This window comes from Actinophytocola sp. NPDC049390, assembly GCF_044466355.1.
Taxonomy (GTDB): domain Bacteria; phylum Actinomycetota; class Actinomycetes; order Mycobacteriales; family Pseudonocardiaceae; genus Actinophytocola.
Genome location: NZ_JBITMQ010000001.1, coordinates 370998 through 426090 on the forward strand (window position 1 = coordinate 370998; position 55093 = coordinate 426090).

A 55093-nucleotide genomic window follows, 5' to 3' on the forward strand; every position below is an offset into this window, starting at 1 on the left:
ACCGGGCGCCTCGCCGACAGCATCGCCGTGCTGACCGGCGCCCGCTCCGGCCGCCGCTGGACCAAGCCCATCGTGATGGAGTCGATCCTGCGTGGCGCGATGGGCCGGATCCAGGCGTACCAACGGATCCAGACCCACTCGAGCAGCACGGCAGCGGTCGTCGGCTACGCGGCCGAGGACGTCATGCACGCGCTCGCCGAGCTGATGGACAACGCGACCCGGTTCTCCGCCCCGTCGGAGGAGGTGCACGTCTACGTCGAGGAGCTGCACACCGGCGTCGTGATCACCATCGAGGACGGCGGGCTGGGCATGAAACCGCAGGCGCTCGCGCGCGCCGAGGCCGCCGTGTCGACCGACGAACCGCTGGACCTCGCGACGGTGCCCGGCACGCGCCTCGGGCTGGTGGTCGTGGGTTCGTTGGCGCGCAAGCACAAGCTGCAGGTGTACTTCCGCCCGTCCGCGCGCGGCGGCACCGGCGTGGTCCTGCGGATCCCGCAGCAGCTGGTGATCCACCCGCGCGAGGCGGAGCCCGCCGCGACCCCGCTGAGGGCCGTCGAGTCGGTGTCGGCGGCGGGGGCGACCGCGGCCGACACCGCGACGGCCACGGCCACGGCGGTGCTGGAGGAGGCACCGTCCGGTGCGGAGAAGGACGTCGCGGCGGACACGGGGGAGGCGCCCGCCCTGCCGAAGCGGCCGCGCGGGGAGACGTTCGCCGCCGCCGTCCGCGCCACGGAGACGGGCGCCGACGCGCGGCGCAAACCGGTGGCACGCGGCGGGAAACGGGACATCGGCGCGCGCTTCAGCGCGTTCCAGCAGGGCCGCCGCGCCACCACGCCCGAAGAGAACGCTGGAGGGGGAGACTCGTTATGACCATGGCGACCGACGCCAACCTCACCTGGATGCTGGAGAGCCTGGTGGAGCAGACCGCCGGGGCCACGCACGCGCTGGTGCTGTCCAGGGACGGGCTCAAGCTGTGCCACACCTCGGGCCTCTCCGTCGACAAGGCCGACCAGCTGTCCGCGATCGCCGCGGGCGTGCAGGCCCTGTCGCAGGGGGCCTCCGTCGAGTTCGGGGACGGCACCGGCGGTGTGCGGCACTCGATGACCGAGTTCCACGGCGGCATCCTGTTCATCGTCGAGGCGGGGGAGGGCGCGCACCTCGCCGTGCTCGCGGGCGAGGACGCGGACGTCGGGCTGATCGGCCACCGGATGAACGAGCTGGTGGAGCAGATCGGCGCGTTCCTGACCGCGCCGCCGCGCGGCACCGAGCGCACCGACCCCGCATGATCCGCCGCGAGCTGGACGACGAGGGGCCGGACCGGCTCTACACCGTCACGCGTGGGCGCAGCTCCGCCGACGAGCCCGACCTCGACATCGTGACGTTGATCGTCGCCGCCGCCGAGCCGGTGCCGGGCATGCAGTCCGAGCACGCCAGGATCCTGCGCGCCGCGCGGCGGCCGGTCGCCGTCGTGGAGCTCTCCGCCGACCTGCGCCTGCCGGTCGGCGTGGTGAAGATCCTCCTGTCCGACCTGTTGCGCGCAGGCAAGATCACCGCCCGCCACCCGTCGTCGTCGACGCGCGCTCGCACCGAGCTGCCCGACGCCGCGACCCTGAAGAAGGTGCTCGTTGGACTCCACAAGCTCTGAGCCCCGCACGCCACTGGCCAGCACGGCGGCCGAGGGCCTGAAGATCGTGATCGTCGGCGGGTTCGGGGTCGGCAAGACCACCATGGTCCGCGCGGTGAGCGAGATCCGGCCACTGTCCACAGAGGAGACGATGACCCAGGCCGGGCTGGGTGTGGACAACACGAGCGCGGTCGACGGCAAGACCACCACGACCGTCGCGTTCGACTTCGGCCGCATCAGCCTCGACGAGAAGATGGTGCTGTACCTGTTCGGCGCGCCGGGCCAGGAGCGGTTCTGGTTCGTGTGGGACCGCCTGTTCGCCGGCACGCTCGGCGCGGTCGTGCTCGTGGACACCAGACGGCTCGAGGACTCCTGGTACGCCATCGACCGGCTCGAACACCACGGGACGCCGTTCATCGTGGCACGCAACAACTTCCCGGGCTCCACCCACAGCATCGACGACGTGCGCGACGCGCTGTCCCTGCCCGCCGACGTGCCGCTGGTCGACTGCGACGCACGCGACCGCGCGTCGGCCAAGCGGGCGCTGATCGCGCTCGTCGACCACCTGTACGCACTCTCCACCGCCAGGGAGGCCGTCCCGTCATGACCGACGTCGCGCACCGCACCGACGCGGTTCCCCTGTACGGCGAGGGCTACCGCACCGACCCCACCGGGTGGTACGAGCGGGTCCGCGAGAAGCACGGGCCGGTGGCGCCGGTGCTGCTCGAAGGCGACATCCCGGCGTGGTTCGTGTGCGGGTACCGGGAACTGCACCAGGTCACCACCGATTCCGCCCTGTTCGCCAGGGACACGCGGCGGTGGAACGCCTGGGAGACCGTGCCGGACAACTGGCCGCTGCTGCCGCACCTGGTGCACAACCCGTCGGTCATGTTCACCGAGGGCCCGGAGCACAGCAGGCGTGCCGGTGCGCTGTCGGACGCGCTGGCGTCGGTGGACCAGTTCGAGGTGGCGAACCAGTGCGAGCGGATCGCCGACCAGATGATCGACCGGTTCGCCGGTGCGGGCGAGGCCGAGCTGATGGGCCAGTACGTGTCCCGGATCCCGTTGCGTGCCACGGCGATGATGTGCGGGGTGCCCGAGTCGGAGGCGCGGGTGCTGGTCGACGACGTCATGGGCGTGATGAACTCGTCGGCGACCGTCCAGGCGGCCGACCAGATGGCCGTCTACGGGCGGCTGCAGGAGGAGATGCAGCGGCTCGTCGACCGCAAGCGGGCCCTGCCCGGCTCCGACGTGCCGTCGCACCTGCTGGCCAACCCGGCGCACCTCGCCGACGAGGAGATCGTGTCGGACCTGCTCGTGGTGCTGTTGCAGTCCCACCAGCAGACGACGAACTGGATCGGCAACACGATCGGCCTGATGCTGACCGACGAGCGGTTCGCGATCACCCTGTCCGGTGGCCGGGCCTCGGTCGGCGACGCGCTCAACGAGGTGCTGTGGCACGACACCCCGACCCAGAACTACCTGGGCCGGGTCGCCACCCGCGACACCCGCCTCGGCGGGCAACGCATCCGCGCCGGTGACCTCCTGGTGCTGGGCCTGGCGGCCGCGAACGCCGACCCGCAGGTGCGGCCGGCCGAGGGCGCGGTCGGCAACCGGGCGATGATGAGCTTCGGCCACGGCGAGCACGGTTGTCCCTACCCGGCCCCGGAAATCGCCGAGATCATCGCGAAGACCAGCGTCGAGGTGCTGATCGACCGGTTGCCGGACCTGGTGCCGGCGGCGGACCTGGCGTGGCGGCCGTCGGTGTGGACCCGGGGCCTCGTGCGGCTCCCGGTGACGTTCACGCCGACCTACGTGCCCTGAGCCGTCCGGACGGCCGCGAGCAGCGCACCGAGTTCGCCGCGCGCCCGCGCGGACGCCAGGTGGTCGAAGTAGTCGCGGGACTCGACGATCTCCCCGTCCCGCACGCGGAGCACGAAGATCGCCGGTGTCACGAGGAACTGCTCGTCGCGGCTGCGCAGGGCGGCGGGGCGGAGCGGGCGGAACGGGTGCGCGACGTCTGTCCGCTCGGCGTAGAGGTCCGGCAGTTCCTCCCACCGGCCGTCCGCGACACCGTTGACGAGCGCGAGGAAGATGGCACGAGCACAACGCGCTGACGCGCGCGGCAACCGCGGCCGCGTCCACCGAGGAGGTGGCCCGGCTGGCCGGGGTCGGCATCGCGACGGTCTTCCGCCACTTCCCGACCAAGGCGAACCTGCTGACGGCCGTGCTGGCGCGGCGCTTCGACCGCCTGCGCGCACGAGCGGAAGAGCTGTTCGAGGCGGCCGACCCGGGTCCGGCGTTCGTCGGCTTCTTCACCGAGGTGGTCGCCGACGCGGCCACCAAGATCGCCATCGGCGAGGCCCTGCTGGACGCGGGCGGCGACGAGGAGGGCGAAGCGGAACAGGCGGCGAACGGCCTGCGCCGGGCGATCGGCGCGCTGCTGCGCCGCGCGCAGGAGGCGGGCGCGATCCGGTCCGACGTGGAGCTTCCCGAGGTGTACGCCTTGCTGGTCGGCACCTCCCGGGCGGCCGCGCACAAACACCTCGACGACGAGGTGCGGAACCGGATGCTCGAGGTCGTCTTCGACGGCCTCGCACCCCGCTGACAGGCCTACGATGAGGCATGTCCAGACCGAGACCCGGCCGCCCCCTGTGGATCGCCGCCCGCACGGCGGTGGCACTGGCGGCGGCACTTGCGGTCGTATGGTCGGTGACGAGACCGGAATCCCCGACCACCACTCGATTACCCAGCACGGCCCCGAGTCCACCGTCGACCACGGTGGACGCACTGGCCGAACCGCGAGCCAGGACCCCGCAGGCGCCCCCGGTCCCCGCCCGGCGCCTGGTGTTGGCGGCCGAGAAGGCCGCCCAGAAAGCCGCGGACCCCGGCATGATCCTCGGCGTGGCGGTCACCGACCTGCACACCGGTGCACACGCCGTCGGCGGTGACGGTGACCGGCCGTTCATGGCCGCCTCGCTGACCAAGCTGATCGTCGCCGTGGACGTGCTCGACCAGCTCCGCGCCGAGGGACGACAGCTGACCGAGGACGATCGGGACCTCATCCACCGCGCCCTGTCGGCGGGCGACGACAACGCCATGAACGTGTTGTGGGGCAAGCACGACGGCGCCGGCGCCATCGCCAGGACGGCGGCCCGTCTGGAGCTCAGCGCCACGCTCCCACCCGAGTCCACCGAGATGTGGGGTGACGTGGAGGTCACGGCAGCCGACATGGCGAAGGTGTTCGGCCACGTCCTCCGCGACATGCCCCCGGACGACGGCGCCGTGATCGTCGAGGCGCTGTCCGCCGCGACCTCGGTCGCCACCGACGGGTTCGCGCAGCACTACGGCGTGCTGCACCAGGGCGCGTCGCCGAGGAGCTACGCCAAACAGGCCTGGGTGCCCTACGCCCCGGCCGGTTACCTGCTGCACAGCGCGGGCGTCGTGTACGACGGCCGCACCGGCCACGCCTACGCGATCGCACTGCTGTCCATCCAGCCGTACACGTCGGAACAGGCCGCCCGCGACCGCCTGTCGGACATCGCCGCCGCGGCGACGGCCGACCTGGACAGGTGAGTAGCGGCGCACCCGTGGAGCGAACCCTTCGGCGCCGCGCAGCCGTGTCAGGGGAGGAGGGGTATCCCGGCAGACACGGAGCGCACCATGGTTCCACCGCCCGTCACCAGCGACGACCGTGCTTGGCGGCTACTCGCGCCCCGGTTGCGGCCGATGCCGTGCCAGCCGCCGTCGCTCGGGGACCTCTGGCGTTCCCACGGGTACGTGCCCGGCAAGGGGTTGACCACGACGCCCACCGCCGACGGTGCCGTCATCCACCCGGCCGGGCGGCCGGTGCCGGTGGTGCGGCCGGTGCGGTGCACGGCCGCCACCCGCGGGCGCACCCTGCACGTCGCGGCCGGGGTGGACCTCGCCGACGTCGGGGCGTTCGTGCACGCGCTGCCGGTGGACCTGCGGCCAGCCAACTACACCATCGACGCCGGGGTGACGTTCGGGCGAGCTATCTGAGGCCGGCGCACGTCGTGGCGCCCGGATTGCCCGCCGCGTTCGGCTCCCAGCGCACGGCGGAGAAGGTCACGTCGAACGTCCCCGTCGTGTAGACGAGGAACGGGGTGTTGACGGCACGCGGGTTCAGGCCCTTCTCCGTGAAGCAGGACAAGGGGATCGTGACCGTCGTGCGTTCGCCGGCCGGCAGGTCACGGAACAGGTTCGTGGCCGCCACCTCGGCTGCGCACGGGTAGCCGCAGTGCACGCCCACCTTCACGAGGCTCGCCGGTTCCTCGTGGACGGTCGCGTCGAACACCAGCGCGCCGTCGGCCGCCAGGTACGCCTGCTTGTCCTCCGTGGCGGTCGGGTTCTGCAGGTACACCTGCCCCGGCGCGCCACCCGCCCACGTGACCCGCAGGCCGTCGTCGCCCGGGGTCGCGCTGATCGCCGCCTGGGTGGCGCCGTCCGCGATGTCCACGCCCGCCCAGTTGTCCGCCGACGCGATGAAGCTGGTGTACGGGGGCACCGGGCCCTTCTCGTTGTACACGTCGAGCGTCGACGGCGCCGCCGGGCGACCGCCCGCGGTGCCGGCGGGCGGCGGGTCGCCACCGCCGACCAGCACCAGCGCCGTGACGGTCGCCGCCACGACCGCGATCGCCGCCGCCGCGACCGGGCCGCGCCACCGGCGGCGCGGCTGCTCCGGCGCCTGTCCGGGCGGCGGCGCCTGCGTGTGCGTACGCGTCGCCGTCACGCGCGGGGCCGTGGCCGCGCCGCCCAGCGCGACCGTGTGCTTCGGGTGCAGGGTCATCCGCACGGGTCTGCCGAACTCCTCGGACACCATCTGGTCGACGAGCGGGATGCGTGACGAGCCACCCGCCAGCAGGACCGCCGACACGTCCGCCGTGCGCAGCCCGGCCGAGGCGATGGTGCGGCGCAACGCGTCCGTCGTCAGCAGCACCGACGGCCGCAGCATCTCGTTCAGTTCCCGCCGGGTCAGCGCCAGCTCCCGCGGACCCGACGGCAGCGGCACGGTCAGCGTCACGTCCGGCTCGGTCGACAGCTCTTCCTTGGCACGCACGCACAACGCGCGGATCTCCGCCAGTGCCGCCGCGGCCTGGGGGTCGGACCGGTCGAGCGCGCTGACGGCGCCGTCGAGCCGGTCGTCGACGGTGGCGAGCACGGTCTCGTCGAAGTCCACGCCGCCCATGTGCTCGATGCCCTCGGGCGTACCGAGGATCTCGATCCCGTCGGGGCGCATCCGCAGGATCGTGGTGTCGAACGTGCCGCCGCCGAGGTCGTACACCGCGACGATCTCGCCGTCGCCGAGCCGCCGCTCCATCGAGTAGTGGGTCGCCACCGCCTCCGGCTCGGTCAGCACGTGGCAGCCGGGCAGGCCCGCGAGCCGGGGCACCTCCGCGAAGTGCTCCCGCCGGTAGGGGCCCCACACCGCGGGGCAGGTGAGCACGACCGTCTCCGGTGGGCCGCCCCGCGCCCTGGTCACGGCCTCGACGACGTCCCGCAGTTGCGCCGCCATCAGCGCGTCCGGCGAGTACGAGGTGCCGCCCAGCACCAGCGGGGTCGGGTCGCCGACGCGGCGCTTGAACCCCGTCGCGAGCCTGCCGGGGTCGCCGTCGCGGGCCGCGTCGCGCGCCGCCGTACCGGTCAGCAGCGTGCCGTCCGGGCTCGCGTAGGCGACCGCCGGGACGGTCACCTCCGGCGAGAGCGGCACCATGCGCGTGCCGTCCGCGCTGTGCACCGCGGCGGCCGTGAACGACGTCCCGAGGTCGACGCCCAGTCCGTACCGCACAGCAACTCCCCGCGTTCGCCCGGCAACCGCGCGTCGATCGTAATGGGACCGGGTGCCCGCGCGGACACCGCACAGTGGCATGCTCGACAGCGTGATCGACCGAGCTGCGGTGCCGCGATGCGGGTAGCGATCGCGGAGGACGGTGCCCTGTTCCGTGAGGGGCTGGTGCTGCTGCTGGAGGCCGCGGGCCACGAGGTGGTCGGCTGCGTCGGCGACGGCGACTCGCTGGTCCGGATCGTCGCCACCGAACCGGTCGACGTGGCCATCCTCGACATCCGCATGCCACCCGAACCCGACGGCGGGCTGACCACCGCGGCACGCGTGCGCGCACTGCGCCCGGAGACCGGGCTGCTGCTGCTCTCGCACCACGCGGAGACGCACTACCTGATGCGGGTGCTGGAGATCGGCGCCGAACGGATCGGGTACCGGCTCAAGGAACGGATCGCGGGCGTGCAGGTGCTCGCGGACACCCTGGACCGGGTCGCGGCCGGGGAGATCGTGATCGAACCGGTGCTCGCCAAACGGCTCGTGCAGGTGCCCGCCGGGGGAGCGGGTGAGGGCAGCGGCGGCGTCGCGTCACTGTCCGAACGTGAGCAGGACGTGCTGCGCCTGATGGCGGAGGGCCGTGCCAACAACGGCATCGCGAAGGAGCTGTTCCTGTCGACGAAGGCCGTGGAGAAGCACATCGCCGCGATCTTCGCGAAGCTCGAGCTGCCCGGGGACCAGACCGTGCACCACCGCCGCGTGCTCGCCGTGCTCGCCTACCTGCGGGCGCGGCAGGTGAGCGGGTGAGACACACCAGCCCGTACCGGCTGGCCGCCACCGTGCCGCCCGAGGAGCTGGTCCGCGCGCTCGTGCGGAACCTGGTCGACGCCGTCGGCGGGCGGGCGGGTTACGAGGTCCCGGACGCGGCGGGCCGCGTCCTCACCGTCGCGTCGTGGCCGGAGCACACCGGGCCCCACACCGACGGGCCGCGCGCCGGTGAGGTGGTGCGCGAACCGGTCGCGGGCGGCGGGGTCGTGTACCTCGCGGGGCCGTGGCGGTGGGGCGCGGGCGAACGCACGATCCTGCGCGAGACCGCGACGTGGCTCGGCGTGGCGGTGCGGCTGGACCGGCTGCGGGCCGAGCGGGACCGCGCGCAGGAGCGCGCGCAGCGGCTGCGCGCGGAGGTGACGTCCGCGCGGGAGCGGCTCGCGGAGGTGCGCGACCTGGAGCGGCGCAGGCTCGTCGGCGCGATCACCACGACGACCCTGCGCGACCTCACCGAGTTCCGCGGCAGGCTCACCACGCTCGCCGCGCCCGGTCAGGACCCGACGGCCGACGACGTCGCCGGGGTGGGCGCCTTCCTCGACGACCTGCTCGACAACTTCCGCACCATCGTCCGCGGTGTCTACCCGGCGATGTTGCCCGACCGGGGCCCGCGCGCCGCGCTGGAGGAACTCGCGGCGACGGTGCCCCGGCCGATCCACTTCCGCGGCGACCTCGGCAGGCGCGTCGGCTGGCAGGTGGAGTCCGGGCTCTACCACGCGGTCGCGGCCGTGCTGAACCTGCTGGCCGGGCTGCCGTCCGACGACCCGGTGGTCGTGGACTTCCTGCGCGACGACGCGTTGCGGGTGACCATCACCGCGCCGCCGGGTCCGCTGTCCGCGCGGTCGCTGCGTGCCGCGCTCAACCACGACGCGCAGCGGCTCGCGGTGCTCGGCGGCGCGATGGAGTGCCGGGTCACCGAGGACACCGCGGTGGTGCACGTGCGGGTGCTGGACCGGATCGAACCCGTCGCCGAGACCGCCGCGCCGCCGCTCGAGGGCAGCGCGCTGTACCGGCGGACGCGGGACCTGGTCCGCCGGGGTCAGCGCCTGGCGGGTGACGGCCCGGACCGGCGGCGCTGGGACGCGATCGCCGAGCGGATGGCCACACCGCCGCGCCTCGCCGTCGTCGGCGGCCCACCCGACGGGTCCATTCCGGACGGTGCCGCGGTGACCGTGGTCGTGGCCGACGGCCCGGCCGACGCGGGGCTGGCTGCGGAGTTCCTCGCCGAGGACGGTCCCCGGGGCGCCGTCGACGCCGTGCTGTGCCTGGTCCCACCGACGGAGGCGTTCCGCGCGGCACTGCGCCGTGCCCGGCAGCGGGTGGTGCTGACCGAGTCGGCGAGCGTCGCGGAGCTGGCGGCCGGGCTCACCGCCTGGCGTCCGGTGATCGCCGCCCGCCGCGCCATCGTCACGGCGACCGGCATGGTCGGCCCGAACCACCCGTTGTCGTGGGCGGTAGAACGCGTCGGCGCGGAGGCACACGAACTTGCGGAGCTGGACCTCCTCGACCGGATCGAGACGGGCGAGGTGCGCCTGCCCCCGACCGAGAACGCGGCGGTGGCCGACGTCGCCCGGCTCCTCGGCGCCCACGGCCCGGACCCGCGCACCCGGCTGGGCCTGACCGACCACGCCGGCGACGACGAGGTCCGCGCCGCGGCGGCGGACGCGGTGCGGCGGTGGCGCGCGCACGCCGCGCACCCGGCCACGGGCGCGCGGGAACGCGTGGCGTGGGAGGTGCTGGTGCGCACGGCGGAGGGGTTGCTCAAAGCGGGACGAAGCCGGTGATCCGCGTGCCGTGGCCCGGGGCGGACCGGACGTCGACCGTGCCACCGACCGCGGTGGCACGCGCGGACAGGTTGTGCAGTCCCGAACCCGCCGCGGTCACGTCGAACCCGGGCCCGTTGTCGGTCGCGGTGAACTCCAGGCCGCGGTAGCTGTCGCGCACGGTCACCGTCACCCGGGCGCCCGGCGCGTGTTTGCGGGAGTTGTTCACCGCCTCCAGGCACACGAAGTACACCGCCGACTCGACCACGGCCGGGTAGCGGCGGCGCAGACCCGCGACGTCGAGCACCACCTCGGGGTGGCTCGCCAGCTCGGTCGTCAACGCCGCGGCGAGGCCGTTGATGACCAACGCGACCGGGAGCACCCCCGCCGCGGTGTTCACCAGCACGCGTTCCGCGTTGTCCACCCGTGCCAGCAGGTCCGTCACCCGCTCCTGGACACCGCCCGTCGCGACCGCGTGTTCCAGCAGCCCCAACGACATGCGCAGCGCGACCAGGTGGTGCTGCGCGCCGTCGTGCAGGTCGCGTTCGAGCCCGCGGCGTTCCGCCTCCATCTCGGCGGCCGCCCGCCACCGGTCGTCGATCAGCTCGCGGGCAGCCGTGTCGCCCGCCCGGCGCAGCGCGTCGGTCTCGGCCGCCAGCCGGACCATCGCGAGCGGTGCCGCGACCGCCACCGCCAGCTCGTCGACCGGGCCCGCCGGTGCGATCGCGAGCGTGCCGACGTCCTCGCCCTGGTAGGTGATCGGGTGTTCGAGCCACGGTCCGGTGTCCGTGCCCCACAGGTACCGGGCGCCGTCGACCGTCAGCGCGCACCCCGTCGCCCCCACGGCCGTGCCGACCACCTCGGCCAACCCGGCCGGGGTCGGCTCCTGGGTGGCCCCGAGGTACGTCGCGAGCGCCCCACCCAGCTGCCAGTCCCGCACGCGACGACGGTAACGCACCGCGCCGACGCACCATGTCGACGTACCACGGTGGACCGACCCGGGGGCGAGAACACGGCGTACCAGCGAACCCCCAGGACCTGGTGCGGTCTCGCCTCCGGGACGGCAAGGAAGACCCTGTCGTACCACCGCGTGCCGAGGACAGGGCCGAAGGTCCCGGACCGCTCAGGAACGCCGGGCCCGGACCGCGTAGACGGCGGCGCCGAGCGCGACGACCGCCGCGCCGACGAGGATCGACGTCCCGGGCAGCGTGAACGCCAGCAGCAGGCACCCGAGGAACCCGACCACGGGCACCGCCCGAGGTGGCCGGTGCTCCGCCGCGGTCAGCGTCCAGGCGGACGCGTTCGCGACCGCGTAGTAGAGCAGGACACCGAAGGAGGAGAACCCGATAGCCGAGCGCAGGTCGACGGTCGCGGCGGCAACCGCGACCACCACGCCAACGGCCAGTTCCGCCCGGTGCGGGACCTGGAACCGCGGGTGCACGGCGGCCAGCGTGTGCGGCAGGTGCCGGTCGCGCGCCATGGCCAGCGTCGTGCGGGACACCCCGAGGATCAACGCGAGCAGCGAACCCAGCGCGGCGATCGCCGCCCCGGCACGCACGACCGGTTCGAGCGCGCCCACGCCGCTGGCGCGCGCCAGGTCCGACAGCGGTGCGGTCGCGTCGGCCAGCCGCTGCGGGCCGAGCACCGACAGCGCCGCCACGGCGACCGCCGCGTACACGACGAGCGTGATGCCCAAGGCGAGCGGGATCGCCCTGGGGATGGTGCGGGCCGGGTCGCGGACCTCCTCGCCGAGCGTCGCGATGCGCGCGTAGCCCGCGAACGCGAAGAACAGCAACCCGCCCGCCTGCAGCACGCCGGTGAACGTGGCACCCTCACCGAGGTCCAGCCCGGCCCACGACGGGTCGCCCGCGGTGAACGCCGTCGCGACGAGCGCGGCCAGCACCGCGAGGACCACGCCCACGATGACGCGGGTCAGCCACGCCGACTTCCGCACGCCGCCGTAGTTCACGGCCGTCAGCAACACGACCGCGCCCACCGCGACGGCGTGCGCGCGCCCCGGCCAGACGTACCTCCCGACGGTCAGCGCCATCGCCGCGCAGGACGCGGACTTGCCGACCACGAAACACCAGCCCGCCAGGTAACCCCAGAACGGGCCGAGCCGCTCGCGGCCGTAGACGTAGGTGCCGCCGGAGGCGGGGTAGCGGGCGGCGAGGCGCGCCGACGAGGTCGCGTTGCAGTAGGCGACCACGGCGGCGACCGCCAACCCGAGCAGGAGACCCGGCCCGGCGGCACGCGCCGCCGGACCGAGAGCGGCGAAGATCCCCGCGCCGATCATCGCGCCGAGGCCGATGACGACGGCGTCGGTGACCCCGAGCCGCCTGCTCAGGCTCGCGGTCATGCGGGCTGGAACAGCTCGACGAGGTTGCCCGCCGGGTCGGCGAGCAGGACCTGCTTCCCGCCGGGCCCGGACACGGCCTCGCCGAGGAACGTCAACCCCGCGCCGCGGTGCCGGTCGATCTCGGCGTCGAGGTCGTCGACCACGAGGTGGATCCGGTTGCGCGGCACGGCGTTCCGCGCTTCCTCCGGGGTCGCGCGGGCGCCGGAGGACGCCGGCCCGGACAGCAGCAGGCGCAGCGCGCCGCGGCGCACGTCGGCGAAGGCGGGGGAGTCGAAGGCGACGGTGAAGCCGAGGTGGGTGGTGTAGAACGCCACCGCGGCCGGCACGTCGTCGACGAGGTAGCGGACGCTCGCCGGTTCGGTTGTCATGGTCGGGCCTCCTCGTGGTCTACGGGGACAGGAACTCGAGACGGGTGTCGATGTCCTTCGCGACGCGCCGGAACTCGGGGTACGCCGCGCCGGACGGGTCGGGCAGGCTCCAGTGCGTCGTGACGGCCGCGCCGTGATCGCGGGGGACCTCGCGAACCTTGTCGCACAACGTGATCACGTGGTCGAACCGGCGTCCGCGCAGCGCGTCCAGCGACCGCGGCGTCCGGGGGCCGAGGTCGATGTCGTAGTCCTCGCGCAGGACCCGGACCGCGTGCGGGTTCATCCGCGGCGCGGGGTGACTGCCCGCGCTGGCGACGTCCACGTCATGGGCGCGGTGGCGCAGCAGTGCCTCCGCCATCGGGGAACGCGCGCTGTTGCCGGTGCACAGGAACAGCACCGAGCTGCCGTTCGGCCACGCGCGCCGCACCGGTGCCAGGTTCGGGTGCAGGGCGGTGGCGGCGTCGCCGAACGCGGTCGCGCACCGCGACAGGTCGAGGTGGTAGTAGGTGTCGCGGCCGTCGAAGGTGCTGCGCCGCGCGACCACCAGGCCCGCCGAGCGCAGCAGCCGCAGGTGGTAGGAGACCAGGTTCTGCGGCTCGCCGACGGCGGCGACCAGCTCACGCACCCGGCGGTCGCTGCCCGCCAGCTCCGTCATCAACGCCCACCGCAGCGGGTGGGCCGCCATGCGCACCAGTACCGGCACCGTCACACGCGGGACAATACATCAAACTGATTTGATGTGCTTGGGTTCGCCGGTGAGGTAGTGCTGCAGGATCGGGCCGAGCCAGGTGACGAGCACGTCGCGGTCCATGGCGACGACCGGCGGCAGCCGCAGCACGTAGCGCGTGAGGACCAGGCCGAGGACCTGCGTGGCGACGAGCCCGGCGCGGGTCGAGACGTCACCGGGCGCGATCGCGAGGACCGCCGGGCCGAGCTGGGCGGCGAAGATCTCCCGCATCCGCTCGGCCGCCGCCTGGTTGGTGACCGCGGCCCGCAGCAGTGCCATGAGCGTCTCGTCGCCGTCCCAGCGGTCGAGTACGTGCCGGGCGAGCCGTGCGCCGATCTCGTCGACCGGGACGTCGGTCAGGTCGGGGAGGCGCAGGTCGAACTCGGCGGCCGCGGCGAAGAGCTTCTCCTTGTTGCCGAAGTAGCGCATGACCATCGCCGGGTCGATGCCCGCGTCGGCGGCGATCGCGCGGATGGTCGCCCGCTCGTACCCGTCGGCGGCGAACCGTTCGCGTGCGGCGGCGCGGATCGCCTCCTTCGTGGCGTCCGAGCGCCGCGGCCTGTCTGTGCTCACCATGTCAACAACTGTAGGCCAACAGGTGTTGACAATCCAGCCGGAGCGGTGTTTCGTGGAAGTCAACAGGTGTTGACTTCATCGGGAGGGCGTCATGACCGAGGTGATCGTCGTCGGAGCGGGCCCGACCGGGCTCCTGCTCGCGGGTGACCTGGCGGAGGCCGGGGTGGCCGTCACGGTGCTGGAGCGCAGGGACGGCACGGTCTCGAACCTGTCCCGCGCGTTCGGCGTCCACGCCCGCACCCTGGAGCAGCTGGACGCCCGCGGCCTGGCCGACGACCTGCTGCCCACGGGCGCGGCCCTCGACCTGCTGCGGCTGTTCGACCGGGTCCTGCTCGACCTCGGCCACCTCGAAAGCCGCTTCCCGTTCCTGCTGATCACCCCGCAGTACAACGTGGAGAACCTGCTGCGCGACCGGGCGCTGAAGGCGGGCGCCGAGATCGTCCACGGTGCCGAGGTCACCGGCGTGCGCCAGGACGCGGACGGCGTCGCCGTCGTCACGCCGGCCACGACGTACCGGGCGGCGTACGTCGTGGGAGCGGACGGGTACCACAGCGCGGTGCGGGAGGCCATCGGTCAGCCGTTCCCCGGCAAGTCGATCCTGAAGTCGATCATGCTGGCCGACGTGCGGGTGGCCGAGGAACCCGGCGAGCAGCTGGCGGTCAACGGCGTCGGCGACGCGTTCGCGTTCATCGCCCCCTTCGGCGACGGGTACTACCGGATCTTCGCGTGGGACCGCCGCCGCTCGGTGCCCGACGACGAGCCGCTGACGCTGGCGGAGGTCAGCGACGTCACCCGGCGCGCGCTCGGCACCGACTACGGCATGCACGACGCCCGCTGGCTGTCCCGCTTCCACAGCGACGAGCGCCAGGTGCCGGACTACCGCGTCGGCCGGGTCTTCCTGGCCGGGGACGCCGCGCACGTCCACTCGCCCGCGGGCGGGCAGGGGATGAACACGGGACTGCAGGACGCGGCCAACCTGAGCTGGAAACTGGCCGCCGTGCTGCGCGGGGCGCCCGACGCGCTGCTCGACACCTACCAGGCGGAGCGCCACCCGGTCGGCCGCGCGGTGCTGCGCAGCAGCGGGGCGATCATCCGCGCCGCCATGCTGAGGTCTCGCCTGGGGCAGGCCGTGCGCGGCGTGGTGGCGCGCCGGGCGCTGTCGGTGCCGCGGATCGCCGCGAAGTTCACGGGTCAGCTGACCGGGATCGGCTACGCCTACCCGGCGCCGCCCGGTGCGCACGACCTGGTCGGCACCCGGGCGGCGGACGTCCCGCTGGCCGGTGGCGGGCGGCTGTACGAGGCGCTGCGTGGTCAGCGGTTCGTGCTGGTGGGCGACGCCGACGTGGCCGGCTGGGCCGACCGTGTCGACGTGGTGGCGCCTGCCGTGCCGGGTGAGGTGCCGGTGCTGGTCCGGCCGGACGGGTACGTGGGCTGGGCGGGCACGGACGTCGGCGAACTCCACCGCGCGCTGGTCGAGCTGGCCGGACCACGTGCGTAGACGGCCCGGGTCGGAGCCAGTCTGTGGGACGGTCCTGGCTTCGGTCGCTCACCGTCGTAGGCTCCTGCCGCAGCCATTCGACCTGCTCGCCGCCCAGCCCACCTATGCGGTGACGCTTCGTAGTTCTTTCGTGTGACCAGATCGAAAGAGCGTCGAAATACTGCGAAAGGTCCTAGAACTTTTGCTGGTTTGGCGCAAAGATCCTCCTTTGGGCACGCTCGCGCTCTGCTCGGTGATCTTCAAGGAGGAAGAATGCGCTTACCATCGCGGCGCCGTCGGTGGAGAGGCCTCGCCGGTCTCCTCAGCGCCAGCGTCCTCGGCTCGCTCGTGGCGATGACGCCGCAGGCGTACGCCCAGGACCTGCCGCCCCAGGAGCCCGGCGTCACGCTCCGCACCTACGACGTGCAGATGCCGTTGAGCGAGATCTGCACCCTCAAGCCGGGCCAGACGCCGAACGTCGACAAGCTCATGCCGACGATCGACTGGACGACCGGCGGCGAGTTCGGGTTCGAGAGCAACTTCGTCACCCACGCCATCGGCAACATCAACGTCCCCGCGGACGGGTCCTACGACTTCCGCCTCACGAGCGACGACGGGTCCCGGCTCTACATCGACGACCAGCTCGTCATCGACCACGACGGGCTCCACGGCGAGACGTCCAAGGACGGCACGGTCACGCTGACCGCCGGTTACCACTCGCTGCGCGTCGAGTACTTCGAGGCGGGCGGCGAGCAGGTGCTCCGGCTGGCGTGGCAACCGCCGGGCGCGGCCGGTTTCGCGATCGTGCCCAACTCCGTCCTCTCCACCGACGCCGGCGTCGTGCGTGTGACCGCGCCGGGCCGCAAGGAGTGCGAGGGCCAGACCGACAGCCCCGGCGACGGCCTGCCCCTGGGTGACGTCAACCCGAACTACACGCTGACGAACCTGCGCCCCGACGGCTTCGAGCCGCAGGTGTCCGGAATGGACTGGACGGCCGACGGCAGGCTCGTCATCTCCACGTGGGGCGGCAGCCTCAACACACTGGGCGAGGTCTACATCCTCGACGGTGTCACCGGGCAGACCGACCCGTCGAAGGTCACCTACAAGAAGATCGCGAGCGGGCTGCGTGAGCCGATGGGGCTCAAGGTCGTCGACGGGATGATCTACGTCTCCCAGAAGCACGAGCTGACCGAGCTGCGCGACACGAACGGCGACGACGTCATCGACGCGCAGCGGACCGTGGCCACCTGGCCGTTCGGCGGCAACTTCCACGAGTTCGCGTTCGGCCTGCTCTACCGCGACGGCAACTTCTACCTGAACCTGTCGGTCGCGATCAACTACGGCGGCGCGACCACCGACCCGCAGCCCGCGTCGAACCGCGGCACGAGCATCGTGGTGAACCGGGAGACCGGGAAGATCACCTACGTGGCGGGCGGCCTGCGCACCCCGCACGGCATCGGCTGGGGGCCGCAGGGCGAGGTCTTCGTCACCGACAACCAGGGCGGCTGGCTGCCCGCGTCGAAGCTGGTGCACGTCAAGCAGAACCGGTTCTTCAACCACTACACCAACCCCGACGGCCCGTACGACGCCAACCCGGTCACCAAGCCGGTGCTGTGGATGCCGCAGAACGAGATCGCGAACTCGCCGGGCATGCCGGTGACGCTGCGGTCCGGCCAGTTCGCGGGCCAGCTGCTGATCGGCGACGTGACCTACGGCGGTCTGCAGCGCGCGTACCTGGAGAAGGTCAACGGCGAGTACCAGGGCGCGTTGTTCCGGCACACCCAGGGCCTCGAGTCCGGCCTGACCGAGACCACGATCGGCCCGGACGGCGCGATCTACGTCGCGGGCCTCGGCGCGGACGGCAACTGGGGCCAGGAAGGCAAGCTGAAGTTCGGGCTGCAGAAGCTGACCCCCAACGGCGCCAACACGTTCGACATGAAGTCGATGAGCGCCACCGCGGACGGCTTCACGGTCACCTACACCCGTCCGCTGTCGGACGAGACCGTCGCGAAGATCGCCGAGGACGCGGGCGAGGCGTACCGGGTGAAGCAGTGGCGCTACGCGGCGACCGAGCAGTACGGCGGCCCGAAGGTCGACGAGCAGACGCTGGCGGTCACCGCCGCGCAGGTGTCGGCGGACCGCAGGACCGTCACGCTGAAGGTCACCGGCCTGAAGACCGACCACGTCGTGCACCTGCGCTCGCCGCGCCCGTTCGCGGCGGAGGGCGGTGAGGAGCTGTGGAGCACCGAGGCGTGGTACACGCTCAACGCGATCCCGGGCCGCCAGGAACGCCAGGTGTTCTACGAGGCGGAGGAAGGCAACCGCGAGGGTGGCGCCGGGGTGAACACCGACCACCGCGGCTACACCGGCATCGGTTTCGTCGACCGCTTCGGCAACAAGGGCGCGTCGACCACGATGCACGTGACGGTGGACGACCCGGGCCGCTACGAGGTCGGGCTGCGCTACTCGAACGGGCCGAACCCGTTCTCCGGTGACAAGTCCGTGAGCATGTACGTCAACGGGGTCAAGGTGCGGCAGGTCGTGCTGCCGACCACCGTGACGTGGGAGGAGTGGGCCACCAAGACCGAGGTCGTGCGCCTGCGCGGCGGGCTCAACACCATCCAGTACAAGGTGGACGAGGCGGACACCGGGCACGTCAACCTCGACCTGATCTCGGTCCGCGAACCGGGCGACAGGATCGTGCTGTTCGACGGCACGGACACCGACGAGTGGCGGCACACCGACGGCCGCGTCGCCGGCTGGCCGCTGGTGGGCGGCGGCGCGATGCAGGTGCGCAACGGCGACCTGCGGACGAAGCAGGCGTTCGGCGACTTCCGTGCGCACGTCGAGTTCAAGGTGCCGCTGCTGCCGCCGGACGTGACCGGTCAGGACCGTGGCAACAGCGGCGTGTACCTGCAGGAGCGCTACGAGATCCAGATCCTCGACTCGTACGGCGACACGACACTCGCCGACAACGAGGCGGGCGGGATCTACACGCGCAAGGCACCGGACGTCAACGCGGCCCGGCCGCCGGAGACGTGGCAGAGCTACGACATCTGGTTCCGTGCCGCGCGGTATGACGCGGCCGGTGTGAAGGTGGCGGACGCCCGGGTGACGGTGGTGTGGAACGGCGTGCTCGTGCACGACGACGTCGCCATCGCCGGGGTGACCGGCGGGTCCATCCCGGAGGGGCCGTCCACCGGCGCCATCCGGTTGCAGGACCACGGGAACGCCGTGCAGTTCCGCAACGTGTGGGTCGAACCGCTGAGTTGACGAGACGGATGCGGGGCCCGGTTCTGTTGCCGGGCCCCGTTTTCCGTGGACAACTCGGTGGCCTTCGTTTCTTCCGGCTGGGTGGCGGCTACCGTCTTGCGGTGATCGGAGAGGGGAGGCCCATGCTCGTCGACGGCAACATCGGTGGTGTCACCGACGGGACCGCGGGCGGCAGCATCGTGGAGATCGACGCCCAGGTTCGGCACGCGCGACGTGCCGGCCTGGACGGGGTCTGGACCACCGAGACCAGCCGCGACCCGTTCCTCCCGCTCCTGCTCGCCGCGCAGCGGGCCCCCGGCATGACCATCGGCACCGCCGTCACGGTCGCGTTCGCGCGCAGCCCGATGACGCTCGCCGCCACGGCCAACGACCTGCACGCCATGAGCGGCGGCCGGTTCGTGCTCGGGCTGGGGTCACAGGTCGCCGCGCACATCACGCGGAGGTTCAGCATGCCGTGGTCGGCGCCTGCCGCGCGGATGCGGGAGTTCGTCCTCGCCCTGCGGGCGATCTGGGCCTCCTGGCAGACCGGCGAGCGGCTGCACTTCACCGGCGAGTTCTACTCCCACACGTTGATGCCGCCGCTCTTCCGGCCGGAACCCAACCCGTACGGCACGCCGCCGGTCCTCGTGGCGGCGGTCGGGCCCAGGATGACGCGGGTCGCCGCCGAGGTGGCCGACGGGCTTCTGGTGCACAGCCTCACGTCCGAGCGGTACCTGCGGGAGGTGACCCTCCCGTTGCTCGGTGAACGGCGCACCGGGTTCACCGTCAGCTACCCGGGGCTGGTCGCCACCGGGGCGGACGAGCGTGCCCTCACGGCCGCGATCGCCAAGGTGCGCGAGCAGATCGCCTTCTACGCCGCCACGCCCGCCTACCGCGCAGTGATGGAGTTGCACGGGTGGGGCGACCTGCACACCGAGCTGCACCGCCTGTCCCGCCGCGGCGACTGGGCCACCATGACCGGGCTCGTCGACGACACCGTCCTCGACACGTTCGCGGTCGTCGGGGAGCCCGCCGCCGCGGGAGCCGAGATCGCGCGGCGTTACTCGGGGCTCGTCGACCGGTTCGCGCTCTACACCCCGTACCCCCTCGACGAGGCGGCACGCGCGACGGTGGCGTCCTCGGCGCGCGGCTGAGCATCAGGCGCGGTGGTGGGAGATCAGCTCGTGCTGTTCCGCGCCCCGCGGCCCGGCCGGGTGGGTGTGGACCGTCGCTCGGTCCAGGCGGGGGAGCGCGTGGATGAGCCGGTGCTCCACGTCGTGGGCGATGGCGTGCGCGGCGAGCAGGCTGAGGTCGGGATCGACGTCCACGTCGACCTCGGCGGCCAGGCTGTGCCCGTGCCACCGCAGGCGCACCCACCCCACACCGTGGACGCCGTCGGTGTCCCGCACTACGTGTTCCGCGCGGTGGGTCAGCGCCGGGTCCACCGCGTCCAGCACGCGGCCGAACACCTCCTTCGCCGCGCCCCACAGCACGGTCGCGATCGCGGCGGCGATCGCCAGCCCGATCACCGGGTCCGCCCACCGCCAGCCGAGTGCCGCGCCGCCCGCGGCGAGCAGCACCGCGAGGCTGGTGAAGCCGTCGGTGCGGGCGTGCATGCCGTCGGCGACGAGCGCGGCCGAGCCGATCCGGCGGCCGACCGTGATGCGGTAGCGGGCGACCAGTTCGTTGCCCGCGAAGCCGATGACCCCGGCCGCCGCGACCCAGCCGACGTGCGCCATGTCCCTCGGGTCGACGAGCCGGTCCACCGCCTGCCACCCGGCGAGCACCGCCGACGACGCGATCACGACGATGATCACCAGTCCGGCGAGGTCCTCGGCGCGGCCCAGGCCGTAGGTGAACCGGCGGGTGGCGGCACGCCTGCCGAGGACGAACGCGATGCCCAGTGGCACGGCCGTGAGCGCGTCGGCGAAGTTGTGCAGCGTGTCGCCGAGCAGTGCGACCGAACCCGTGAACGCGACCAGCACGGCCTGCGCGACCGCGGTGACCATGAGCGCACCGAAGGAGATCCACAGCGCGCGCATGCCGTGCCTGCTGGCCTCGAGCGCGTCGTCGGTCATGTCGGCGGTGTCGTGGCTGTGCGGGGTGATCGCGTGTCGTACCGCCGCCCACAGCCGGGCCCACCGGCTCGCCTGGTGTCCGTGCCCATGGCCATGCCCGTGCCCGTGCCCGTGCTCACTCATGGCCGCGATGATATGTGCTCAAGTGCGCACGCGACAACGATGCAACTGCCAGGGATGGGCAGTGGCAGGATGTGCTCATGTACGCACGCGACGCCGGACCGGACGCGCCGCACTGGCGTGACCTGCCGCCGGTGGACCAGGTCGACGTCGCCGTGGAGTCGTTCCGGATGCTCGCCGACCCGACGCGCCTGCGGATCATGTGGCTCCTGTCCGGCGGCGAGTACGACGTGACGACCCTCGCCGAGGCGGTCGGCATCGCCCGTCCCGCCGTCTCGCAGCACCTCGCCAAGCTGCGGCTGGCGGGTCTGGTCAGCACCCACCGCGACGGCAGGCGCGCGCTGTACCGGGTGCGCGGCGGGCACGTCCGGCGCATGCTGAGCGAAGCGCTGGAAACGGCGCACCACCAGGTGTCCGGCGCCCCGGACCACGACTGACCACGCAGAAAGGGCTCGCCGAGGCCATGTCCGACCTTGCCGCGTTCGCCGAACTGGTTCCCCTCGACCACGGCCTGTGCGTCGTGAACACCCTGCGGCGTGACGGAAGCGTCCAGTCGTCCGTGGTGAACGCCGGGGTGCTGGACCACCCGTCGCGCGCGGAGCGGGTCGTCGGGCTGGTCGCCATGGGTGGGTCGCGCAAGCTGCGCAACCTGCGGGCCGACCCGAGGGTGACGATCGTCGCGCGGGCGGGCTGGCGGTGGGCGACCGTCGAGGGGGTCGCCGAGATCGTCGGGCCCGACGACCCTCGGCCCGGGATCGACGACGAGGCGCTGCGGTCCCTGCTGCGGGACGTCTTCACCGCGGCGGGCGGCACACACGACGACTGGGACACCTACGACCGGGTCATGGCGCGGGAGCGGCGGGCCGCGGTGCTGATCTCGCCGCGCCGCGTCTACACGAGCCCCTCGTGACGCTGTCACATCCGCGCGGCGTGCTTCGTCAGGGTGGTGAACGGACACGACCGAAGGGGAGAGCACCATGGACGCACGGCTGGACCTCATGACCAACGAGGCCACCGCGAAGTTCCTGAAGAAGTTCGTCGCGGCGAGCCACGCGATGGCGGGCACGGTGCCCGCGGCCACGCAGGAGCTGGTGAAGCTGCGTGCCAGCCAGATCAACGGCTGCGGCTTCTGCACCGACATGCACTTCAAGGACGCCGTGGCGGCGGGGGAGAGCCCGACGCGGCTGAACCTGGTCGCCGCCTGGCGGGAGGCGACGGTGTTCACCGACGCCGAGCGGGCGGCGCTCGCGCTGGCCGAGGAGGGCACCCGCATCGCCGACGCCGCCGGGGGTGTGCCGGACGACGTGTGGGCCGAGGCCGCGAAGCACTACGACGAGAACCAGCTGGGTGAGCTGGTGGTCGTCATCTCGGCCATCAACCTGTACAACCGGTTGAACGTGCTCACCCTCCAGCCCGCGGGCGACTACCAGCCGGGCCAGTTCGGCTGACGGCCGAGTGCTGAAGGACCCCTTCGGTGCGATGGATGTGCTGAAGGGGTCCTCCGGTGCGTTCGCGGGCGGCCGCGGGTGTCCGTCAGGTCAGCTGGACCGGGAGGTGTGCCAGCCCGCGCAGCAGGGTGCTGTCGCGCCAGCGCAGGTCGGCGGGGTCGGTGGACAGCGTCATGCCGGGGAAGCGGGCCACGAGCCCGCCGATCGCGATCTGGCCCTCCAGGCGGGCGAGCGGGGCGCCGAGGCAGAAGTGGATGCCGTGGCCGAACGCCATGTGCCCAGCCGCCGCCCTCGTGACGTCCAGGGTGTCGGTGGCCGGGCCGAAACGGTCGCCGTCGTGGTTGGCCGAGGCCAGGGAGACGGTGACGAACTCGTCCGCGGGAATGGTGGTGCCGCCGATCTCCACCGGTTCCGTCGTGTAGCGCAGCGTCGCGTGGTTGACCGGGCTCTCGTAGCGCAGGAACTCCTCGACCGCGCCGGGCAGCAGGCCGGGGTCGGCGTGCAGGGCGGCGAGCTGGCCGGGGTTGCGCAGCAACGCGAGCACACCGTTGCCGATGAGGTTCACCGTGGTCTCGTGCCCGGCCACCAGCAACAGGAACGCCATCGACACCAGCTCGACCTCGGTCAGCTCGTCGCCGTCCTCCTGGGCGTGGATCAGCTCGGTGAGCATGTCGTCCGCGGGTGCCGTGCGCTTGGTGTCGATGAGGCCACGCAGGTAACCGGACATCGCGACGGCCGCCGCGCCGACCGACTCGGCGGAGGCCCCCGCCACGAGCGCCGACGACCAGGCACGGAAGTCGTCGCGGTCGTCGTCCGGTATGCCGAGCAGCTCGCAGATCACCGTGACGGGCAACGGGAACGCGAAGTCGTCGATCAGGTCGACGGCACCGGACCGCCCGGCCAGCAGGTCCTCGGTGATCCCCACGATGCGTGGCCGCAACAGCTCCACGCGCCGCATCGTGAACGCCTTCGCGACGAGCCCGCGCAGGCGCGTGTGGTCCGGCGGGTCGCTGTTGAGCATGTGCGCGGTCAGGTCCGCGCCGAAGTCGCCGGTGCTCGTCCTCGTCTGGTGCCGCTCGAACAGGTACTGCACCGGCCGGAGATCCTTGCGCAGCGCGGGATTCGTGAGTGCCTCCCGCGCGTCGGCGTACCGCGTGACCAGCCAGACCTTCAGCCCGTGCGGCATCACCACCGCACGCACCGGCGCCTCCTCCCGCAAGCGCCGGTAGAACGAGTACGGGTCGTGGACGAACGCGGAGTCCAGGGTCATGGGGGTGCTCGTGCCGGTCATGCCTTCCACTCTGGCACGCTGACCGGCGTTTCCGGCGAGAGTCCGGAAACGCCGGTCAGCGGAAGTGCCTACTGGGCGAAACAGAAGGCCTGCGAGCCGAAGCTCCAGCACTCGACCCGCGTGCTGGCGGTGTTCTTGTTGCCCGCGCGGTCGGTCACCGTGAGCTGGGCGGTGTAGGTGGTCTGCCGGTTCGGGTAGTTGTGGGTCGTGGTGGCGCCGTTCCCGGTCTGCCCGTCGCCGAAGTTCCAGGCGTACGAGGCGATGTCGCCGTCGGGGTCGGTCGAACCGGTGCCGTCGAAGGAGCACGCGGCCCACTGGCAGAACACGGTGAACGAGGCCCTCGGCGCGCCGCCGGTCGGCGTGCCTGCCCGCACCTGCCTGGACGTGGTGCCGGTCCTGCCGTCGTCATCGGTGACCGTCAGCGCCACGGTGTAGGTGCCCGCCGTGGCGTAGGTGTGCGACGGGCGCACACCGGTGCCGGTCCGGCCGTCGCCGAAGTCCCAGGCGTACGAGGAGATCATGCCGTCCGGGTCGGCGGAGCCGGCGGCGTCGAAGGTGCACGACAGCGAGGGGCAGTCGGCGGTGAACGACGCCGTCGGGTCGCCCGGCTGGCCACCGCCACCCAGGTCCTTGACGTACAGCAGCCGGTTCGGCGAGCCCCTCAGGTCGGTGATCTTGCCGGTGGTGGCCGTGTTCAGGATCTTCGCGTTGGCGTCGGACACCGAGATGGCCGGGTTCGCGCTCGTGGCCAGCGCGAGCGCGCCCGCCACGTGCGGGCTCGCCATCGACGTGCCGCTCATCTGACCCGTGCCGCCGCCGTTCGTGGTGGACGTGATGCTCGTGCCCGGCGCGAACAGCTCGACACAGGTGCCGTAGTTGGACGACTGGGAGCCGCTCCACACGCTGCGCCGGTCCTGGTTGTCCGACGCGGCGACGGTCAGCACGCCCGACGCGCTGGCGGGGCTGACGTTGCACGCGTCCTGCCCCTCGTTGCCCGCCGCGACCGCCCACGCCACCCCGGCGTTTACTGAGGCGGTGACCGCGTCGTTCACCGCGGAGCTGCGGCTGCCGCCGATGCTCATGTTGCCCACCGCGGCCTGCGGTGCGTTGTCGGTCACCCAGTCGATGCCGCCGATGATCGCGTCCCAGGAGCCGCTGCCGCTGCAGTTCAGCACCCGCACAGCCACGAGCTTCACGTTCTTCGCCACGCCGTACGTGCCGCTGCCGATCGTGCCGCCCACGTGCGTGCCGTGGCCGTGGCAGTCGCTCGCGTCGGCGTCGTTGTCGATGAAGTCCCAGCCGCTGCTCGCGCGGCCGCCGTAGCCGGGGTGGTCGAGGTCCATGCCGCTGTCGACGACGTACGCGGTGACCCCGGACCCGTCGTTCGGTGCCGTGTAACCGTTGTCCAGCGGCAGGTCCCGCTGGTCGACGCGGTCCAGCCCCCACGTCTCGACCGCGTGCGCGACCGCGTTCTGCTCGACGTACCGCACCGCCGGGTCCGCCGCGAGCCGCTTCGCCCGCTCCTCGCTCATCCGCACGGAGAACCCGCGCAGCGCGGCGGAGTAGACGTGCTTGACCTTGCCGCCGTACCGCTCCGCGAGGTCACCGGCCTGAGCGCGCACGCCCGCCCGGGCGCTCGCCGCCGTCGACGGGGCGCCGTCCAGCGCGACGATGTAACTGCCCTCGACCGCGCCCGCGGCACCGGCGCCGAGGATCGCGCCCTCGGCGGCCTGCGCGGTGCCGACGCCGTTGAGCGTCAGCGCGACGGTCGAGGCGACGCCCAGGAAGATCCCGGACAGCCTTCGTGATGTGGACATGCGAAGTCAATCTCCGATCGTGAATCGCAGGGGGAGACCAGATGTCCACCGAGCATCGGCAGCGTGACGGCCGCGAACAATCCGTAGCCCGGTCCGTACGGGTACGTGTCTATTGCGGACCGAACGGCGGGGTAATTGATTAGGTGAGGTCCAGCCTGGACTTGTGCCCCAGCTTGCGGAGAACCTTGGCGACGTGCTGCTCCACCGTGCGCGGGGAGAGGTACAGGACGTCGGCGATCTCCCGGTTGGTCATACCCTGCGCCACCAGCCGGGCGACGTCCTGTTCTCGTGGCGACAGCTGGTCGCCGTAGCCGCGTCTGCCGCGCCGCGAGGGGGGCGCGGCACCGTGGGCACGCACGTCGTGGCGGCAGCGGGCGGCGTCACGGGTGGCCGTGAGGTCCGCGAAGACGTCGGCCAGTGCGGCGATCTCCTCGTGGTCACCGGCCGCCGTCGCCGCCCGCTCCGCCGCGAGCGCGGACAGGTACGGCGCGGGCAGTTCGCGGTACGCGGCCTGTGCGGCGCGGTGGTGGCCGATCGCGCGTGCCGGGTCGTCGGCCTCCGCGAGCAGTCCCCAGCACAGCTCCAGCGCGGCGTGCACCAGCGGCGCGTCCCGGCCCGCCACGCCGTCCGCGACCTCCTTGACGAACCCGCTCGCGTCCTCGCGCCGACCGGCCGCGAGCAACGTCGACACCGCGACCGGCGCGAGGTCGGCCGCCCACGACCACACGCCCTTGCGACGCAACACCCGCACGCCGTCGTCCACCGCGGCGACAGCCTTCCCCACCTCGTCCTGCGACAGGTACGCCCAGGCCAGCCCGCCGAAACCGCCGATGGCGATCGGCGCGATCGCGTCGTCGGGCGTCTCGACACCGGTCGCCCGCAGGTGCGTCCCGGCCACGGTCCACTCGCCCCTGGCGACCGCGAGCAGCCCCAGCACCAGCGACAGCTCGCTGGCCACCGGCAACAGCTCCCGGTAGTCCTCGAGGAGGTGCGTGGCGCGGTCGGCGAGCCCGTCCCACGCGCCGAGGTACCAGTCCAGCCGCACCTGCGTGGACTGCGCCGTGCTGGTCACGAACGCGCTGCCCGCCGACGCCGCCAGCGCCAGCCCGGTGCTCAGGAACTCCCGCGCCTGCCGGAAGTGCCCGACCGACGTGCACGCGTCGGCCAGGTTGCAGCGCGCACGGGCGAGCTGGCGCCGTTCCCCGACGTTGTCGGCCGTGTCCCCGACCGACAGTGGCAGCGCACGAAGATCGGCCCGCACGCTCGGGTCGCCCATGTGCAGCCGCGAGCCGAGCAGGTTGGCCAGCAGCGAGATGCGCAGCTCCGGGTCCTCGCACGCCGCGAGCCTGCGTTCCGCCTCCGCCAGCCACTCCTGCTGCTCGGCGAACGGGGTGCCGCCGATGAACGGGGTGCCCAGCAACGCGATGCCCTTCGCCGCCAGGTCCGGCCGCTCGGTCAGCTCGCCGACCGCCCGGCGGATCTCCGCCCGCGCCGCCTCGATGCCACCGTGCTGCCGCACCAGCAGCAGCCCCAGGAACAGCCGGACCTCACCGCGTGCCGCCACGGACAGCCGGTGGTCGGCGAGCACCCTGCCCAGCGTGGTCACCGGGTCGTGCTGGTCGACCCCGCTGTACGCGAGCGACCCGAGCGCGACCGCGAGCCGGTCCACGTCCGCCCCGGACAGGCTCGGCTCGGCGAGGAGCCGCTGGAGCATTCTGGTCGCCGCCGCGATGTCCCCGACGCGGCCCGCCAGTTCGGCGGCCTGTTCGCCGTAGCGGAGCCAGTCCTCGGTCCGGCCCGCCAGCCTGCTGTGCTCGGCCAGCCGCACCAGCGGCGGCGGGTCGAGCTCGCGCAGTGACTCGATCGCACCGACGTGCAGGCGCTGCCGGGCGGGCCCGGTGAGCGTGTCGCGGACGGCCTGCTGCGCGAGCGTGTGGCGGAAGCCGTACCTGGCGGGCTCCAGCTCGAACAGCACACCGCACTCGACCGCCGTGCCGAGCGCGTCCGGTGCGGTGTCCGCCGCGACCCCGGCGACCTCGGCGAGCGTGTCCACGGCGGCCGGGGCGGCGAGCACGGCCGCCGCGTGCACCAGCCGCTGCGTGGTGTCCGCCAGGCCCGCGAGGCGGTCGGCCATCGCGTCGCGCAGCAGCACCGGCACCTCGACGTCGTCGGACAGGGCGTCGTCGAGCAGCCCGTCCGGCGTCGTGCGCAGCGTGCCGAGCAGCTCCTCCACCACGAACGGGATGCCCGCGGTGCGCTCGTGCAGCCGTGCCGCGAACCGCGCGGGCACCGACTCGTCGCCGAGGATGGCGGCCGCCATCTCCCCGACCTCCGGCACCACGAGCGGTTCGAGCCGCAACAGCACCCCGGCCACGTGGTCCGGCGGCCGGTACGCGGCGCCGAGCGGAAGGTCACCGGCCAGGTCCTCGCGTCGGTAGGTGACCACCACCGACAGGTTCGGCGGCGGGTCGCTCATCACGAACCGCAGCATCTGCCGGGTGCTGTCGTCGGCCCAGTGCAGGTCCTCGACCACCAGCAGCGCGGGGCCCGCCGTGGCCAGCAGCTCCCGGGTGGCGCGCAGCAGCCGGTGCCGTTCGGCGTGCGGGTCGCCGATCGGCGCGGGTGACGGCGGCAGGACGTCGTCCAGTTCCGGCAGCAGGGGCCGCAGCGCACCACCCACCGGGCTCAGCGCGGGCTTCGGCCGTCCGGCGAGCGAGCGCAACGCCTCGATGACCGCGCCGAACGGGAACGGCTCGCGCAGCGGGTGGCAGTGCCCGACCATGGCGTGGCGGCGGGCGAGGCTCGGGTGGGCGAGCAGCTCGTGTACCAGCCGCGTCTTGCCGACACCGGCCTCGCCCTCGATGATCACGACGGTCGACCGGGTGGTGACCGTGGACAGGATCGCGCGCAGTTCCTCGGTCCGGCCGACGAGGACCGGCGAGGTCGTCCGGACCAGACTCGTCCGCTGTGGTTCACGCGCCATTCGGCAAGCCTAGGCACGAATGGTCACGACGCGGACAGACCGGGCCATGGGACGTGCCTGGCCGTAGAGTTTGCCGCATGGGTGATGGCGTGCCGGTCGACCGGCGGCTTCGCGTGCTCGAAGCCGTCACCGACAGCGCGCTCATGGACCTCGACCTGGACAAGATGCTCGAGATCCTGCTGTGGCGGGTGCGTGAGCTGTTCGTCGTGGACACGGTCACCCTGCTGTTCGTTGACGCAGCCGGTGAGCGGCTGGTCGCGCGGGCCAGCGCGGGGCTGGACGAGGAGGTCTACCAGGGCGTGCGCGTGCCGATCGGCAGCGGCTTCGCCGGCCGGGTGGCGCGGCTGCGGGCACCGGTGCAGATCGACCGCGTCGACTCGTCGACGGTGGTCAACCCCCTGCTCTGGGAGCGGGGCCTGCGGGTGCTGCTCGGGGTGCCGGTGGTCGCGCACGGCGAGCTGGTCGGCGTGATGCACGTGGGCAGCGTCCGGCCGCGCCGGTTCACCGACGAGGACATCGAGCAGCTGCGGGTGGTGGCGGACCGGGTCGCGATGGCCGCGTCCCTGCACCGTTCGCGCTCCGAGCAGCTGGCGGCCACCACGCTGGTCGACAGCCTGATGCCCGCCGGGCCGGTCGAGACGGACGGCTGGAAGGTGGCCGCCAGGTACGTGCCCGGCGCCGCCATCGGCATCGGCGGCGACTGGTACGACGTGTTCGACCTGCCCGGCGACCGCATCGGTGTCGTGATCGGCGACGTCGTCGGCAGCGGCCTGCGCGCGGCGGTCGTGATGGGCAGGTTGCGCAGCGCACTGCGCGCCTACGCGCTCGAGTTCGACGGCCCCGCCGAGGTGCTCGGCAGGCTCGATCGCGGGGCGGCGCACTTCGAGAAAACGACCATGGCCACGGTCGCCTACGCGGTCATCGAGACTGCGTCCGCCCGCATGGACCTCTCCCTCGCCGGGCACCTGCCGCCGGTCCTCGCGTTCCCGGGGGAGGAGTCGCGGTTCGCCGTCGCGCCGGTGGACCTGCCCGTCGGCTTCGGCCTCGCGGTCGCCGACAGGCGGTCCGTCAGCATCGACCTGCGGCCCGGCGCGCTCGTCGCCTTCTACACCGACGGCCTCGTCGAACGCCGGGGCGTGGACATCGACCTGGGTCTGGCACGGCTGCTGGCCACCGTCCGCCCCGGCCCGCCGGAGGACGTCTGCGCGAAGGTCATGGCGGCGCTGGTCGGCAACCGGCCCCCCGGCGACGACATCGCGCTCGTCGCCGTCCACCACGCGGTCACTGCTTCCGCTGCTCGTTAGCGTTCACCGCGGCCCGGATCTGGTCGAGGTTCTCCCGCAGGCTGTCGGAGATCATCTCGTCGGTGCGCGGGTCGGCGAGCATCTCCAGCACGACCCGGATCGCGGTGTCGGTGACCGCGCCGATGATGTCGTCGTGGAACGGCAGCCGCTTCAACCTGCCGGCCGCCGGGTCCGCCTTGATCTTGTCGAGCACCATCTGCCGCAGCTCGGCCTGGTTGTCCGCCAGCGCGCGGGAGATGTTCTGCGCGTAGCGGCCCGTCTGCAGCACGGCGGTCACCTCGTCGAGCACCGCGACGGTCACCGGCTTCTTCAGCACGTCGATCACCGTGACGAGGAACCGGTTGACCAGCCGCTGGGTCACGGCGTCGCCGATCGTCCGGTCCACCGCACGGCCGAGCCGCGCGATCAGCACGATCACCCGCAACAGCCGGAACGCCCGCAGCGCCGGGTGCGACAGGGGGATCATGCCGATGACCTCGAACCAGTTCCGGCCGAGGAACCGCCAGCCCCAGCCGCCGGAGCGCCAGCGCCACAGGAACTCGACGAGGAACACCGCGCAGATGCCGACGTCGATCCGGAAGACCAGCTCCTGCGTCTCGATCGGCGGGTCGGCGAGCCACACCCAGGCGAGCAGGACGACGGACGCGATCGCGAGCGCCACCATCAGCCAGTCCACGGCCCGCACGCGGTGGATCCGGCGCGGCACGTCCAGTTCGCCGCGCATCGTGGCGTACGTCATGACGGGGCACCTCCGGAAAGATCGGGAGGCGCCCCATCCTCACGTACAACGCGCCCGGTCGCGAGTCACTCGTTCTTGACGTACGTCGGGTGCAGCTTGACCGGCTGCTTCGCCCGTTTCGCCTTGGCACGCAGGTTCAGGAACTCCACGAACACCGAGAACGCGATCGGCCCGTACACGTAGCCCTTCGGGATGTGCTGGTCGAACCCTTCCGCGATCAGGCTGCCGCCGATCAGGAGCAGGAACGACAGTGCGAGCATCTTGACCGTCGGGTGCCGGTTGACGAACTCGCTGATCGGCTTCGCCGACACCAGCATGATCACCATCGCGACGACCACCGCGGCGATCATGATGCCCAGCTCCTCGACCATGCCCACCGCGGTGATCACCGAGTCCAGCGAGAACACGATGTCGAGCACCAGGATCTGGGCGATCACCCCGGCGAACGACGCGGACTTGCGCTCGCTCGCGTGCTCGGCGCCCTCGAGCTGTTCGTGGATCTCGTAGGTCGCCTTGCCGAGCAGGAACGCCCCGCCGAGCAACAGGATCAGGTCCCGCCCGGAGATCTCCTGGCCGAACATGCTGAACAGGGGCGCCGTGAGCCCGATGACCCACGACAGCGACGCCAGGAGCAGCAGCCGTGTGATCAGCGCGAGCGAGAGCCCGACGACCCTGGCCCGCTGCTGCTGGTGCTCGGGCAGCCGCCCGGCGAGGATCGAGATGAAGACGATGTTGTCGATGCCGAGGACCACCTCGAGCAGCAGCAGCGTGCCGAAGGCGATCCACAGTTCCGGACTAGTGAGCCAATCCACGCGATCACCCTATAGGGATCAATTAGGACGAAGGGTGCGATTCGTTCGATAGCCCGGGGCGGACGGGCGCCGCCCCGCTGGCTCGTCAGGTCCAGGTGACCGGCAGCGCGTGCACGCCGTACAGGTTCGAGTCGGTGCGCATCGGGACCTCCGCCGCGTCGACGGCCAGGCGCAGCGACGGGAACCGCTCGAACAGCGCGGGGAACGCCACCCTCATCTCCACCCTGGCCAGCTGCTGGCCGAGGCACTGGTGGATCCCGTACCCCAGCGCCACGTGACCCGCCGCGTGCCGGGACAGGTCGAGCACGTCCGGGTCGGGGTACCGCGCGGGATCGCGGTCGGCGGCCTGCAGCGACAGGGTGACCGACTCGCCCGCCCGCACCACCTCGCCGCCGACCTCGACGTCCGTGCGCGCCGTGCGCACGCCGGTGTGCGCGATCGTCAGGTAACGCAGCAGTTCCTCGACGGCCTCGTCCACCGTCACCCAGCCCGTGCGCAGCGCCTCCAGCTGCTCGGGGTTGCGCAGCAGCGCGAACGTGCCGAGCGCCAGCATGTTCGCCGTGGTGTCCAGGCCCGCGCCGAGCAGGAAGGAGCCGAGGCCGGACAGTTCCACGTCGTCGAGGTCGCTGGTCGTGAGGTCGCTCAGCAGGTCGTCGGTCGGGGTGGCGCGCTTCGCGAGCACCAGGTCGTGCAGGTACTCGTACAGGGCCGTCATCGCCGCGCCCTGGTCCGCCGCGGTGCTGCGCAGCGAGGTCAGCGTCATCGTCTGCCGCTGGAAGAACTCGTGGTCGGCGTAGGGCACGCCGAGGAGTTCGCAGATCATCGCGGCCGGCACCGGCTGGGCGTACGCGGTGACCAGGTCCGTCGGCGGGCCGTGCTCGGCCATGGCGTCCAGCAGTTCCGCGCACACCTGCTCGACCCGGTCGGTCAGCAGGCGCATCCGGCGGACCGTGAACTTCCCGGCGAGCAGCTGCCGGAACCGGGTGTGCTCCGGCGCGTCCATCCCGGTCATGTCACCGGGCGGTGCGGGCGGGATCTCGTCCGGCCCACCGGGGAACGGCAGGTGCATCAGCTCGTACCGCACGCTGAACCGCTGGTCGGAGAGGATCGCGCGGACCACCTCGTGGCCGGTCGCGAGCCAGCCGACATGCCCGTCCGGGTAGACCATCCGCGTCAGCGGACGCAGCTCGGCCAGCTCGGCCGGTGGGTCGAACGGGCAGCCCGCCGGACGGGTCGTCGGCAGCCCTCGCAGCACCTCGCTCAACGGATCCGCTCCTTCGCGAACAGCGACTTCGACCACGCGTAGCCGAGCGCGCCGAGCAGCACGCACCAGCCGACCGCGAGCCAGCCGCTGTTGCCGATCTCGGTGCCGAACAGCAGCCCGCGCATCGTCTCGACGACCGGGGTGAACGGCTGGTACTCGGCGAAGGCGCTGAGCCAGCCGGGCATCGAGTCGATCGGCACGAACCCGCTGCCCACCAGCGGCAGCAGCATGAAGATCATCGGGGTGTTGCTCGCCGTCTCCACGCTCTTGGCCGCGAGTCCCATCGCCACCGACAACCAGGTGAGCGCGACGGTCAGCAGCAACAGCAGGCCGGCGACCGCGAGCCACTCGCCGACGTTCGCGGTCGGGGAGAACCCGACGAGCAGCGCGACGGCGGTGACGACCACCAGTCCGATGACGGTCTGGATGGCGGTGCCGACGACGTGCCCGGTCAGCACCGACGACCTGCTGATCGCCATGGTCCGGAACCGGGCGATGATGCCCTCGGTCATGTCCTGCGCGACCGAGATGGCGGTGCCGAGCACGGCGCTGGTCACCGTGATCAGCAGGATCGCCGGCGTGAGGTAGTCGACGTACGCGTCCCGGCCGCCGGTGCCGGGGACGGCCGCGCCGCCGAGACCGTTGCCGAGCGTGCCGCCGAAGACGTACGCGAACAGCAGCAGGAACAGGATCGGCTGCGCCAGCAGCATGATCGTCAGCGACGGGTAGCGCTGCATGTGCCGCAGGTTGCGGCGCAACATGGTGCGCGAGTCACGCATCGCGTAGGACATGGTGGTCATTTCGCGGGCTCCTTGGTGGCTTCGGTGCGGTGGCCGGTGAGGCTCAGGAACACGTCGTCGAGGTCGGGGGTGTGCACGGTGAGGTGGTCGACGGGGACGGCCTGCGCGTCCAGCCGGGCCAGCACGGCGCGCAGGGCGGCGACGGAACCGTCGGTCGGCACGCGCAACGCGAGGTTCTCCTCGTCGCCGGCGTCCTCAGTGGACACGTCGAGGGCGAAGGCGGCGCGCCGCAGCGCGCCCGTGTCGGCGAACCGCAGCCGCAGGTGCCCACCGGGCACGCGGCGCTTCAGCTCGTCCGGGGTGCCCTGCGCGACGATCCGCCCGCCGTCGAGCACGGCGATCCGGTCGGCGAGCTGGTCGGCCTCCTCCAGGTACTGGGTGGTGAGGAAGATCGTCACACCGTCGCTGACGAGGTCGCGGATGATGTCCCACATCGTGCGGCGGCTGCGTGGGTCGAGGCCGGTGGTCGGCTCGTCGAGGAAGATCACCTTCGGGTCGCCGACCAGCGTCATCGCGAGGTCGAGCTTGCGGCGCATGCCGCCCGAGTAGGTGGTGGGGATCTTCTTCGCCGCCTCGGTGAGGTCGAACCGCTCGAGCAGTTCGGCGGCACGCCTGCGTCCCTCGCCGCGTGGCAGGTGGTGCAGGTCCGCCATCAGGAACAGGTTCTCCTCACCGGTGAGGAGGTTGTCGACCGCGGAGAACTGGCCGGTGAGGCCGATCGAGGAGCGGATGCCGTCCGCGTCGGTCGCCAGGTCGTGCCCGGCGACGCTCGCGCTGCCGTCGTCCGGGGTGACCAAAGTGGACAGAATGTTGACGGTGGTGGTCTTGCCCGCGCCGTTGGGGCCGAGCAGGGAGAAGATGGTGCCCGGCGGGACGTGCAGGTCGATGCCGTCGAGCACCACCTTGTCCCCGTAGGACTTCCGCAGTCCCCGTGCCGATATCGCTTGCTGGCTCATGGTTTCCCCTCAGTTCTCAGGAACGGTGGACGGTGACGTCGCCGAAGCCGGTGTTGGCGCGCACCTCGACGGTGTCGGTCGCGCTGCCCGGTTCGGTCGCGGTCCGCATCTCGTTGTTGACGCGGCCGAAGCGGGTCTTCACGTCGAGCCAGGCGGCGCTGCCCTCACGGATGCCGACCTCGATGTCGCCCATGGCTGTCTCGAGGGTGAGCGCGCCGCGCACGGCGTCGAGCACGCGCACGGATCCGTTGGCGGTCTTGGCCTCCACGGCGTCCTCGGAGTGCTCCACGGTGATGTCGCCGTTGGCGGCGCGGACCCGCACCGACCCGGTGGCGGCGCCGACGACGGTGGTGCCGTTGGAGTTCTTGACCACGGCGGTGCCGGTGAGCCGGCCGAGCCACACCCGGCCGGAGCTGGTGCTGACGTCCGCGTTGCCCGCGACCCGGTCGACGGAGACGTTGCCGGTCGCGGTGTGCAGGTTCAGCTCCCCGGTCTCCTCGAGCACGAGCTGTCCCGTGCCGGACTTGTACCGGCACGCGCCGAGCCTGCCGGTGCCGTGCAGGTCGCCGAGGCCGGTGCCGCCCTGCAGCCGGGAACCCTCCGGCAGCTCGACGGTCACGTCGATCGACCGCGACTTCTTGCTCATGTCGAGCGGGCGCAGCTTCGGGCCCCTGACCGTCAGCGTGCCGCCGGAGAAGTCGACGGTGGTCTGCGACGCGGCCTTGACGTCGGAGGCGTCGGCCTCGTCGCTGGGCCGCACGTCGACGACCGTGTCGGTGCGGGCGCTCGCGATGATCCGCACGTTGCCGACGCCGGGCTCGATGCTCGCGACGATGGGTTCCGGGGTGGCGAAAGTAGGCATGGGTGTCCCCTCGAAGTGTCGATGTGACGTGTTTGTGCTGGTCGCGGCCGGGTCAGCTGACCCAGCCGGTGAAGTGCTTGCCGCCGCGGCGCGAGCCGCCGCTCGACGGTGGCGCCGGCCGCGTGGCGGGCCGCAGCGCGGCGGTCGCCGCCCGCACGAGCCACGCGTTGACCGAGCGGCCCTCCTCGGCGGCGGCCTCCTCGATGCGTGCCTTCAGGTTCTCGGGCAGGCGGAGGTTGATCCGCACCTGTGTGCCGTCCGCACTGTCCGCGCTGTCGTGGTCGACGCCCGGCTCCTCGGGTTCCGGCGTCGGCGGGGCGTAGCCGATGTCGGCGGGCTGGTCCGTCTCGGGCAGCGTGACGGCGAAGGCCGCCTCGCCCGCACGCAGCCGGACCTCGACGGACCCCGGCGCGAGGTCCCGGGTGATCTCCTCGGCCGCGGCCGAGAGCGCGTCGAGCAGCGTCAGGCGGATGGCCGACGCCAGAGGTGCGGTCAGGCGGTCGGCGAGCGCGCGAGCCTCCTCACCGCCGGCCTCGGCGGCGACGGCCAGCTCCTGGCGGACGGTGTGCACGAAGGGCGTCAGGTCCATGTGCACACTATGGCACCACATTGGCACCACGCGCAAGTCGATGTGGTGCCAAAACTGGCGCAAGGGCGAGCCTTGTTGATGCCAGCGTGTGCCAGTGGCTCCTTATGCTGCGAAAGTTTTGCGTAAGTTTCAGCTGCTGGACGATCGGTCGGTCGGTTCTGACGTGGAGAAACATCTCATCGAGCCCACGTCACGGTGCGCTAGATTCCCGAAACTTCGCCGAAACTTGTTGACAACGCTGCGAAGCCGGGCCAACACTGCTCGTATCGACAGGGCTCATCGCCGGTGTCGATCCGGGGTCGGGAGACCTGCTCTCCGGTCGTAAGCGGCCGGGCAATCCCGCTGTTGTGCGTCGTCGGCGTGCGTGTCTTCGTCCTGCCCCGGCCGGCCTCAACGACGAGGAGGAAGAATGCGTTTCGTTCAGTCGGGGAACCGCGGACGGATCAGACTGCTCGTGGGCAGCGCGTTCGTCGCGCTGGTCGTGGCGGTTCTGCCCGGGGCGCCGACCGCCGGCGCCGCGGACGATGTCGGCGTCGCCGCCGTGTGCAACAGCCAGACCGGCAACAACGGCGGGTACTACTACACGTTCTGGACCGACGGCGGCGGCTCGGCCTGCATGGAGATGGGGTCCGGCGGCAACTACAGCATGCGGTGGAGCAACGTCGGGAACTTCGTCGGTGGCAAGGGCTGGAGCAACGGGTCGCGGCGGACCGTCAACTACTCGGGCAGCTTCAACCCGTCCGGCAACTCCTACCTGACCCTCTACGGGTGGACCTCGAACCCGCTCGTCGAGTACTACATCGTCGACAACTGGGGCACCTACCGGCCCACGGGCGAGTACCGGGGGACGGTGACCAGCGACGGCGGCACGTACGACATCTACCGCACGATGCGGTACAACGCCCCGTCTGTCGAAGGCACCAAGACCTTCCCGCAGTACTGGAGTGTCCGGCAGCAGAAGCGCACCGGCGGCTCCATCACCACCGGCAACCACTTCGACGCGTGGGCGCGGGCGGGCATGCAGCTGGGCAGCTTCAACTACTACATGGTGCTCGCGACCGAGGGGTACCAGAGCAGCGGCAGCTCGAACATCACGGTGTACTGACCCGACGGCCATGCCCTGAAAGACGCTTTCGGGACGTTCGGTGTCCCGAAAGCGTCTTGCAGGCATTGGGTACGTCAGTGGGCCGCGTTCATCAGTGCCAGTCCGCTCGCCTGGCAGCCGGGGCCCTGCGGCTTCGTCCACGCCGACCACGACAGCGAGTACTGGTCGAAAGCGTTGCGGGCACGGGAGAACGCCGAGTCGGCCTGCCGGGCGACGTAGGCGCCGTACGGGTGGTCGGGCAGCGCGGCGTCCAGCTCGTCGAGGCCACGCGCGAGCCCGGCCTTGAAGTAGGCGCCGTCCTTGAAGCAGTCGTCCCAGCCTTCCGGCGGGTCGTGCAGGATGCCGCTGCTGTCGGTCAGCGCCGACCCCGGACGGGTGGTCGCGTCGGCGACCTGTCGTGCGCGGGCGCGAGGCGCGGGATCACCGGTCAGCGCGGACAGTTCGGTGAGACCGGACATCAGCACGCCCTGGTTGTACGAGAACACCGTGCCGCCGGGCGCGCAGTTCCCCTCGTCGAGACCGTCGCGCACCAGTCCGTCGCCGCCGATGAGCCCGGTCGACGCGAACCACGACCAGCCGGCCGTCGCGCGGGTGCGGTACGTCGCGATGCCGGTCCTGGCCGCCACCGTCGCGTTCACCTGGATGTAGAGACTGTTGGAGATGGCCGCCTTGTACGTGCCGCCCTCGCGCCAGCGGATCCCGCCGCCGCACGCGGCGGTCCAGAACGTGTGCATGTGGTCCGCCGCGATCCGTGCGGTGTCGAGGTAACGCCGGTCGCCGGTGAGGTCGAAGGCGTCCAGCCACGCCATCGCCCACCAGCCGGTGTCGTCGGAGTACTCGTTGCGGAACTGGCTGCGGCCCGCGCCGACGTTGCGGTCGTAGGTGGTCGAGATCGCGTACCGGTAGCTGGGCATGTACGTGACCTCGACGTTGCGGATCACCGCGGACAACGCGACCGCGCTGCCCCACCAGCCACCGCCGCGGAAGAGGCCGGTTCCGTTGTCGTACAACGCCATCATCGCGGTCGCCGCGGCCTCGGTGCGGTTCGCGGCGTTCCACTTCGTCCTGGCCCACTGGGTGCACGCGACGGCACTCGTGTCGACCGCGCGCCCGCACGCCCGCAGCGCGCCGACACCGCGGTTGGCCCAGTCGTCGTTGTTGTACATCTGGGTGCGCCAGCCGCCGACACCGCTCGGCGTGGTGGTGAGGCCGAGGCGGCTGCCGTCCGCCCAGCTGGTGCCACCGTCGAACGACCGGTCGAGCCACACCTCGTCGCCCGCGCGGGTCCCCTCGATCGCGGCCCAGCCCATCGGGTCACCGTCGGAGAGGTGGAGGGCGAGCGTCCGGCCGGACAGCCCGGCGGTCACCGGCACGCGGTCGCCGGTGGCCAGGGCGGGGTCGCGGGCGTCGCAGTAGCGGTTGCAGATCGTCGCGGTGGCAACGGGTTCCGCCGTGCCGGTCGGCGGGCTGGTGGTCGGTTCCGCCGCCGCGGGCTGGGCGGCCAGCACGGCGGCGGTCGTGATGAGGACAGGGAAGAAGACCAGGGATGTGCGTCTCACAGGTGCACCTCGTCCGTAGCAGGGAAATTCCACGGTGACCGATGAGAGCGCTTTCCGAATCGGCCGAAGGGACGAACCGTGAGTGCGGTTGACAGCACTGTGCGTGGAAGAGGAAGGTATTCATCACGTGTTGAGTTAAGGAGGGTGTGAATGTCACAGGGATTCCGGCTCGATGAGGTCGACTTCGACGGCGTCTACGAGGGCCGGTCGCTGGTCAGCGGGCGTGATCTGCGGTTCGAGATCGCGCCGTGGGACATCGGCGCGCCGCAGCCCGCGGTGGTCGCGCTCGCGGACGCGGGAGAGCTGACGGGCCGCGTGCTCGACGCGGGCTGCGGGCTCGGCGAGAACGCGATCTTCCTGGCGGGCAGGGGACTGCGCGTGACCGGTGTGGACGGCGCGGCGGCCGCCGTGCGCGCGGCGCGGGAACGTGCCGAGGACAAGGGGGTCGAGGCCGAGTTCGTCCACGCCGACGTGACCTCGTTCGAGGGCGTCGAGCAGCGGTTCGACACGGTGCTGGACAGCGCGCTGTACCACTGCCTCGACGACGCGCAGCGCACCGCGTACGCCGAGGCGCTGTGGCGGGTGACCACGCCGGGCGCGCGGCTGCACGTGCTGTGCTTCGCCGACGTCGGCAACGACGGGCTCGGCCTGCCCATGCACGTCAGCCAGGACGACCTGCGTGCGCACCTGAGCGAGCGGTGGCGGATCGTCGGCATCGAGAGCGGCGACTACGTCACGGCGCTGACCCAGGCCATGTTCGAAGGGCTCGGTGACCGGCTCCGCGAGGCGGGCCTGTCGGTCGACCCGGACAAGGTCCGCACCGACGAGCAGGGCCGCCTCCTGGCCGCGGTGTGGCACCTGACGGCGGAACGCAGGCCGTGACCAGTGCCCTGAAAGACGCTTTCGGGACGTTCAGTGGCCCGAAAGCGTCTTTCACGGCATGTCCGCGAGCGCGGCGATGCCGTCGGACGTGACGGTCACGCGGCGCTCCAGCGGGCCGAGCCGCGGCTCGACCGCGATCAGGTGTTTCGCCTCCAGCCGCTCCAGCACGCGGCCGAGCGGCATGACCCCCGCGGCCCCGCGCCACCGGTACCCCGCGGGACCGCCCCACGCGCCCGTGTGGAACTCCACGTGCCCCGACGCGACCTGTGCCAGCGCCCTGAGCGCCTCGTCGTCCATCTCTCGCACCTCCGAACGTGCGAGCCCAGCCTGCGCCCGACCGCCCGGAGAAACATCAAGCAACGTACGTATATTGAAACCCGCGATGACATAATCCCGTGACCGAACCGTGCATACGTGAACCCATCCCGACCTCCTGGACGTGATCAGAGACGTGAGGACTCGATCGGGACGGCTCAGTGCCCTGGCGATCGGTCTCGTCGCGGGCGCCGGCATGGCGTTCGCCTACGTCGGGGCCGGTGACCTGCGGGCCGCCGGTCTGCCGGACCCGGGCCGCCCGACGACCACGGCGGCGACCACGCCAACCACCACCACGACGACGAAGCCGCCGCCTCCGCCGCCGGTGCTGCCCTTCAATGCCAAGCTGCACTCGGACGACATCCCGGTGGCCGGTGGCGGGGTGCGCAGCGGCGCGTGCAGCGGTGCGCTGATCGCACCCGAGTGGGTCGCCACCGCGGGGCACTGCTTCCACGACGTGAACAACCGGCGGATCAGTGGCCCACCGCCGTACACGGTGACCGTGACGGTCGGCAAGCTGAAGGTCAGCGACCCCGGCGGGCACGTCGCGAAGGTCGTCGACGTCCGGCAGTCCCCGCTCCACGACTTCGCGGTGGTCCGCCTGTCCGCCGCCGTCCCCGACGTCACCCCGCTGACCGTGGCCGACGCCCCGCCCGCGGTCGGCGCGCGGCTGAAGTTCGCGGGCTGGGGCTCGCTGTCGCCCACCGTGCGCAAGCCGACCGACCGACTCAAACGCGGCACGTTCACGGTCGCCGCCGTCGAGCAGCTCACCCTCGAGACCCAGTCGGTCGGCGACCGGACCGTGACGAACACGCCGTGCCCGGAGGACTCGGGTGGCCCGTTCTTCGTCTCGAACGACGACCGCACCGGGGTGCTCGTGGCGGTCGTGAACACCGGCCCGCCATGCCCGCAGCCCGGGCCGGAGATCGTCGCACGGGTCGACGTCGTGGCCGACTGGATCCACGAACAGACCGGCGGCACGTCACGGTGACCCGTGTGTGCGGACCTTCCTCATCACCGGTTCCTCGACGAATCGCCGGCTCAGCGCGGCCGCCACGATCGTGAGCGCGGCTGCGGCCGGCCCCGCCGCGGCACCCAGGTCCGGCCGCAGCCACAGGGTGAGCGGGTAGTTCCACAGGTAGGCCCCGTACGACACCACGCCGAGCGCGGCCAGTACGCGGGAGACGCGGCCCGCCGCGTCCGTCCACCGTGACCAGGCCAGCAGCAGCACCGCCGTGAAGCAGGCGATGGCGGGCCCCGCCACCAGGTACGTCACCGCGTGCCCGCGCAGCGGCACGACCGACAGCGCGGCGAGCGCGGCCAGCACCAGCGGCACCAGCGCCGCCGGTACCCACGACGCGTCACCACGCAGCCGGGTCGCGGCGCCGATCACGAAGCACAGGAACCACGACGTGGGCAGCACGTACGCGTTGTCGGCGTACGGCCACAGCCACGCGAGCACCGCCACGCACGCCCCGAGCACGGCCACCGCCGTCGCCGCCAGCGCCGCGCCGACCCGGCCACGCGCCCACGCCAGCGCCAGCGCCAGCAGGGCAGGCCACAGGAGGTAGAACTGCTCCTCCGTGGCGAGCGTCCACGAGTGGAACGCGGCCGCGCTCACGTCGGCGAGCGGCAGGTTGCCGGTGAAGGCCAGCAGCACCGCGACGGTCGCGGGCAGCCGGTCGCGGTCGCCGAGCGGGTCGAACACCAGCGTCACCACCGCGAACACCGCCGCCAGGACCACGAGTGCGGGCAGCAGCCGCCGCGCCCGGCGCAGGTAGAACCGCCGGTAGTCGATCCGGCCGGTGGTGCCCAGCTCGGTGGTGAGCACGCCGGTGATCAGGTACCCGCTGAGCGTGAAGAACATGACCACACCGACGACCCCGGCACCGGCGAACACGTCCGGCACCGCGTGCCGCAGCATGACGAGCAGGATCGCGAGCCCCCGCAGCACGTCGAGCCCGGCGACGCGGCCACCGCTCACCCGAGCGCCGCCCTGATGAGCCGGTCCAGCAGGTCGGGGTAGGTCAGCCCGTCGGCGGCGAACATCTTTGGCACCTGCGACGCGGCGGTCATGCCGGGCATCGTGTTGACCTCGTTCAGCACCGGCCCGTCCGCGGTGAGGAAGAAGTCGACCCGGGCGAGGCCCCGGCAGCCGAGCGCCTCGTACACGAGCAGTGCCGCGTCGGTCAGCGCCTTGGCCTCGGTGTCGGTCAGCGGCGCCGGGATCACGAACTCCGCGCTCCCGTCGTACTTCGTCGCGGTGTCGAACAGGCCGTCCGCCACCACGATCTCCAGCGGCGGCCCGGCGCGGCGCCCGGTGTCCGGGTCGTCGAGCACGGCGACGTCGACCTCCCGCCCGGTGACGACCCGCTCCACCAGCACCCGGTCGTCCAGCTCCAGCGCCGCACACAGCGCGGGCTCGAGGTCCGCCTCCCCGGTCACGAGCCGCACGCCGAAGCTCGACCCGGCGGCCACCGGCTTGACGACGACCGGACCGTCGAACACGACGGCGTCGGCACGGGTGACCAGCCTGCCGGGAGCGGTGCGCACCCCGACCGCCTCCGCCACCAGCTTGGTCGCCCACTTGTCCATCGCGAGCGCACCGGCACGCAGCGGCGAGCCGACGCAGGGGAGACCCGCGAGGTCGCACAGGGCGGCGAGCGCACCGTCCTCGCCGCGTGGCCCGTGCACCAGCGGCACCACCACGTGGCAGGTGGCCATGATCCGCAGCGCCTCGGCCAGGCTGTCCGCACGCGACAGGCCGAGCTGCTCGCCGCCGGAGCCGAGCCAGCCGCCGTCGCGACCGATGGTCAGCGCCACCGGCTCGTAGGACTCCCGGTCGAGCGCGTCCTGCACGGACGCCGCCGACGCGAGGGACACGTCGTGCTCGCAGTTCTGCCCGCCGCCGATCACGGCGACCCTCGTACGGTCGGTCATCGGACGCTCCGTTCCACCCGGTGACCGATGCCGGTCACGATCTCGTGCGGGATGGTCCCCACCCACCTCGCCCAGTCGCCGACCGTCGGTTCGCCGTCGTCGCCGGACCCGAACACCACGGCCTCCTCGCCCGGCGCCACCACGTGGTCGCCGAGGTCCACCACGACCTGGTCCATCGAGATCACCCCGACCACCGGCCTGCGCAGCCCCGCCACCAGCACGTGCGCCCGGCCCGACGCGACGCGGGGGAGTCCGTCGGCGTAGCCGATCGGCAGCAGCCCGAGCGTGGTCGCGCGATCGGTCACGTACGTGTGCCCGTACCCGACACCCACCCCGGCGGCGACCCGCCGCACCTGCACGACCGGCGCGGTCAGCCGCAACGCCGTGCACAGCCGGGTGGTCCCGGACGGGTCGATGCCCACCAGTCCAGCGCCGATCCGCACCATGTCGAGGTGTGTCGCCGGGTCGGTGAGCGTGGCGGCGGTGGTCGCCAGGTGCCGCACCGACGGGCGCAGACCGGCCTGCTCGGCCAGCTCGATGCCGTTCAGCAGCGCGAGCCGTCCCCGTTTGTTCGCCGGGTGCCCGGGTTCGCCGGCCATCGGCAGGTGTCCCATGACGCCGACCACCTCGACGTGCCCGGCGTCCTCCGCCCGCCGGGCCTCGGTCATCAGCGCACGCCACTCGCCCTCGGCGGCGCCGTCGCGGGCCATGCCGGTGTCGAGCTGCAGGTGCACCCGCGCCCCGGCACGGGCCGCGGCGATCGCGCTCAGGTGCGCGACGCTCGGCACGGCAAGGTCGACGCGGTGGCGCACCGCCGTCGCCACGTCGATGTCCACCGGGTTCAGCCAGCTCAGCACCGGTTCGTCCACACCGGACTCGCGGACCGCGACGCCCTCGGCGAGGGAGGTGACCCCGAGCCACGTCGCCCCGTTCGTCACGGCGGTCCTGGCGACGTCGGCGAGCCCGTGCCCGAACCCGTCGGCCTTCACCACCGCCATCACCGCCGCGTCGGTGGTCCGTGCGAACCGGCGGGTGTTGGCGGCGATCGCGGACAGGTCGATGTCGAGCGTCGGTGTGCGGACCCGGATGGCCGGCGCGGTCATGCCGGCACGCCCGTCTCGACCGGGCCGTAGATCGCGTGGTCGGCGCCGGACATCAGCGCCCAGTACCGGTCGCCGTAGGACCAGTGCCACCACTCGGTGGGGTAGTTGACCAGGCCCGCCCCGGTGAGGGCGTGCGCGAGGACCGCCCGGTTGCGCCGCGCGGTCGGGTCCACGTCGGCGGCGAACCAGCACGCGCCGCCGCTCTGCTCGGGAGTGGCGTCGACCGGCGTCCCCATCCACAGGTCCTCGCCCCCTTCGTCGACCAGCGTGAGGTCGACCGCGGCGCCCGCGACGTGCGGCGCGACCGCGACGGGGGCGACGAAGCGGCTGTACAGGCGGGTCAGCTCGACCTCGTCCGCGTCCGGGTGCAGCACCCGCAGCTCGCGGGAGTACTCGTCGATGATGGCGCGCTGGTCCGCGACGCCGCGGTGGCCCTCGATGACCCGCAGGTCCACACCGGACGGCAGGACCGACCGCGCGCGGCCGAGCCGCTCGGCGAGCCCCGACCGGACGAGCACCGCCTGCGCGAACGGCAACGGCACGAGCGGCTCCCCGTTGTCCCGCACGCGGATGGCGTGGACGAGGGGATCGGACAGCAGGATCGTCGTCATGGCGACCGATGCTAGGAACGCCGCAGGTCACGCCGAGTCGGCCGGAAGGACCGCCCGCTCGGCCGATCGGCCGATCCCGGCGGCCGCGAATCGGCCGATCGGCCGAGAACCGGATTTCGGTTGCGCCACGACCTCGGGTCGCGCCATGGTGCGGACGTGGATCCGTTGCGTGGTTTCGTGTCCGACGGCAGGCTGGTGCGGCTGCCCGCCCGCCGCTCCCGGCGCCGGGTGGTGCTGGAGCACCTCGTGCTCTCGTTCGAGCCCGGCCGTCGTTTCCCCGAGAAGGAGGTCGACGTCGTGCTGCGCGCGTGGTGCGAGGGTGGCGAGACCGACCACGTCGCGGTCCGCCGCCACCTCGTCGACGAGGGCTTCCTCACCCGCGAGAACGGTGTGTACTGGCGTTCGGGTGGTTGGGTGGACGTGTTCGCCTGAACCAGGCGCACAATGGGAGACGATGCGACTCGACGAGGAACGGGCCCGGTCACTGTTCGGCGCGGCGCGCGTCGCCAGGTTGGCGACCGTCGACGGGCAGGGGCAGCCGCACCTCGTGCCGGTCGTGTTCGCGGTGCGCGGCACGGTGATCGTGCTCGCGGTCGACCGGAAACCCAAGCAGAGCAACGATCTGCGGCGGCTGCGCAACATCCGGGCCAACCCCAGGGTGAGCCTGCTCGCCGACCACTACGACGAGAACTGGTCGCGGCTGTGGTGGGTCCGCGCCGACGGCGTCGCCACGATCCGCACCGGCGCCGAGGTCGTCGAACCGGTCGACTGGCTCACCGCCAAGTACCACCAGTACCTCACGCGACCGCCACCCGGCCCGGTGATCTGGGTCGACGTCAGCACGTGGCGCGGCTGGGCGCACGTCGGGTAGTGGGGGCCCCTGGACCAGCTGGGGTTCCGGTTCCAGCGCGTGCACCCCGTGGCTCGCGGGGTGACGGGCTGATCCGGGAAGGTCAGCTCAGGTCGGCGAGCTTGCGGGTCAGTACCGCCCGTTCGCGTTCGTTGGCGCACAACCGGATCGCGGCCTCGAACTCCGTGCGTGCCTCGGCCGGCCGGTTCATGCGGGCGAGCAGTTCGCCGCGGACCGTCGGCAGCAGGTGCGAGTGCGCGAGCGTGCCCGCGGCCACGAGTCCGTCGACGATCTCCAGCGCCGCGGCGGGACCGTCGGCCATGGAGACCGCAACCGCGCGGTTGAGGTCGACCACCGGCGACGGCCCGAGCTTGCCGAGCGCCTCGTACAGGAGCACGATGCGCGCCCAGTTCGTCTCGTCCACCGACGGCGCGATCGAGTGGCACTCGGCGATCGCCGCCTGCAGGCCGTGCGCGCCCAGGCCGCGGCCGATCTTCTCCGCGCGTGCCAGCGCGGCCCGGCCGCGGCGGATCGCCGCCCGGTCCCACCGGCTCCGGTCCTGGTGTTCCAGCAGCACCGGCTCGCCGTCCGGGCCGGTGCGGGCCGGGAAGCGGGCCGCGGTCAGCTCCAGCAGCGCGAGCAGGCCGTGCACCTCCGGCTCGTCGGGCACCAGCCGGGCGAGCACGCGGGCCAGGCGCTGCGCTTCGCCCGCGAGGTCGAACCGGATCAGGTCGTCGCCGGAGCTGGCCGTCGAACCCTCGGTGAAGATCACGTAGATCGCACTGAGCACCGAGCCGAGCCGGGCCGTCCGTTCCTCGCCCGTGGGCACCTCGAACGGCACCCCGGCCGCGCCGAGCGTCTTCTTCGCCCGGGTGATGCGGGCCTGCACGGTGGCGGTCGGGACGAGGAAGGCCTTCGCGATCTCGTCGCTCGTCAGACCGCCGACCACGCGCAGCGTCAACGCGACCCGCGCCTCGCGCGACAGGACGGGGTGGCAGGAGGTGAACATCAACGCGAGCACGTCGTCGTCGATCCGGTCCGGATCCCACAGCTCGGCGTCGTCGCTGTCCTGCGCGCTGCCCGCGAAGGCGCCGCCCTCGCCCAGCTCACGGGCGAAGGCGGCGTACCTGTCGTCGAGGGCGGAGCGGCGGCGGAACGCGTCGATCGCCCGCCGCCTGCCCACGGTCAGCAACCATCCCGCCGGGTTGCGGGGCACCCCTTCGCGTGGCCAGGTCACGAGCGCCTCGGCCAGCGCCTCCTGCGCGAGGTCCTCGGCCAGCGCGAAGTCGCCGGTGTAGCGCGCGAGCGCACCGACGATCCGCGCGGACTCGATCCGCCAGACAGCGGCGACGGCCTTGCGGCCGGTGGGGTCGGTCATGTCAGAGCTGACCGGTGGCCTCGCGCCACTCGCGCTCTTTGCGGATCCACTCGTTGTCCTGCGGGAACTCGTCGATCTCGGTCACGCGGCGGATCTCGGCCTTGAAGCCGGGCCCGGTCATCGGCGACCGCTTCGCCCACTCCACGGCCTCCTCCTTCGAGGCCACGTTCAGGATGAGGAACCCACCGAACAGCTCCTTGGTCTCGCCGTACGGCCCGTCGGTCACCACCGGCGGCTCGGAGGAGTAGTCGACGACCACACCGTCGTTGGCGTCGTCGAGCCCCTCGGACGCGACGAGCACACCCGCCCGGATCATCTCCTGGTTGTACTTGCCGATCGTCGCGATCATCTCGTTGAAGTCGACGTTCCCCATCTGCGCGAAAGCCTCGTCGGTGGCGCGCCAGACGATCATGTACTTCACGGTTGTCTCCCTGGTGTGGCCGGGTCCCTGTCGGACCCTCTCACCCCTGGGTCGAACGGCCGACACCGGGGATCGACACGGGGCCGGACTTTCCTCGCGGATTTTTCCCAGCGCGGCTCACGCGGGGTCAACCGCCCAGCGTCACCAGGTCCTGGATCACGGCGTTCGACAGCGAGCGGCCGTCGCGGCGGACCTCGCGCAGGTACCACTTCTGCACCGGCGTGTGCGTCTTCGGACCGAACTCCCACTCGCCCCGGGGGCTGTCGATCTTGCCGAGCTCCGCGATCGCTCTGTTGATCTCCGCGGGCCCCGCCGTCGGGCCCGCGGCCGCGATGGCGCGGTCGAGGACGGCACCCGCGTCGTAGGCCGACACGGCGAGCCCCGACGGCACGACGCCCGGGTGCTTCGTGTCCCACGCCGCCACGAACGCGCGGTTGGCCGGGTTGTCCAGGTTCGGCGCGTAGTGGAACGCCGACCGCACCCCGATCGCCGCGTCGCCGATCGCGGGGAGCGCTTTCGTGCCCTCCGTCGCACCGCTGCCGTACAGCGGCAGCCCGGCCGCGGCGGACGTCGGGTACTGCTTCAGGAAGTCGACGCCCTGTTTGGCGACGTACCACCCGTACACGGCCTTGGCGCCGGTCGCCGTGACCGCGTCGAGGTAGGGCCGGTAGTCCTTCGTGGACATCGGGGTCAGCGTCGGCTTGCCGTCCGGGTTGGCGAGCACGCCACCCGCGGCGCGGAAGGCACGCAGGAACCCCCGCATGCCCTCGTACGCGCCGACGAACTCCTGACCGAGGACGTAGACGGGACCGTCGATCTCCTCCGCCATGTACCGGCCGAGCGACGCGCCGAAGTCCTCGGTGAGGAAGCTGGTGTGCCACACCCAGGTGGTGTCCTCGATCTTCGGGCGGCCGTTCGCGCCGACGAACGGGATCCGCGCGCGGGTGGCGACCTCCGCGACCCCGCCGGACGCGCCGCTGGAGATCGTGCCCGCCAGGACCTCGACCTCCTCCTGCTGCACCAGCTTCTCCGCGGCGGGCACCGACGTGGACGCGTTCTCGCCCTCGTCGGCGGTGAACAGTTCCACCTCACGCCCGCCGAGCTTGTTGCCGTGCGTCTCCAGGTACAGCAGGAAGCCCTGCCGGATGTCCGACCCCGGCGCCTGCTGGGTGCCGGACAGCGCGGTGAGCAGGCCGACGCGGATGGGCGGCGGCCCCTCCTCGGCCGTGCACCCGGTCGCGAGCAGCGCGACCGCGGCGCACACCGCCGTGACGAGGGCGGGCACACGCCTCACGACTGGGCCCTCTCGGGCGGCGCCATGGTGCGGCTGCGGGCGGCGGGCGTCAGCGCGGGGCCCACCTTGTTGATCAGCTCCGCCATCTCGTAGGACACCTGGCCGATGTCGCACGTGTGGTCCGCGACCACCAGCAGGGACGCGCCGTCGCTCACCGCCATGGAGAACATGAACGCGCCGTTCATCTCGGTCAGGTTGCTCGCCACGGGTTGCGCCGACAGCAGCCGCGCCGCCCCGGAGAGCAGGCTCACCAGCCCGGACGCGATCGCGGCGAGTTGCTCGCCACCACCTCCGGCGAGCGACCGGGTCGCGGCGACCAGCAGGCCGTCGGCGGACACCCCGACCGCGTGCGTGACACCGGTGACCCGGTCGGCGAAGTCGTTCAACAGCCAGTCGATGTTCGACAGTTCCCTCGTCAACTCTTCTCCACGAGATCTGGGGTCGGCCGGTCCGGTTTGCCGTTCGCGGCGCGATGGGCACCGATGCCCCGCGCGAACGCTGTCATGACCCCAGAGATCTTCGCCGAGTCGCGTCGGTCCGTGCCCGCCGACGGAACCGCCGCCCCAGCAGGTGCACCGGCGGACGACCCGGCTGACGTGGCCGTCGCGATCCGGCTCGGCGCGGCCGCCCTGGCCAGGCCGTGGAACCAGTCGAAGTCCGCGCGCCGGGTGAACACCCTCGGCGGCAGGCCGACCTTGACCACCGTGCCCTGCTTGGCGGCCGAGCGGATGTCGATGTCGATGCCGTACCAGGACGCGATGCGTCCGACCACCGCGAGACCCATCGCGCGCACCGCGCCGGGGTTCTGGTCGGGGTCGGCCAGCCGGGCCCGCGCCGCCGCCAGCGCGTCCGACGAGAAGCCGATGCCCTTGTCCGTCACGGTGACGACCGCGCCGTCCCCCGACGGCGCCGCGACGACCGTCACCCGGGAGTTGGGTGACGAGAACGCGGTGGCGTTGTCGATCAGCTCGGCGAACAGGTGCGCGAGGTGGTCGGTCATCTCCGCGGCGATGACGCGGTCGAGGTTCTGGTGGTCCACCTCGCTGTGCAGGTCGACCTGCTGGTACCGCGCGATCTGCGAGACGGCCGCGCCCAGCAGGTCGTGGCAGCTCATCGGTTCCTTGCGCACGCGGGCGGAACCCTCACCACCGAGGATGAGCAGGCTGTTGTTGGTGCGGCGCATCCTGGTGGCCAGGTGGTCCAGCACGAACAGCGCCGCGAGCCGGTCGGGGTCCTGCTCCTCGCGCTCGGTCAGGTCGACCTGCGCGATCAACGCCGAGGTCAGCCGTTCCGCGCGCCGGGCGAGCGCGACGAACATCTCGTCCATCTGGTCGCGCATGGCGGCCTGCTGCGCCGCGAGGTGGATCGCCGAGTGGTTGAGCTCGTTGAACGCCTTGCCGACCTGGGCGATCTCGTCGGTGCCGCGGACCGCGACCGCGTCGTTCGCCGCGTCGGCGTACTGCCTGGGGGTGGCCCTGCCGAGCGCGTTGCGGCCGCGCAGCGCGAAGACGGCGGCGGGGAGGCTCTCGTACGCGGCGGTGTGCGCCGCGGTCCGCAGCTGGCGCAGCCCGCGGATCATGGGGGCGCCGAGCCAGATCGCGACCACGACGGCCGCGGCGAGCGTGACGAGCACCGCCGCCGCCTGGATCAGCGAGCGCAGCACCTGGCCGTCCCGGTAGTCCTCGACCGACGCGACCACCGCGTCGTCCACCCGCCGTTCGACGGCGGCGAGCTGGTCGAGGTGCGCGTTCATGGCCGCGTTCCACGCCGCGTCGTCCAGCGTGACCTTCTGGCCGGGCTGCATGCGGGCGACCGCGTCGTCCATGACCTGGACCGACCTGGCGTCGTCGCCGACGCGCGCCCGGTCGTACCAGCCGCGCCAGCTCGCCGGGGCGCCCTGGCTGAACGCGTACGCGGCGTCGACGACCCCGGCGCGGGCGGCCCGCACCTCGTCGTTCGCGGCGGGGGTGAGGTACGGGTCGGCGGCGGCACGCAGCACCGCGATCTGCTGGAGCCCGATGTACTCGGTGATGCGCGACAGCTGCGCCGCGGCGCGCAGGTCACCGGTCAGCTCGGCGGGTGCGCCCGCCGAGACCTGCTCGCGCAGCGTCGCGAGGTCGGCGGCGATGATGCGGTACCGGAAGGTGATGGCGGACAGGTTCGCGTTCCTGCCGGACAGCACCTGTTCCCGCAGCCCCGGCAGGCCGTCGAGGCCGGTGTCGATGCGTTCGAGCACGTCGGAGAAGTGGCCGGGCACGGTGTCCAGCCCGGCCCGCTGGCCGCGGTAACCGGCGGCGTCGGCGTCGGTTTTCCGTGCCAGGGCACGGAAGTCGGCGCGCTGCTCGTCGGTCGGCGGGCTCTGCAGCAGCGCGAGCGACGCCAGCCGTTCGCGGTGGAGGTCGCGCGTCAGCACACCGGCGGTGCGTGCGAGCGACACCTCGTCGGCGAGCCGGCCGCTGTCCACCGCCTGGCCGACGCTGGTGACCAGCGCCAGTGCGGCGTAACCGATGACGGCGACGAGTGGCACGGCGACCAGCAGCGCCAGTTTCCGCGCGAGGCTCACAGGGTGCTCCCCTCGATGGCGAACGGGCGCAGGTGTGGGTGATCTGCAGGGGGTTCAGGAGTGGGGAATTTCTACCCTGTTCTCGAAGTATCGTGCAACACTTTCGAGGGAAATCGTGATCATGTTGTGGAACACGCGAGCAGGAGCATCCACATGAGACAGCACGACGCCGTGCCGTTGAAGGGTTTTCTCCTGCTGTTCACGGCGCTCGCATTCGCACACCTTTCCGCTCAACTGGTAGGCGCCGGCACCGTCGCCACCGTCACACAGTGGCTGGTGATGCCCGCGCTCGCGGGCGCGGTGTGGTATGCCACGCGGCGCCCGCGGAACCGGTTGCAGCGACTGCTGTTGGTCGCGCTGGGCTTCTCCTGGCTCGGCGACGCCGTCCCGGCGCTGTTCGAGGGCGGCACCCGGTTCCTCGTCATGGTCGCGTTGTTCCTCTGTGCACAGATCACCTACGCGGTCGCGTTCTGGCCGTTCTGGCGCCGTTCCGCGCTGCGACGGCCCGCGCTGGCCGGGTACGTGCTCGCCTTCGTGGTGCTGCTCGTCCTGTGTGTGCCGGGCGCCGGCGGGTCGCTCGTGCCCGTGGTCTGCTACGGCCTGTGCCTGACGCTGATGGCCGTGCTGGCGACCGGCGTCCATCCGCTGACGGCCGGCGGCGGCGCGGTGTTCCTCGTCTCCGACGGGCTCATCGCGCTGGGGGCGTTCGCGGACTGGTACGCCCCGCCGGTGCAGGGCTTCTGGGTGATGGTCACCTACCTCGCGGGACAGGCGCTGATCGCGGCGGGTGTGGTGCGTTCGCACCTCACGCCGACGGGAACAGATGTCTCAGGAGTGCCACCACTTTCGGCGCCGCGTCGCGCAGCTGGTCCGCCTCGTCCTTGATCAGCGCGGCCGACACGAGCGCGCTGATGCCGCCGACCACGATGCGGCACGCGAACGCCGGGTCGGGCAGCGCCCGCCACTCCGGGGAACCGGCGAAGGCCATGACCACCAGGTCCACGAAGCGTTCTTGCACCTCTACCCGCTTGCGCTGCGCGGGAATCCCCGCCGCGTAGGACTCGACGAAGAACACCCGCGCGAACGGCACCTGCTCGGCGAGCGTCGTGAAGTACGTGGTCAGCACGCGTTCCAGGCGGGGGAGCGCGGGCCCGGTCGCCGGTCCCGCGTCGGCGGCGAGCGTCGCGGCCAGCAGGCGCGCGGACTCGTCGAGCACCGCGAGGAAACAGTCCTCCTTGTCGGAGAAGTGCTGGTAGAACGTCTCGCGGGAGATGTGGACGCGCTTGAGCACGTGCGCGACCGTGGTGCGCGGGTAGCCGTGCTCGCTGACCGACTCGGCCATGCCCAGCAGCAGCCGCGCCCGCTGCGCCTCCCGGACCTCGTCCCTGGTCAGCCCGTGCCGGCCGCGTGGCAGGGGGGTGTGGCTCACCTCGGCTCGTCCGGGGGGACGCGCAGCGTGCCGAGCACGGTGGCCAGCAGGTCGTAGTGGGTCACGAGCAGGCAGAACTCCAGACATTCCACTTCGGACAACTCGGCGCGCAGCGCGCGCCACCGTTCGTCGTCGAGGTCGCGGTCACCGACCAGGCTATCGGTCGCCGCGATCAGCACGCCGTCGCGGCCCTCCCACGCGGCACCGGTTTCCTGAACGCGTTCGACCTCCTCGGCGGTCAGCCCGGCGGTCCGCGCGATCCTCGTGTGCTGTCGCAGTTCGTACGCGCTGCCGCGCAGCGCCGCCACGCGGAGGATGACCAGCTCGGTGTCCCTGCGCGGCAGCCTGCCGCCGGGCATGAGCGCACCCGCGAACAGCAGCCACCGGCGGAACAGCCTGCGGTTGCGGCCCAGCACGGTGAACACCGCGGGCGGTGTCGTACCCGTGCGGAGCCCGGCCAGCCGCGAGAACGTCCACCCGAACCAGCCCAGTTCGCGGCGGGTGCCGGGGGCGATCCGCGGCCCGGTCATTCCGGCTGCTCCGTGGTGAACCCGACGTCCTCGGTCGCCGCGATCGCCAGCGCCTCCCGCAGCCGTGAGCCTCGCGCACGCAGGGCGATCGCGCGTTGCGCCGGCATGCGTGCCATCAGGATCGGCCACGTCCACCTGGGTGCGCAGATCCGTGCGGCCCGCCTGCGGATGCCGCGCTCGAGCGCGTCGATGGCGACGGGCAGCGGGGTGACCGGGCTGAGGGTGCGGTGCCCACCGAAGAACGCGGCGGCGGCCTTGGTGCCGAAGCCGCGCGCGGTCATGTCCGTTGCCAGCTCGGCGAAGTAGGCGACACCGGCCCGCGCGCCGGTCGGCGCCAGTTCCAGCCGCGCGGTGTCGCCGAGCGCCTCGACCGCGGCCTTCGACGCGCTGTAGGCGCCGAGCAGGGGCAGGTGCACGGCCGCGGCCAGCGAGGACACGGCCAGCACGTACCCGCCGGGGTGGGCGACGTGCCGGGCCGCGGCCTGGATCGTGTGGCAGACACCGAACGTGTTGACTCGCAAAGTGGTCGCGAGCACCTCGGGGTCGCCGTGCAGCACCGACCACTGCCGTGCGATGCCCGCGTTCGCGACGACCACGTCCAGCCCGCCGAGCCGGGCGGCGAGCTCGTCGACGGCCGCGTGTACCGCGGCGCCGTCGCCGACGTCGCACTCCGCCCACGGCGCGTCGCCGCAGTCCCGCGCGACGGCGGCCAGCCCGTCCGGTTCGAGCCCGGCGAGCGCGACCCGCGCGCCGCGTCCGTGCAGCCTGCGGGCCAGGGCCGCGCCGATGCCACGTGCCGCGCCGGTCACGAGCACCCGGCGTCCGCTCAGCGTCCTCATGCGACCACCGTAGCAGTTTTGCGAACATTGGTGTTCATAAAGATTTCGTTGCGCGGGCAAGGGATTCCCATCTGCGAAAACCCTGGCCAACTACTCCATTCGGCCGGTTCTGGGTGGAAAATTTCATGCGACTCTTCCCTCACAGTCGGGGAAAGGGATCACTCGTGCACACAGTTCGCATGAGGCGATGGCCGCTGCTCGCGTCCGTGGTGGGCGCCGCGCTGGCCATGGCCGTATTACAGGTTCCGTCCGGTGCGGCCGCTGCCACACCACTCACCGTCGCGGAGGCCATCGGCCGCCAGACCGGCGTGTCCGCGACCGTCCGCGGTTACGTGGTCGGGCAGCCGACGGCGACGAACACCGTTGTCACGTCGGGCTTTCCGTCCGACTACGCCATCGCGCTCGCCGACAGTCCCGGCGAGACGAGCACGGCACGAATGGTTTACGTACAGGTGACCAGCGCGTTCCGCGCGGACTACGGGTTGAGGTCCAATCCGGACCTGATGGGCGACCGGCTCGACGTCACCGGTGTGCTCGAGGCGTACTTCTCCCATCCGGGGCTGAAGTCCCCGACCGCGATGGCTCCGGCGGACGGCACGACCCCGCCGCCGACCGAACCGCCACCCGGCGGCGGTGACGGCGACTACGACGACACCTACTACCGGTCCGCGATCGGCCTCACCGGCGCCGCGCTGAAGTCCGAACTGCACTCGATCATCAGCACCAACTCGAAGCTGTCCTACGACCAGGTGTGGAACGCGCTCAGGGTCACCGACCAGGACCCGGCGAACACGAACAACGTGATCCTGTTGTACTCCGGGCGTTCCCAGTCGAAGACCACCAACGGCGGCGACCCGGACGACTGGAACCGCGAACACGTCTGGGCCAAGTCCCACGGCGACTTCGGCACGGCCACCGGTCCCGGCACGGACGTCCACCACCTGCGTCCGACGGACGTGACCGTCAACAGCATCCGCGGCAACAAGGACTTCGACAACGGCGGTTCGCCCGTGAGCGAGGCCCCGGACAGCTACACCGACGCCGACTCGTTCGAACCGCGCGACGCCGTCAAGGGCGACGTGGCCAGGATGATCTTCTACATGGCCGTCCGCTACGACGGCGACGACGGCTTCGCGGACCTGGAGATGAACGACTCGGTCAGCAACGGCAGCGCCCCGTACATGGGCAGGCTGTCGGTGCTGCTGTCGTGGAACGCACAGGACCCGCCGGACGCCTTCGAGAAACGCCGCAACCAGGTCATCTACGACCAGTTCCAGCACAACCGCAACCCGTTCGTCGACCACCCGGAATGGGCGACATCGATCTGGAACTAGGGCACTGCCTGCCGGGGGGGGGGGGGGGGGGCCCCCCCCCCCCCCCCCAAAACCCCCCCCCACCCCCCCCCCCCCGGCCCCCCCCCGCCCCCCCCCCCCCCCGGGGTACGGG

Annotated in this window: 56 protein-coding genes (1 of these 56 running past the window's edge); 24 read left to right on the forward strand and 32 right to left on the reverse strand. The window is 72.3% G+C overall.

Annotation, left to right across the window (positions count from 1 at the left end; all coding sequences use genetic code 11):
- The 5 genes in view from ACIBVP_RS01595 to ACIBVP_RS01615 are tightly spaced (at most 2 nt apart) and all read left to right on the forward strand, a layout consistent with a single transcriptional unit that may run on beyond the window.
- Positions 1-870: the 3' portion of a sensor histidine kinase gene (locus tag ACIBVP_RS01595; protein ID WP_396104000.1), read on the forward strand. The gene continues 528 nt to the left of window position 1, outside the view; 870 of the gene's 1398 nt are visible here — the last part of the coding sequence; its start codon lies beyond the left edge, outside the window; the stop codon is at positions 868-870.
- Positions 871-872: 2 nt separating this feature from the next.
- A complete protein-coding gene (locus ACIBVP_RS01600; RefSeq protein ID WP_396104904.1) occupies positions 873-1286 on the forward strand; it encodes a roadblock/LC7 domain-containing protein in 414 nt (137 codons plus the stop codon).
- Complete coding sequence (locus ACIBVP_RS01605) at positions 1283-1645, forward strand: DUF742 domain-containing protein (protein WP_396104001.1); 363 nt, start codon at positions 1283-1285, stop codon at positions 1643-1645. Before ACIBVP_RS01600 ends, ACIBVP_RS01605 begins: the two co-directional genes overlap by 4 nt.
- Complete coding sequence (locus tag ACIBVP_RS01610; RefSeq protein ID WP_396104002.1) at positions 1626-2231, forward strand: GTP-binding protein; 606 nt, start codon at positions 1626-1628, stop codon at positions 2229-2231. The genes ACIBVP_RS01605 and ACIBVP_RS01610 overlap by 20 nt, the downstream gene beginning before the upstream one ends.
- Positions 2228-3448 carry a cytochrome P450 gene (locus tag ACIBVP_RS01615; RefSeq protein ID WP_396104003.1) on the forward strand — a complete coding sequence of 407 codons (1221 nt, stop codon included), beginning with the start codon at positions 2228-2230 and terminating at the stop codon, positions 3446-3448. Before ACIBVP_RS01610 ends, ACIBVP_RS01615 begins: the two co-directional genes overlap by 4 nt.
- Here ACIBVP_RS01615 and ACIBVP_RS01620 read toward each other — a convergent pair.
- The gene (locus ACIBVP_RS01620) at positions 3436-3753 is read right to left on the reverse strand and encodes a hypothetical protein (protein WP_396104004.1); all 318 of its coding nucleotides are present in this window, start codon (positions 3751-3753) and stop codon (positions 3436-3438) included. The genes ACIBVP_RS01615 and ACIBVP_RS01620 overlap by 13 nt on opposite strands.
- On the opposite strand from ACIBVP_RS01620, the gene ACIBVP_RS01625 reads away from it, so the two are divergent.
- The 3 genes from ACIBVP_RS01625 (at position 3738) to ACIBVP_RS01635 (ending at position 5647) form a co-directional block, all read left to right on the forward strand.
- Positions 3738-4232 carry a TetR/AcrR family transcriptional regulator gene (locus ACIBVP_RS01625; RefSeq protein ID WP_396104905.1) on the forward strand — a complete coding sequence of 165 codons (495 nt, stop codon included), beginning with the start codon at positions 3738-3740 and terminating at the stop codon, positions 4230-4232. The genes ACIBVP_RS01620 and ACIBVP_RS01625 overlap by 16 nt on opposite strands.
- 17 nt (positions 4233-4249) lie before the next feature.
- The gene (locus tag ACIBVP_RS01630) at positions 4250-5200 is read left to right on the forward strand and encodes a serine hydrolase (protein WP_396104005.1); all 951 of its coding nucleotides are present in this window, start codon (positions 4250-4252) and stop codon (positions 5198-5200) included.
- An 87-nt stretch (positions 5201-5287) separates the two neighbouring features.
- Positions 5288-5647 (forward strand): hypothetical protein, encoded by a 360-nt coding sequence (locus ACIBVP_RS01635; protein ID WP_396104006.1) that lies wholly within the window; start codon positions 5288-5290, stop codon positions 5645-5647.
- Here the strand turns inward: ACIBVP_RS01635 and ACIBVP_RS01640 are convergent.
- Entirely contained in the window at positions 5640-7433 is a 1794-nt protein-coding gene (locus ACIBVP_RS01640; RefSeq protein WP_396104007.1) for an Hsp70 family protein, read from the reverse strand. The genes ACIBVP_RS01635 and ACIBVP_RS01640 overlap by 8 nt on opposite strands.
- A 117-nt stretch (positions 7434-7550) precedes the next feature.
- Between ACIBVP_RS01640 and ACIBVP_RS01645 the strand changes: the two genes are divergently transcribed.
- Together ACIBVP_RS01645 and ACIBVP_RS01650 are read left to right on the forward strand one after the other, a co-directional pair.
- Positions 7551-8225, forward strand: a complete 675-nt coding sequence (locus ACIBVP_RS01645) for a LuxR C-terminal-related transcriptional regulator (protein WP_396104008.1) — start codon at positions 7551-7553, stop codon at positions 8223-8225.
- The gene (locus ACIBVP_RS01650; protein ID WP_396104009.1) at positions 8222-10027 is read left to right on the forward strand and encodes a hypothetical protein; all 1806 of its coding nucleotides are present in this window, start codon (positions 8222-8224) and stop codon (positions 10025-10027) included. The genes ACIBVP_RS01645 and ACIBVP_RS01650 overlap by 4 nt, the downstream gene beginning before the upstream one ends.
- Here the strand turns inward: ACIBVP_RS01650 and ACIBVP_RS01655 are convergent.
- From ACIBVP_RS01655 to ACIBVP_RS01675, 5 genes are all read right to left on the reverse strand, one after another.
- Positions 10005-10946, reverse strand: a complete 942-nt coding sequence (locus ACIBVP_RS01655) for a sensor histidine kinase (RefSeq protein ID WP_396104010.1) — start codon at positions 10944-10946, stop codon at positions 10005-10007. The genes ACIBVP_RS01650 and ACIBVP_RS01655 overlap by 23 nt on opposite strands.
- A 183-nt stretch (positions 10947-11129) precedes the next feature.
- On the reverse strand, positions 11130-12365 hold the full coding sequence (locus tag ACIBVP_RS01660; RefSeq protein WP_396104011.1) for an APC family permease: 1236 nt from the start codon (positions 12363-12365) through the stop codon (positions 11130-11132).
- On the reverse strand, positions 12362-12733 hold the full coding sequence (locus ACIBVP_RS01665; protein ID WP_396104012.1) for a VOC family protein: 372 nt from the start codon (positions 12731-12733) through the stop codon (positions 12362-12364). Before ACIBVP_RS01665 ends, ACIBVP_RS01660 begins: the two co-directional genes overlap by 4 nt.
- Positions 12734-12752: 19 nt before the next feature.
- Positions 12753-13418, reverse strand: a complete 666-nt coding sequence (locus tag ACIBVP_RS01670; protein WP_396104906.1) for an ArsR family transcriptional regulator — start codon at positions 13416-13418, stop codon at positions 12753-12755.
- A gap of 39 nt (positions 13419-13457) precedes the next feature.
- Complete coding sequence (locus ACIBVP_RS01675) at positions 13458-14036, reverse strand: TetR family transcriptional regulator (protein ID WP_396104013.1); 579 nt, start codon at positions 14034-14036, stop codon at positions 13458-13460.
- A 91-nt stretch (positions 14037-14127) separates the two neighbouring features.
- Here ACIBVP_RS01675 and ACIBVP_RS01680 point away from each other — a divergent pair, with 91 nt between their 5' ends.
- The 3 genes from ACIBVP_RS01680 to ACIBVP_RS01690 all read left to right on the forward strand — a co-directional run bounded on the left by ACIBVP_RS01680 (position 14128) and on the right by ACIBVP_RS01690 (position 19919).
- On the forward strand, positions 14128-15534 hold the full coding sequence (locus ACIBVP_RS01680; protein ID WP_396104014.1) for an FAD-dependent monooxygenase: 1407 nt from the start codon (positions 14128-14130) through the stop codon (positions 15532-15534).
- Between the two features lie 252 nt (positions 15535-15786).
- Positions 15787-18786: a family 16 glycoside hydrolase gene (locus ACIBVP_RS01685; protein WP_396104015.1), complete on the forward strand. Its 3000-nt coding sequence runs from the start codon at positions 15787-15789 to the stop codon at positions 18784-18786.
- A gap of 101 nt (positions 18787-18887) precedes the next feature.
- A complete protein-coding gene (locus ACIBVP_RS01690; RefSeq protein ID WP_396104016.1) occupies positions 18888-19919 on the forward strand; it encodes a TIGR03617 family F420-dependent LLM class oxidoreductase in 1032 nt (343 codons plus the stop codon).
- Between the two features lie 3 nt (positions 19920-19922).
- On the opposite strand, the gene ACIBVP_RS01695 is transcribed toward ACIBVP_RS01690, so the two are convergent.
- A complete protein-coding gene (locus tag ACIBVP_RS01695; protein WP_396104017.1) occupies positions 19923-20966 on the reverse strand; it encodes a cation diffusion facilitator family transporter in 1044 nt (347 codons plus the stop codon).
- A gap of 77 nt (positions 20967-21043) precedes the next feature.
- Here ACIBVP_RS01695 and ACIBVP_RS01700 point away from each other — a divergent pair, with 77 nt between their 5' ends.
- The 3 genes from ACIBVP_RS01700 to ACIBVP_RS01710 all read left to right on the forward strand — a co-directional run bounded on the left by ACIBVP_RS01700 (position 21044) and on the right by ACIBVP_RS01710 (position 22411).
- Entirely contained in the window at positions 21044-21400 is a 357-nt protein-coding gene (locus ACIBVP_RS01700) for an ArsR/SmtB family transcription factor (RefSeq protein ID WP_396104018.1), read from the forward strand.
- Between the two features lie 26 nt (positions 21401-21426).
- On the forward strand, positions 21427-21873 hold the full coding sequence (locus ACIBVP_RS01705) for a TIGR03618 family F420-dependent PPOX class oxidoreductase (protein ID WP_396104019.1): 447 nt from the start codon (positions 21427-21429) through the stop codon (positions 21871-21873).
- A 67-nt stretch (positions 21874-21940) separates the two neighbouring features.
- Complete coding sequence (locus tag ACIBVP_RS01710; protein WP_396104020.1) at positions 21941-22411, forward strand: carboxymuconolactone decarboxylase family protein; 471 nt, start codon at positions 21941-21943, stop codon at positions 22409-22411.
- 85 nt (positions 22412-22496) lie between these two features.
- Here the strand turns inward: ACIBVP_RS01710 and ACIBVP_RS01715 are convergent, their stop codons facing one another.
- The 3 genes from ACIBVP_RS01715 to ACIBVP_RS01725 form a co-directional block, all read right to left on the reverse strand.
- Positions 22497-23702 carry a cytochrome P450 gene (locus ACIBVP_RS01715; protein WP_396104021.1) on the reverse strand — a complete coding sequence of 402 codons (1206 nt, stop codon included), beginning with the start codon at positions 23700-23702 and terminating at the stop codon, positions 22497-22499.
- A 68-nt stretch (positions 23703-23770) separates the two neighbouring features.
- Positions 23771-25519: a PKD domain-containing protein gene (locus ACIBVP_RS01720; RefSeq protein ID WP_396104022.1), complete on the reverse strand. Its 1749-nt coding sequence runs from the start codon at positions 25517-25519 to the stop codon at positions 23771-23773.
- A gap of 139 nt (positions 25520-25658) precedes the next feature.
- Positions 25659-28502, reverse strand: coding sequence for an ATP-binding protein (locus tag ACIBVP_RS01725; protein WP_396104023.1), 2844 nt, complete (start codon positions 28500-28502; stop codon positions 25659-25661).
- Between the two features lie 77 nt (positions 28503-28579).
- Here ACIBVP_RS01725 and ACIBVP_RS01730 point away from each other — a divergent pair, with 77 nt between their 5' ends.
- Positions 28580-29806 carry a PP2C family protein-serine/threonine phosphatase gene (locus ACIBVP_RS01730; protein ID WP_396104024.1) on the forward strand — a complete coding sequence of 409 codons (1227 nt, stop codon included), beginning with the start codon at positions 28580-28582 and terminating at the stop codon, positions 29804-29806.
- On the opposite strand, the gene ACIBVP_RS01735 is transcribed toward ACIBVP_RS01730, so the two are convergent.
- From ACIBVP_RS01735 to ACIBVP_RS01765, 7 genes are all read right to left on the reverse strand, one after another.
- A complete protein-coding gene (locus tag ACIBVP_RS01735) occupies positions 29784-30545 on the reverse strand; it encodes an ion transporter (protein ID WP_396104025.1) in 762 nt (253 codons plus the stop codon). The genes ACIBVP_RS01730 and ACIBVP_RS01735 overlap by 23 nt on opposite strands.
- Positions 30546-30610: 65 nt before the next feature.
- The gene (locus ACIBVP_RS01740) at positions 30611-31357 is read right to left on the reverse strand and encodes a TerC family protein (protein ID WP_396104026.1); all 747 of its coding nucleotides are present in this window, start codon (positions 31355-31357) and stop codon (positions 30611-30613) included.
- An 85-nt stretch (positions 31358-31442) separates the two neighbouring features.
- Positions 31443-32612 carry a cytochrome P450 gene (locus ACIBVP_RS01745; protein WP_396104907.1) on the reverse strand — a complete coding sequence of 390 codons (1170 nt, stop codon included), beginning with the start codon at positions 32610-32612 and terminating at the stop codon, positions 31443-31445.
- Positions 32613-32617: 5 nt separating this feature from the next.
- Positions 32618-33421: an ABC transporter permease gene (locus ACIBVP_RS01750; protein ID WP_396104027.1), complete on the reverse strand. Its 804-nt coding sequence runs from the start codon at positions 33419-33421 to the stop codon at positions 32618-32620.
- A complete protein-coding gene (locus ACIBVP_RS01755; RefSeq protein WP_396104028.1) occupies positions 33418-34377 on the reverse strand; it encodes an ATP-binding cassette domain-containing protein in 960 nt (319 codons plus the stop codon). Before ACIBVP_RS01755 ends, ACIBVP_RS01750 begins: the two co-directional genes overlap by 4 nt.
- Positions 34378-34393: 16 nt before the next feature.
- The gene (locus ACIBVP_RS01760) at positions 34394-35239 is read right to left on the reverse strand and encodes a DUF4097 family beta strand repeat-containing protein (RefSeq protein WP_396104029.1); all 846 of its coding nucleotides are present in this window, start codon (positions 35237-35239) and stop codon (positions 34394-34396) included.
- Positions 35240-35291: 52 nt separating this feature from the next.
- Positions 35292-35828, reverse strand: coding sequence for a toxin-antitoxin system HicB family antitoxin (locus ACIBVP_RS01765; protein ID WP_396104030.1), 537 nt, complete (start codon positions 35826-35828; stop codon positions 35292-35294).
- 409 nt (positions 35829-36237) lie between these two features.
- Here ACIBVP_RS01765 and ACIBVP_RS01770 point away from each other — a divergent pair, with 409 nt between their 5' ends.
- Positions 36238-36933 carry a glycoside hydrolase family 11 protein gene (locus ACIBVP_RS01770; protein ID WP_396104031.1) on the forward strand — a complete coding sequence of 232 codons (696 nt, stop codon included), beginning with the start codon at positions 36238-36240 and terminating at the stop codon, positions 36931-36933.
- 74 nt (positions 36934-37007) lie between these two features.
- On the opposite strand, the gene ACIBVP_RS01775 is transcribed toward ACIBVP_RS01770, so the two are convergent.
- Positions 37008-38492, reverse strand: coding sequence for a glycoside hydrolase family 76 protein (locus ACIBVP_RS01775; RefSeq protein ID WP_396104032.1), 1485 nt, complete (start codon positions 38490-38492; stop codon positions 37008-37010).
- Between the two features lie 150 nt (positions 38493-38642).
- Between ACIBVP_RS01775 and ACIBVP_RS01780 the strand changes: the two genes are divergently transcribed.
- Positions 38643-39374 carry a class I SAM-dependent methyltransferase gene (locus ACIBVP_RS01780; RefSeq protein WP_396104033.1) on the forward strand — a complete coding sequence of 244 codons (732 nt, stop codon included), beginning with the start codon at positions 38643-38645 and terminating at the stop codon, positions 39372-39374.
- A 51-nt stretch (positions 39375-39425) separates the two neighbouring features.
- Here the strand turns inward: ACIBVP_RS01780 and ACIBVP_RS01785 are convergent, their stop codons facing one another.
- The gene (locus ACIBVP_RS01785; RefSeq protein ID WP_396104034.1) at positions 39426-39671 is read right to left on the reverse strand and encodes a hypothetical protein; all 246 of its coding nucleotides are present in this window, start codon (positions 39669-39671) and stop codon (positions 39426-39428) included.
- Between the two features lie 154 nt (positions 39672-39825).
- On the opposite strand from ACIBVP_RS01785, the gene ACIBVP_RS01790 reads away from it, so the two are divergent.
- Positions 39826-40680 carry a S1 family peptidase gene (locus ACIBVP_RS01790; RefSeq protein ID WP_396104035.1) on the forward strand — a complete coding sequence of 285 codons (855 nt, stop codon included), beginning with the start codon at positions 39826-39828 and terminating at the stop codon, positions 40678-40680.
- Here the strand turns inward: ACIBVP_RS01790 and ACIBVP_RS01795 are convergent.
- The 4 genes from ACIBVP_RS01795 to ACIBVP_RS01810 are packed head-to-tail and all read right to left on the reverse strand — an operon-like array spanning position 40672 to position 44343.
- Positions 40672-41673 (reverse strand): acyltransferase family protein, encoded by a 1002-nt coding sequence (locus tag ACIBVP_RS01795; protein WP_396104036.1) that lies wholly within the window; start codon positions 41671-41673, stop codon positions 40672-40674. The two genes, ACIBVP_RS01790 and ACIBVP_RS01795, sit on opposite strands and share 9 nt — an antisense overlap.
- Positions 41670-42629 (reverse strand): D-alanine--D-alanine ligase, encoded by a 960-nt coding sequence (locus ACIBVP_RS01800; protein WP_396104037.1) that lies wholly within the window; start codon positions 42627-42629, stop codon positions 41670-41672. The genes ACIBVP_RS01795 and ACIBVP_RS01800 overlap by 4 nt, the downstream gene beginning before the upstream one ends.
- Positions 42626-43732, reverse strand: coding sequence for an alanine racemase (alr, locus tag ACIBVP_RS01805; protein ID WP_396104038.1), 1107 nt, complete (start codon positions 43730-43732; stop codon positions 42626-42628). The genes ACIBVP_RS01800 and alr overlap by 4 nt, the downstream gene beginning before the upstream one ends.
- On the reverse strand, positions 43729-44343 hold the full coding sequence (locus tag ACIBVP_RS01810; RefSeq protein WP_396104039.1) for a M15 family metallopeptidase: 615 nt from the start codon (positions 44341-44343) through the stop codon (positions 43729-43731). Before ACIBVP_RS01810 ends, alr begins: the two co-directional genes overlap by 4 nt.
- 156 nt (positions 44344-44499) lie before the next feature.
- Here ACIBVP_RS01810 and ACIBVP_RS01815 point away from each other — a divergent pair, with 156 nt between their 5' ends.
- Both ACIBVP_RS01815 and ACIBVP_RS01820 read left to right on the forward strand, forming a co-directional pair.
- A complete protein-coding gene (locus tag ACIBVP_RS01815) occupies positions 44500-44775 on the forward strand; it encodes a DUF2087 domain-containing protein (RefSeq protein ID WP_396104040.1) in 276 nt (91 codons plus the stop codon).
- A 22-nt stretch (positions 44776-44797) separates the two neighbouring features.
- Positions 44798-45214: a TIGR03668 family PPOX class F420-dependent oxidoreductase gene (locus ACIBVP_RS01820; protein ID WP_396104041.1), complete on the forward strand. Its 417-nt coding sequence runs from the start codon at positions 44798-44800 to the stop codon at positions 45212-45214.
- Positions 45215-45296: 82 nt separating this feature from the next.
- Here the strand turns inward: ACIBVP_RS01820 and ACIBVP_RS01825 are convergent, their stop codons facing one another.
- From ACIBVP_RS01825 to ACIBVP_RS01845, 5 genes are all read right to left on the reverse strand, one after another.
- The gene (locus ACIBVP_RS01825) at positions 45297-46571 is read right to left on the reverse strand and encodes an RNA polymerase sigma factor (protein WP_396104042.1); all 1275 of its coding nucleotides are present in this window, start codon (positions 46569-46571) and stop codon (positions 45297-45299) included.
- Between the two features lies 1 nt (position 46572).
- On the reverse strand, positions 46573-46992 hold the full coding sequence (locus tag ACIBVP_RS01830) for a YciI family protein (protein WP_396104043.1): 420 nt from the start codon (positions 46990-46992) through the stop codon (positions 46573-46575).
- A 127-nt stretch (positions 46993-47119) separates the two neighbouring features.
- The gene (locus ACIBVP_RS01835; RefSeq protein WP_396104044.1) at positions 47120-48286 is read right to left on the reverse strand and encodes an ABC transporter substrate-binding protein; all 1167 of its coding nucleotides are present in this window, start codon (positions 48284-48286) and stop codon (positions 47120-47122) included.
- On the reverse strand, positions 48283-48705 hold the full coding sequence (locus ACIBVP_RS01840; protein WP_396104045.1) for a roadblock/LC7 domain-containing protein: 423 nt from the start codon (positions 48703-48705) through the stop codon (positions 48283-48285). The genes ACIBVP_RS01835 and ACIBVP_RS01840 overlap by 4 nt, the downstream gene beginning before the upstream one ends.
- Entirely contained in the window at positions 48702-50849 is a 2148-nt protein-coding gene (locus ACIBVP_RS01845; RefSeq protein ID WP_396104046.1) for a nitrate- and nitrite sensing domain-containing protein, read from the reverse strand. Before ACIBVP_RS01845 ends, ACIBVP_RS01840 begins: the two co-directional genes overlap by 4 nt.
- Positions 50850-51002: 153 nt before the next feature.
- Between ACIBVP_RS01845 and ACIBVP_RS01850 the strand changes: the two genes are divergently transcribed.
- Entirely contained in the window at positions 51003-51734 is a 732-nt protein-coding gene (locus ACIBVP_RS01850) for a lysoplasmalogenase (RefSeq protein WP_396104047.1), read from the forward strand.
- On the opposite strand, the gene ACIBVP_RS01855 is transcribed toward ACIBVP_RS01850, so the two are convergent.
- The 3 genes from ACIBVP_RS01855 to ACIBVP_RS01865 are packed head-to-tail and all read right to left on the reverse strand — an operon-like array spanning position 51655 to position 53647.
- Complete coding sequence (locus tag ACIBVP_RS01855) at positions 51655-52278, reverse strand: TetR/AcrR family transcriptional regulator (RefSeq protein WP_396104048.1); 624 nt, start codon at positions 52276-52278, stop codon at positions 51655-51657. The genes ACIBVP_RS01850 and ACIBVP_RS01855 overlap by 80 nt on opposite strands.
- Positions 52275-52808 carry a carboxymuconolactone decarboxylase family protein gene (locus ACIBVP_RS01860; protein ID WP_396104049.1) on the reverse strand — a complete coding sequence of 178 codons (534 nt, stop codon included), beginning with the start codon at positions 52806-52808 and terminating at the stop codon, positions 52275-52277. Before ACIBVP_RS01860 ends, ACIBVP_RS01855 begins: the two co-directional genes overlap by 4 nt.
- Complete coding sequence (locus ACIBVP_RS01865) at positions 52805-53647, reverse strand: SDR family NAD(P)-dependent oxidoreductase (protein WP_396104050.1); 843 nt, start codon at positions 53645-53647, stop codon at positions 52805-52807. The genes ACIBVP_RS01860 and ACIBVP_RS01865 overlap by 4 nt, the downstream gene beginning before the upstream one ends.
- A gap of 227 nt (positions 53648-53874) precedes the next feature.
- Between ACIBVP_RS01865 and ACIBVP_RS01870 the strand changes: the two genes are divergently transcribed.
- A complete protein-coding gene (locus ACIBVP_RS01870) occupies positions 53875-54981 on the forward strand; it encodes an endonuclease (protein WP_396104908.1) in 1107 nt (368 codons plus the stop codon).
- Positions 54982-55093 lie beyond the last annotated feature (112 nt).

What these genes read in the sequence shown, in the direction of transcription:
- ACIBVP_RS01600 (WP_396104904.1), top strand. Translation starts at nt 873, where the DNA reads ATGGCGACCGACGCCAACCTCACCTGGATGCTGGAGAGCCTGGTGGAG.
- ACIBVP_RS01605 (WP_396104001.1), top strand. Translation starts at nt 1,283, where the DNA reads ATGATCCGCCGCGAGCTGGACGACGAGGGGCCGGACCGGCTCTACACC.
- ACIBVP_RS01615 (WP_396104003.1), top strand. Translation starts at nt 2,228, where the DNA reads ATGACCGACGTCGCGCACCGCACCGACGCGGTTCCCCTGTACGGCGAG.
- ACIBVP_RS01630 (WP_396104005.1), top strand. Translation starts at nt 4,250, where the DNA reads ATGTCCAGACCGAGACCCGGCCGCCCCCTGTGGATCGCCGCCCGCACG.
- ACIBVP_RS01635 (WP_396104006.1), top strand. Translation starts at nt 5,288, where the DNA reads ATGGTTCCACCGCCCGTCACCAGCGACGACCGTGCTTGGCGGCTACTC.
- ACIBVP_RS01645 (WP_396104008.1), top strand. Translation starts at nt 7,551, where the DNA reads ATGCGGGTAGCGATCGCGGAGGACGGTGCCCTGTTCCGTGAGGGGCTG.
- ACIBVP_RS01660 (WP_396104011.1), bottom strand. Translation starts at nt 12,365, where the DNA reads ATGACCGCGAGCCTGAGCAGGCGGCTCGGGGTCACCGACGCCGTCGTC.
- ACIBVP_RS01665 (WP_396104012.1), bottom strand. Translation starts at nt 12,733, where the DNA reads ATGACAACCGAACCGGCGAGCGTCCGCTACCTCGTCGACGACGTGCCG.
- ACIBVP_RS01670 (WP_396104906.1), bottom strand. Translation starts at nt 13,418, where the DNA reads ATGGCGGCCCACCCGCTGCGGTGGGCGTTGATGACGGAGCTGGCGGGC.
- ACIBVP_RS01675 (WP_396104013.1), bottom strand. Translation starts at nt 14,036, where the DNA reads ATGGTGAGCACAGACAGGCCGCGGCGCTCGGACGCCACGAAGGAGGCG.
- ACIBVP_RS01680 (WP_396104014.1), top strand. Translation starts at nt 14,128, where the DNA reads ATGACCGAGGTGATCGTCGTCGGAGCGGGCCCGACCGGGCTCCTGCTC.
- ACIBVP_RS01685 (WP_396104015.1), top strand. Translation starts at nt 15,787, where the DNA reads ATGCGCTTACCATCGCGGCGCCGTCGGTGGAGAGGCCTCGCCGGTCTC.
- ACIBVP_RS01695 (WP_396104017.1), bottom strand. Translation starts at nt 20,966, where the DNA reads ATGAGTGAGCACGGGCACGGGCACGGGCATGGCCATGGGCACGGACAC.
- ACIBVP_RS01700 (WP_396104018.1), top strand. Translation starts at nt 21,044, where the DNA reads ATGTACGCACGCGACGCCGGACCGGACGCGCCGCACTGGCGTGACCTG.
- ACIBVP_RS01705 (WP_396104019.1), top strand. Translation starts at nt 21,427, where the DNA reads ATGTCCGACCTTGCCGCGTTCGCCGAACTGGTTCCCCTCGACCACGGC.
- ACIBVP_RS01710 (WP_396104020.1), top strand. Translation starts at nt 21,941, where the DNA reads ATGGACGCACGGCTGGACCTCATGACCAACGAGGCCACCGCGAAGTTC.
- ACIBVP_RS01715 (WP_396104021.1), bottom strand. Translation starts at nt 23,702, where the DNA reads ATGACCGGCACGAGCACCCCCATGACCCTGGACTCCGCGTTCGTCCAC.
- ACIBVP_RS01720 (WP_396104022.1), bottom strand. Translation starts at nt 25,519, where the DNA reads ATGTCCACATCACGAAGGCTGTCCGGGATCTTCCTGGGCGTCGCCTCG.
- ACIBVP_RS01725 (WP_396104023.1), bottom strand. Translation starts at nt 28,502, where the DNA reads ATGGCGCGTGAACCACAGCGGACGAGTCTGGTCCGGACGACCTCGCCG.
- ACIBVP_RS01730 (WP_396104024.1), top strand. Translation starts at nt 28,580, where the DNA reads ATGGGTGATGGCGTGCCGGTCGACCGGCGGCTTCGCGTGCTCGAAGCC.
- ACIBVP_RS01735 (WP_396104025.1), bottom strand. Translation starts at nt 30,545, where the DNA reads ATGACGTACGCCACGATGCGCGGCGAACTGGACGTGCCGCGCCGGATC.
- ACIBVP_RS01750 (WP_396104027.1), bottom strand. Translation starts at nt 33,421, where the DNA reads ATGACCACCATGTCCTACGCGATGCGTGACTCGCGCACCATGTTGCGC.
- ACIBVP_RS01755 (WP_396104028.1), bottom strand. Translation starts at nt 34,377, where the DNA reads ATGAGCCAGCAAGCGATATCGGCACGGGGACTGCGGAAGTCCTACGGG.
- ACIBVP_RS01760 (WP_396104029.1), bottom strand. Translation starts at nt 35,239, where the DNA reads ATGCCTACTTTCGCCACCCCGGAACCCATCGTCGCGAGCATCGAGCCC.
- ACIBVP_RS01765 (WP_396104030.1), bottom strand. Translation starts at nt 35,828, where the DNA reads ATGGACCTGACGCCCTTCGTGCACACCGTCCGCCAGGAGCTGGCCGTC.
- ACIBVP_RS01770 (WP_396104031.1), top strand. Translation starts at nt 36,238, where the DNA reads ATGCGTTTCGTTCAGTCGGGGAACCGCGGACGGATCAGACTGCTCGTG.
- ACIBVP_RS01780 (WP_396104033.1), top strand. Translation starts at nt 38,643, where the DNA reads ATGTCACAGGGATTCCGGCTCGATGAGGTCGACTTCGACGGCGTCTAC.
- ACIBVP_RS01785 (WP_396104034.1), bottom strand. Translation starts at nt 39,671, where the DNA reads ATGGACGACGAGGCGCTCAGGGCGCTGGCACAGGTCGCGTCGGGGCAC.
- ACIBVP_RS01800 (WP_396104037.1), bottom strand. Translation starts at nt 42,629, where the DNA reads ATGACCGACCGTACGAGGGTCGCCGTGATCGGCGGCGGGCAGAACTGC.
- alr (WP_396104038.1), bottom strand. Translation starts at nt 43,732, where the DNA reads ATGACCGCGCCGGCCATCCGGGTCCGCACACCGACGCTCGACATCGAC.
- ACIBVP_RS01810 (WP_396104039.1), bottom strand. Translation starts at nt 44,343, where the DNA reads ATGACGACGATCCTGCTGTCCGATCCCCTCGTCCACGCCATCCGCGTG.
- ACIBVP_RS01820 (WP_396104041.1), top strand. Translation starts at nt 44,798, where the DNA reads ATGCGACTCGACGAGGAACGGGCCCGGTCACTGTTCGGCGCGGCGCGC.
- ACIBVP_RS01825 (WP_396104042.1), bottom strand. Translation starts at nt 46,571, where the DNA reads ATGACCGACCCCACCGGCCGCAAGGCCGTCGCCGCTGTCTGGCGGATC.
- ACIBVP_RS01850 (WP_396104047.1), top strand. Translation starts at nt 51,003, where the DNA reads ATGAGACAGCACGACGCCGTGCCGTTGAAGGGTTTTCTCCTGCTGTTC.
- ACIBVP_RS01860 (WP_396104049.1), bottom strand. Translation starts at nt 52,808, where the DNA reads ATGACCGGGCCGCGGATCGCCCCCGGCACCCGCCGCGAACTGGGCTGG.
- ACIBVP_RS01865 (WP_396104050.1), bottom strand. Translation starts at nt 53,647, where the DNA reads ATGAGGACGCTGAGCGGACGCCGGGTGCTCGTGACCGGCGCGGCACGT.
- ACIBVP_RS01870 (WP_396104908.1), top strand. Translation starts at nt 53,875, where the DNA reads ATGGCCGTATTACAGGTTCCGTCCGGTGCGGCCGCTGCCACACCACTC.